The sequence below is a fragment of the Homoserinibacter sp. YIM 151385 genome (assembly GCF_027912415.1).
In the GTDB taxonomy this organism is placed as follows: Bacteria; Actinomycetota; Actinomycetes; order Actinomycetales; family Microbacteriaceae; genus Schumannella.
The window spans coordinates 1293663-1350902 of sequence record NZ_CP115175.1 but is presented as its reverse complement, the minus strand read 5'-3'; the positions used below and the strand labels follow the sequence as shown (position 1 = coordinate 1350902).

General features: G+C 74.0%; 51 protein-coding genes (2 of these 51 running past the window's edge). 38 read left to right on the top strand and 13 right to left on the bottom strand.

Annotated elements, in window-relative coordinates:
* The 12 genes from OF852_RS06565 to OF852_RS06510 form a co-directional block, all read left to right on the top strand.
* Positions 1-355, top strand: the final stretch of a protein-coding gene (locus tag OF852_RS06565) for an FHA domain-containing protein (RefSeq protein ID WP_271120997.1). Its footprint begins 1106 nt before the window's first position; only the last 355 of its 1461 coding nucleotides appear in the window; the start codon falls outside the window, past its left edge; its stop codon occupies positions 353-355.
* A complete protein-coding gene (locus OF852_RS06560) occupies positions 352-2031 on the top strand; it encodes a serine/threonine-protein kinase (RefSeq protein WP_271120996.1) in 1680 nt (559 codons plus the stop codon). Before OF852_RS06565 ends, OF852_RS06560 begins: the two co-directional genes overlap by 4 nt.
* Positions 2028-2738: a hypothetical protein gene (locus OF852_RS06555; RefSeq protein WP_271120995.1), complete on the top strand. Its 711-nt coding sequence runs from the start codon at positions 2028-2030 to the stop codon at positions 2736-2738. The genes OF852_RS06560 and OF852_RS06555 overlap by 4 nt, the downstream gene beginning before the upstream one ends.
* Before the next feature lie 91 nt (positions 2739-2829).
* Positions 2830-8382, top strand: coding sequence for an Ig-like domain-containing protein (locus OF852_RS06550; protein WP_271120994.1), 5553 nt, complete (start codon positions 2830-2832; stop codon positions 8380-8382).
* A 52-nt stretch (positions 8383-8434) separates the two neighbouring features.
* The gene (locus OF852_RS06545) at positions 8435-9403 is read left to right on the top strand and encodes an AAA family ATPase (protein WP_271120993.1); all 969 of its coding nucleotides are present in this window, start codon (positions 8435-8437) and stop codon (positions 9401-9403) included.
* Complete coding sequence (locus OF852_RS06540) at positions 9400-10710, top strand: DUF58 domain-containing protein (RefSeq protein WP_271120992.1); 1311 nt, start codon at positions 9400-9402, stop codon at positions 10708-10710. The genes OF852_RS06545 and OF852_RS06540 overlap by 4 nt, the downstream gene beginning before the upstream one ends.
* Positions 10707-13253, top strand: a complete 2547-nt coding sequence (locus tag OF852_RS06535; RefSeq protein WP_271120991.1) for a transglutaminase-like domain-containing protein — start codon at positions 10707-10709, stop codon at positions 13251-13253. The genes OF852_RS06540 and OF852_RS06535 overlap by 4 nt, the downstream gene beginning before the upstream one ends.
* Positions 13254-13298: 45 nt before the next feature.
* Complete coding sequence (locus OF852_RS06530; RefSeq protein WP_271120990.1) at positions 13299-13862, top strand: FHA domain-containing protein; 564 nt, start codon at positions 13299-13301, stop codon at positions 13860-13862.
* Positions 13863-14070: 208 nt separating this feature from the next.
* Positions 14071-15525, top strand: coding sequence for a 3-isopropylmalate dehydratase large subunit (leuC, locus tag OF852_RS06525; protein ID WP_271120989.1), 1455 nt, complete (start codon positions 14071-14073; stop codon positions 15523-15525).
* Entirely contained in the window at positions 15525-16130 is a 606-nt protein-coding gene (gene leuD, locus OF852_RS06520; RefSeq protein ID WP_271120988.1) for a 3-isopropylmalate dehydratase small subunit, read from the top strand. The genes leuC and leuD overlap by 1 nt, the downstream gene beginning before the upstream one ends.
* A gap of 13 nt (positions 16131-16143) precedes the next feature.
* On the top strand, positions 16144-17523 hold the full coding sequence (gene murA, locus OF852_RS06515) for a UDP-N-acetylglucosamine 1-carboxyvinyltransferase (protein WP_271120987.1): 1380 nt from the start codon (positions 16144-16146) through the stop codon (positions 17521-17523).
* A 29-nt stretch (positions 17524-17552) separates the two neighbouring features.
* Complete coding sequence (locus OF852_RS06510; RefSeq protein ID WP_271120986.1) at positions 17553-18296, top strand: lysophospholipid acyltransferase family protein; 744 nt, start codon at positions 17553-17555, stop codon at positions 18294-18296.
* 343 nt (positions 18297-18639) lie between these two features.
* Here the strand turns inward: OF852_RS06510 and OF852_RS06505 are convergent, their stop codons facing one another.
* Positions 18640-19452: an EI24 domain-containing protein gene (locus tag OF852_RS06505; RefSeq protein WP_271120985.1), complete on the bottom strand. Its 813-nt coding sequence runs from the start codon at positions 19450-19452 to the stop codon at positions 18640-18642.
* Positions 19453-19491: 39 nt separating this feature from the next.
* On the opposite strand from OF852_RS06505, the gene OF852_RS06500 reads away from it, so the two are divergent.
* Entirely contained in the window at positions 19492-20514 is a 1023-nt protein-coding gene (locus OF852_RS06500) for an NAD(P)H-dependent glycerol-3-phosphate dehydrogenase (RefSeq protein WP_271120984.1), read from the top strand.
* Positions 20515-20518: 4 nt separating this feature from the next.
* A complete protein-coding gene (locus OF852_RS06495; RefSeq protein WP_271120983.1) occupies positions 20519-21607 on the top strand; it encodes a D-alanine--D-alanine ligase family protein in 1089 nt (362 codons plus the stop codon).
* 19 nt (positions 21608-21626) lie between these two features.
* Here OF852_RS06495 and OF852_RS06490 read toward each other — a convergent pair whose 3' ends face one another.
* Complete coding sequence (locus OF852_RS06490; RefSeq protein WP_271120982.1) at positions 21627-22136, bottom strand: DUF3515 family protein; 510 nt, start codon at positions 22134-22136, stop codon at positions 21627-21629.
* Between the two features lie 37 nt (positions 22137-22173).
* Here OF852_RS06490 and OF852_RS06485 point away from each other — a divergent pair, with 37 nt between their 5' ends.
* Both OF852_RS06485 and thiL read left to right on the top strand, forming a co-directional pair.
* Positions 22174-22773: a hypothetical protein gene (locus OF852_RS06485; RefSeq protein ID WP_271120981.1), complete on the top strand. Its 600-nt coding sequence runs from the start codon at positions 22174-22176 to the stop codon at positions 22771-22773.
* Positions 22770-23780 (top strand): thiamine-phosphate kinase, encoded by a 1011-nt coding sequence (gene thiL, locus OF852_RS06480; RefSeq protein WP_271120980.1) that lies wholly within the window; start codon positions 22770-22772, stop codon positions 23778-23780. The genes OF852_RS06485 and thiL overlap by 4 nt, the downstream gene beginning before the upstream one ends.
* Before the next feature lie 40 nt (positions 23781-23820).
* Here thiL and OF852_RS06475 read toward each other — a convergent pair whose 3' ends face one another.
* A complete protein-coding gene (locus OF852_RS06475) occupies positions 23821-24387 on the bottom strand; it encodes an RsmD family RNA methyltransferase (protein WP_271120979.1) in 567 nt (188 codons plus the stop codon).
* Positions 24388-24426: 39 nt separating this feature from the next.
* Here OF852_RS06475 and OF852_RS06470 point away from each other — a divergent pair, with 39 nt between their 5' ends.
* The 11 genes from OF852_RS06470 to OF852_RS06420 all read left to right on the top strand — a co-directional run bounded on the left by OF852_RS06470 (position 24427) and on the right by OF852_RS06420 (position 34322).
* Positions 24427-25482: a magnesium and cobalt transport protein CorA gene (locus OF852_RS06470; protein WP_271120978.1), complete on the top strand. Its 1056-nt coding sequence runs from the start codon at positions 24427-24429 to the stop codon at positions 25480-25482.
* Between the two features lie 120 nt (positions 25483-25602).
* Positions 25603-27804: an ATP-dependent DNA helicase RecG gene (locus OF852_RS06465; protein WP_271120977.1), complete on the top strand. Its 2202-nt coding sequence runs from the start codon at positions 25603-25605 to the stop codon at positions 27802-27804.
* Between the two features lie 79 nt (positions 27805-27883).
* Positions 27884-28369 carry a pantetheine-phosphate adenylyltransferase gene (gene coaD, locus OF852_RS06460; RefSeq protein WP_271120976.1) on the top strand — a complete coding sequence of 162 codons (486 nt, stop codon included), beginning with the start codon at positions 27884-27886 and terminating at the stop codon, positions 28367-28369.
* 58 nt (positions 28370-28427) lie between these two features.
* On the top strand, positions 28428-29468 hold the full coding sequence (gene fgd / locus OF852_RS06455) for a glucose-6-phosphate dehydrogenase (coenzyme-F420) (RefSeq protein ID WP_271120975.1): 1041 nt from the start codon (positions 28428-28430) through the stop codon (positions 29466-29468).
* A gap of 178 nt (positions 29469-29646) precedes the next feature.
* Complete coding sequence (locus tag OF852_RS06450; protein WP_271120974.1) at positions 29647-30417, top strand: hypothetical protein; 771 nt, start codon at positions 29647-29649, stop codon at positions 30415-30417.
* A complete protein-coding gene (locus OF852_RS06445) occupies positions 30417-30995 on the top strand; it encodes a GTP-binding protein (protein ID WP_271120973.1) in 579 nt (192 codons plus the stop codon). Before OF852_RS06450 ends, OF852_RS06445 begins: the two co-directional genes overlap by 1 nt.
* Positions 30992-31474, top strand: a complete 483-nt coding sequence (locus OF852_RS06440) for a roadblock/LC7 domain-containing protein (protein WP_271120972.1) — start codon at positions 30992-30994, stop codon at positions 31472-31474. The genes OF852_RS06445 and OF852_RS06440 overlap by 4 nt, the downstream gene beginning before the upstream one ends.
* Before the next feature lie 12 nt (positions 31475-31486).
* Positions 31487-31846, top strand: a complete 360-nt coding sequence (locus tag OF852_RS06435; protein ID WP_271120971.1) for a hypothetical protein — start codon at positions 31487-31489, stop codon at positions 31844-31846.
* A gap of 157 nt (positions 31847-32003) precedes the next feature.
* Positions 32004-32507, top strand: coding sequence for a hypothetical protein (locus OF852_RS06430; RefSeq protein ID WP_271120970.1), 504 nt, complete (start codon positions 32004-32006; stop codon positions 32505-32507).
* A 49-nt stretch (positions 32508-32556) separates the two neighbouring features.
* Positions 32557-33558, top strand: a complete 1002-nt coding sequence (locus OF852_RS06425) for a TIGR03557 family F420-dependent LLM class oxidoreductase (protein WP_271120969.1) — start codon at positions 32557-32559, stop codon at positions 33556-33558.
* The gene (locus tag OF852_RS06420) at positions 33555-34322 is read left to right on the top strand and encodes a coenzyme F420-0:L-glutamate ligase (protein WP_271120968.1); all 768 of its coding nucleotides are present in this window, start codon (positions 33555-33557) and stop codon (positions 34320-34322) included. The genes OF852_RS06425 and OF852_RS06420 overlap by 4 nt, the downstream gene beginning before the upstream one ends.
* 301 nt (positions 34323-34623) lie before the next feature.
* Here OF852_RS06420 and OF852_RS06415 read toward each other — a convergent pair whose 3' ends face one another.
* The 3 genes from OF852_RS06415 to OF852_RS06405 all read right to left on the bottom strand — a co-directional run bounded on the left by OF852_RS06415 (position 34624) and on the right by OF852_RS06405 (position 37638).
* The gene (locus OF852_RS06415) at positions 34624-35475 is read right to left on the bottom strand and encodes a helix-turn-helix transcriptional regulator (protein ID WP_271120967.1); all 852 of its coding nucleotides are present in this window, start codon (positions 35473-35475) and stop codon (positions 34624-34626) included.
* A gap of 94 nt (positions 35476-35569) precedes the next feature.
* A complete protein-coding gene (locus tag OF852_RS06410; RefSeq protein ID WP_271120966.1) occupies positions 35570-36334 on the bottom strand; it encodes an SDR family NAD(P)-dependent oxidoreductase in 765 nt (254 codons plus the stop codon).
* A gap of 95 nt (positions 36335-36429) precedes the next feature.
* Positions 36430-37638: a MalY/PatB family protein gene (locus OF852_RS06405; protein ID WP_271120965.1), complete on the bottom strand. Its 1209-nt coding sequence runs from the start codon at positions 37636-37638 to the stop codon at positions 36430-36432.
* An 82-nt stretch (positions 37639-37720) separates the two neighbouring features.
* On the opposite strand from OF852_RS06405, the gene OF852_RS06400 reads away from it, so the two are divergent.
* Genes OF852_RS06400 through OF852_RS06390 form a run of 3 tightly spaced genes read left to right on the top strand, consistent with a single transcriptional unit; the run spans position 37721 to position 42396 of the window.
* Positions 37721-38737 (top strand): AAA family ATPase, encoded by a 1017-nt coding sequence (locus tag OF852_RS06400; protein ID WP_271120964.1) that lies wholly within the window; start codon positions 37721-37723, stop codon positions 38735-38737.
* 16 nt (positions 38738-38753) lie between these two features.
* The gene (locus OF852_RS06395; RefSeq protein WP_271120963.1) at positions 38754-40091 is read left to right on the top strand and encodes a DUF58 domain-containing protein; all 1338 of its coding nucleotides are present in this window, start codon (positions 38754-38756) and stop codon (positions 40089-40091) included.
* Entirely contained in the window at positions 40078-42396 is a 2319-nt protein-coding gene (locus tag OF852_RS06390) for a transglutaminase family protein (RefSeq protein WP_271120962.1), read from the top strand. Before OF852_RS06395 ends, OF852_RS06390 begins: the two co-directional genes overlap by 14 nt.
* On the opposite strand, the gene OF852_RS06385 is transcribed toward OF852_RS06390, so the two are convergent.
* From OF852_RS06385 to OF852_RS06375, 3 genes are all read right to left on the bottom strand, one after another.
* A complete protein-coding gene (locus OF852_RS06385; protein ID WP_271120961.1) occupies positions 42371-43201 on the bottom strand; it encodes an ABC transporter ATP-binding protein in 831 nt (276 codons plus the stop codon). The genes OF852_RS06390 and OF852_RS06385 overlap by 26 nt on opposite strands.
* Complete coding sequence (locus OF852_RS06380) at positions 43198-44163, bottom strand: putative F420-0 ABC transporter permease subunit (RefSeq protein ID WP_442908658.1); 966 nt, start codon at positions 44161-44163, stop codon at positions 43198-43200. The genes OF852_RS06385 and OF852_RS06380 overlap by 4 nt, the downstream gene beginning before the upstream one ends.
* Before the next feature lie 110 nt (positions 44164-44273).
* Complete coding sequence (locus tag OF852_RS06375) at positions 44274-45275, bottom strand: putative F420-0 ABC transporter substrate-binding protein (RefSeq protein ID WP_333781471.1); 1002 nt, start codon at positions 45273-45275, stop codon at positions 44274-44276.
* A gap of 257 nt (positions 45276-45532) precedes the next feature.
* On the opposite strand from OF852_RS06375, the gene cofC reads away from it, so the two are divergent.
* A complete protein-coding gene (cofC, locus tag OF852_RS06370) occupies positions 45533-46144 on the top strand; it encodes a 2-phospho-L-lactate guanylyltransferase (protein WP_271120960.1) in 612 nt (203 codons plus the stop codon).
* Positions 46145-46265: 121 nt separating this feature from the next.
* Here cofC and cofD read toward each other — a convergent pair whose 3' ends face one another.
* Positions 46266-47261, bottom strand: a complete 996-nt coding sequence (cofD, locus tag OF852_RS06365; protein ID WP_271120959.1) for a 2-phospho-L-lactate transferase — start codon at positions 47259-47261, stop codon at positions 46266-46268.
* A 95-nt stretch (positions 47262-47356) separates the two neighbouring features.
* On the opposite strand from cofD, the gene OF852_RS06360 reads away from it, so the two are divergent.
* The 4 genes from OF852_RS06360 to mutM are packed head-to-tail and all read left to right on the top strand — an operon-like array spanning position 47357 to position 49759.
* Positions 47357-47845, top strand: a complete 489-nt coding sequence (locus tag OF852_RS06360; protein WP_271120958.1) for a YceD family protein — start codon at positions 47357-47359, stop codon at positions 47843-47845.
* Positions 47846-47863: 18 nt separating this feature from the next.
* The gene (gene rpmF / locus OF852_RS06355) at positions 47864-48067 is read left to right on the top strand and encodes a 50S ribosomal protein L32 (RefSeq protein ID WP_271120957.1); all 204 of its coding nucleotides are present in this window, start codon (positions 47864-47866) and stop codon (positions 48065-48067) included.
* Positions 48064-48804, top strand: coding sequence for a ribonuclease III (rnc, locus tag OF852_RS06350; RefSeq protein ID WP_271120956.1), 741 nt, complete (start codon positions 48064-48066; stop codon positions 48802-48804). The genes rpmF and rnc overlap by 4 nt, the downstream gene beginning before the upstream one ends.
* A gap of 1 nt (position 48805) precedes the next feature.
* Positions 48806-49759, top strand: a complete 954-nt coding sequence (mutM, locus tag OF852_RS06345) for a bifunctional DNA-formamidopyrimidine glycosylase/DNA-(apurinic or apyrimidinic site) lyase (RefSeq protein WP_271120955.1) — start codon at positions 48806-48808, stop codon at positions 49757-49759.
* A 169-nt stretch (positions 49760-49928) separates the two neighbouring features.
* On the opposite strand, the gene OF852_RS06340 is transcribed toward mutM, so the two are convergent.
* The gene (locus OF852_RS06340) at positions 49929-51035 is read right to left on the bottom strand and encodes a GNAT family N-acetyltransferase (protein WP_271120954.1); all 1107 of its coding nucleotides are present in this window, start codon (positions 51033-51035) and stop codon (positions 49929-49931) included.
* A gap of 147 nt (positions 51036-51182) precedes the next feature.
* Here OF852_RS06340 and smc point away from each other — a divergent pair, with 147 nt between their 5' ends.
* Positions 51183-54872, top strand: coding sequence for a chromosome segregation protein SMC (gene smc / locus OF852_RS06335; RefSeq protein WP_271120953.1), 3690 nt, complete (start codon positions 51183-51185; stop codon positions 54870-54872).
* Positions 54873-54959: 87 nt separating this feature from the next.
* Entirely contained in the window at positions 54960-55409 is a 450-nt protein-coding gene (locus OF852_RS06330; RefSeq protein ID WP_271120952.1) for a hypothetical protein, read from the top strand.
* A 9-nt stretch (positions 55410-55418) separates the two neighbouring features.
* On the opposite strand, the gene OF852_RS06325 is transcribed toward OF852_RS06330, so the two are convergent.
* The gene (locus OF852_RS06325; protein ID WP_271120951.1) at positions 55419-55991 is read right to left on the bottom strand and encodes a histidine phosphatase family protein; all 573 of its coding nucleotides are present in this window, start codon (positions 55989-55991) and stop codon (positions 55419-55421) included.
* A gap of 101 nt (positions 55992-56092) precedes the next feature.
* On the opposite strand from OF852_RS06325, the gene ftsY reads away from it, so the two are divergent.
* Positions 56093-56962 carry a signal recognition particle-docking protein FtsY gene (gene ftsY / locus OF852_RS06320; protein ID WP_271120950.1) on the top strand — a complete coding sequence of 290 codons (870 nt, stop codon included), beginning with the start codon at positions 56093-56095 and terminating at the stop codon, positions 56960-56962.
* A 50-nt stretch (positions 56963-57012) separates the two neighbouring features.
* Here ftsY and OF852_RS06315 read toward each other — a convergent pair whose 3' ends face one another.
* On the bottom strand, positions 57013-57240 hold the 3' portion of the coding sequence (locus OF852_RS06315; protein WP_271120949.1) for a gamma carbonic anhydrase family protein. The gene runs 288 nt beyond the window's last position; only the last 228 of its 516 coding nucleotides appear in the window; its start codon lies off the right edge, out of view — the gene reads right to left on this strand; the stop codon is at positions 57013-57015.

The window sequence follows — 57240 nt, the reverse complement described above, 5'->3', positions numbered from 1 at the left end:
CGTGCTCGTCCAGCCGCACCGCTACGAGCTCGTCTTCGCCGACGGCCGCGTCGAGGCGCTCGACCAGCCGGTCGTGATCGGCCGCGCGCCCGCCGTCTCGAAGGAGTCCGGCGGCCGCCTGCCCCGCCTCGTCGCGATCAGCGACGACCAGGACGTCTCGCGCACGCACGTCCGCGTCGCGCTCGAGGGCGACACGGTCGTCGTGACCGACCTCAACTCCCGCAACGGCACGGTCGTGACGCTCCCCGGCAAGTCGCCGCAGCAGCTCCGCGGCGGGGAGCCCGCGGCGGTGCTCGGCGGCACGCTCATCGACCTCGGCGGCGGCGTCGTCATCACCGTGCGGGAGCGCGCGTGAGCCGCCGGGTGGCGTCGACGCCACCCGAGCTGCCCGGGCTCACCTTCCAGCGCCTCCTCGGCTCCGGCGGCTTCGCCGACGTCTTCCTCTACGAGCAGCAGCTGCCGAAGCGCCTCGTCGCGGTGAAGGTGCTCCTCGCCGACGGCCTCGACGACTCCGCGCGCCGCGCCTTCGTCGACGAGGCGAACGTGATGGCGCAGCTCAGCGCGCATCCCTACATCGTCACGATCTTCCACGCCGACGTCTCGACCGACGGCCGCCCCTTCCTCATGATGGAGTACGCCTCGGGCCCGAGCCTCGCGGAGCGCTACAAGCGCGAGCCGCTCGCCGTCCCGGATGTGCTGCGCACCGGCATCCGCCTCGCGGGCGCGATCGCGACCGCCCACGCGGCCGGCATCCTCCACCGCGACATCAAGCCGGCGAACGTGCTCTCGAACGACTTCGGCTGGCCCGCGCTCACCGACTTCGGCATCGCCTCGACGATCGACGACGAGCTCCCGGTCCACACGACGACCGCCGGGGCGATCGCCGACACGGGCTCCGGGACGGGCAGCCAGTCGGTCGGGATGAGCGTCCCGTGGTCGCCGCCCGAGATGTTCGACGAGCGGCCGCAGCCGGACGCCCGCAGCGACGTCTTCTCGCTCGCGGCGACGCTCTTCACCCTCCTCGCGGGCCGCACCCCCTTCGAGATCCGCGGGCGCTCGAACGGCGTCCTCGACCTCATCGGCCGCATCGAGCGCGGCGCCGTCTCGCCGCTCGACCGGCAGGACGTGCCGCGCTCGCTCGTCGCGGTCCTCGCGAAGGGCATGGCGAGCCGGCGCTCGGAGCGCTACCAGTCGGCGATCGAGCTCGCCCGCGCCCTCCAGCGCGTCGAGCTCGAGCTCGGCTACGCGCCGACCTCGATCGACGTGCCGAACCTCATCGTCCACGACGCGATCGAGGCGAAGGAGGACGGCGAGGACCCGGATGCGACGAGCTTCCGCCAGGTGCCGACGATCGCCGCCCAGCCGAGCGCGCCGATCGGCTCGCCCCCCGCGGCGCGCGCGCCCGCCGCGCCCGCCCCCGCGGACGCCGAGACCTCCCTGCGCCAGATGCCGAGCGTCTCGCCCGAGTCGCCCGTCATCCACCGGCCGGATCTCGCGGAGGCGGGGGAGCAGACGGTCATGCGACCGGGCGACTCCCTGCTCGGCGGCGTCCGCCCCGGCGCACCCGCTGCGCCGGCGGCGGCGCCCGCGCGCGAGCCGGGCAGCCGGCGCGGCCTCGTCATCGGCCTCTCGATCGCCGCCGCCTTCGTGCTGCTCGCGGGCGGCATCGCGCTCTCCCTCGTGCTCGGCGGCGGCACCCGCGATCAGGCGGGGGGCGTCGAGCCGGAGCAGCCGGGGACCACGGATCCGGCGGTCGTCCCACCCGACACGGCCCCGCCCTCCCCGCGCTTCCTCGGCTCGGAGCCGCGGGGCGACGACCGGGTCGTCTTCACCTGGGAGAACCCGGAGCCGCAGGAGGGCGACGCCTTCCTCTGGTCGCCGGCCGAGGAGCCGGATGCCAAGCGCACCCTGTCCGAGCCGCAGGTCGAGGTCGAGCGCCCCGGTCCCGGGGTCCGCGTCTGCATCGACGTGGTCGTGCTGCGCGCCGGACGCACCTCGCCCGTCCCCATGAGGAGCTGTGATCCCGAATGACCTCACTGCGTGTCGAGTACTGCGGCGAGTGGTACGACGTCGACCCCGAGAAGCCCTTCGGCATCGGCCGGGGCTCGGACCTCGTCGTCGACGACAACCCCTACCTGCACCGCGTCTTCCTCCGGATCGTCCACGAGAACGGGCTCTGGTGGCTGGTGAACGTCGGCTCGCGGCTCTCCGCGACCGTCTCGGCGGGGCTCGGCCAGGTGCAGGCCTGGCTCGCGCCGGGCGCGAAGCTGCCGATCGTGTTCGAGCGCATGGAGGTCATCTTCAGCGCCGGCTCGACGACCTACGACTTCACGATCCACCCGGACGCGGAGGTCTACGAGACCGGTCCCCGGCTCGACGACGACGAGGGCATCACGACGACGATGATGCCCGTGACGCTGACGGCGAGCCAGCGCCTGCTCGTCGTCGCGCTCGCCGAGCAGGTGCTGCGCCAGTCGGAGCCGGGTCGCAACCCGATCCCGAGCTCGGCGGACGCCGCGGCCCGCATCAACTGGCCGCTCACGACCTTCAACCGCAAGCTCGACAACGTCTGCGACAAGCTCGACAAGATCGGGGTCGACGGACTGCGCGGCGGCCCCGGCAAGCTGGCGACGAATCGGCGCGCGCGGCTCGTCGAGTACGCGGTCGCGACGCGGCTCGTGGGGCCGGAGGATCTGCCCCTGCTCGACGAGGCCGCCGGGGAGCGCTCCCCATCTTGAGCGGTGCACAGATTCTGTTACCGTTATCCGGCACCGGTCGCTTACCCGGTCGCAGCTGACGTCTCCGATCGAAGGGCCCCTGGGGGAGCTTGTGCCGTTCCTGACACGCTGGCCGCGCGCCCGCAAGCAGGTCGCCTCCGCGACGGCGCTCGCGCTGCTCGCCGGCATCCCCGTCACGATCGCGCTCCTGCACGACGGCTTCCCCGTCTCCGACGTCGACCTCACCTCGCGGGATGTCTGGGTGACGAACAGCGAGGAGGGCGCGGCCGGCAAGCTCAACCGCCAGATCGAGGAGCTCACGGCGGGCGTGCAGACCGCCTCGCCCGACTTCGACGTGCACCAGGACGGCCGCGACGTATTCCTCCAGGACCGCCAGAACGCGACCCTCGAGCGCATCGACCCGGCGCGCGCGACGCTCATCCAGCGCACCGACATGCCGGCCGACGCGCGCGTCTCGCTCGGGCGCACCACCCTCGTCATCTCGGGCGGCTCCGAGGTCGGGGTCTGGATCACCGACGTCTCGAACGAGCTCAGCCTCGACCCGACCTCGGTCGACCCGATCGCGAAGCTCGGCGAGGGCGGCCTGACGGTCGCCGGCCGGCTCGGCACGGTCGCCGCGACCTCGCCCGCCGAGGGCACCCTCCTCACCTGGGACGGCCCCACCGCGGAGCCGGTCGTCCGCGAGCTCGAGCTGCCCGCCGAGCACGAGCTCACCCTCGTCGGCGACGAGCCGGTCGTGCTCGACACGGAGGCGGACCGCCTCATCTTCGCCGACGGCCGCACCGAGGACCTCGAGGGCGACGCCATCCACCTCCAGCAGCCGGGGGACGCCTCGGAGCAGGTGCTCGTCGCCATGTCGGACGGGCTGCTCCAGGTCCCGCTCGCCGGCGGCGAGGCGACCGCGATCCCCGCCGACATCCCCGCGCAGACCGACCCCGAGCTGGTCTCCCGCCCGGTCGCGCTCGAGGGCTGCCTCCACGGCGCCTGGGCCGACGCGCAGCGCTACCTCTACGCCTGCGAGGACGCCGAGCCGCAGGCGATCACGATCGAGCAGCCGACCGTGGGCACGCCGCTCGAGTTCCGCGTGAACCGGAACGTCATCGCGCTCAACAACCTCATCACGGGCGAGGCCTGGATCATCAACCAGACCCTGCGCCTCGTCGACAACTGGGATGAGATCACGCCCCCCGAGGAGACCGACGAGGAGGAGGGCGAGGAGAAGTCCACGCAGCAGACCTTCGAGGACACCCTCGCGGAGCGCACCGAGGTGAACCGCGACCCGATCGCGCGCGACGACGAGTACGGGGTCCGCCCGGGCCGCACCACGATCCTCCCGGTGCTCGACAACGACACCGACCCCGACGGCGACGTGCTCGTCGTCACGAACTTCTCCGAGATGCCGGAGACGATCGGCCGCCTCGACTACATCGACGGCGGGCGGGCGCTCCAGTTCACGCCCGGCACCGCCGAGTCGGGCGTCGCGAACGTGCGGTACACGGTCGAGGACGGGCGCACGGGCGTCGCCGAGGCGAACATCCGCATCCAGATCGTCCCCGAGACCAAGAACGCCGCCCCCAAGGCGGTGCGCAACGCGACCATCACGGTGGAGGCCGGCCAGAAGGTCGACTACAACGTGCTCGTCGACTGGTTCGACCCCGACGGCGACGACATGTTCCTCGAGTCGGCCGTGCCCGCCTCCGCCGACGACGTCCGCTTCACGCCCGACGGCTTCGTGACCTTCACGCACTCCTCGAGCCAGCCGGGCGAGAAGACGGTCGCCTACGTCATCTCCGACGGGCAGGAGCGCTCGCGCGGCGAGCTCACGGTCGACGTGCAGCCCTCGGGCTCGCTCAACCCGATCGGCACGCCCGACTACGTGGAGATGTTCGCGGGCGACACGCTCACCTTCGAGCCGCTCAAGAACGACCAGAGCCCCTCCGGCCGGCCGCTCGAGCTCACGGGCGTCGACGAGGTGCCGGGCGACCTCACCGTCGAGCCGAACCTCGAGGGCAACAAGATCACCGTCACGGCCGTGAAGCCGGGGCCGTTCTACTTCGAGTACGCGCTCGCCGCGGGCGCGAACTCGAGCAAGGGCCTCGTGCGCGTCGAGGTCCGCGAGAAGGGCGGCGTGCAGTCCGGGCCGGTCGCGGTGAAGGACTCCGCGTTCCTCCGCGCCGGCGAGACGACGACGGTCCGTCCGCTCGTCAACGACGTCTCGCCCGCGAACCTCGTGCTCGGCGTGCAGAGCCTCGACACCTCGATGACCGACGACGCCGTCTCGGTCGAGCTCATCAACAACACCCTCATCCGCGTCTCCTCGAGCAACGCGCTCACCGAGCAGACGCAGTTCACCTACACCGTGAGCGACGGCACCGAGACGGCCGTCGCGGGCGTGACCGTCGTGCCGGTCGCCCCCATCGTGAAGCGGCAGCCGCCGGTCGCGGTCGACGACCGCCGCAAGGTGCGCGCGGGCGACATCGCGAGCGTCGACGTGCTCGACAACGACTTCCACCCCGACCGCGTGCAGATGACGCTCTCGCCCGAGCTCGAGGCCGACGACGACCTCGGCGGCGGCGTCGCGTTCGTCAACGGCGAGCAGGTGCGGTTCCAGGCGCCCGAGGAGCCCGGCGAGTACAGCGCCGTGTACCGCGTCACGGACGACTTCGGCGAGTCCGCGACGGGCAAGGTGACCTTCGCGGTCGTCCCGCGCGACGACGAGAACGTGCCGCCGCTCGCCGAGACCCTCACGGCGCGCACCTTCACCGACTCGCAGGTGCGCATCGACGTGCCGCTCGAGGGCGTCGACCCGGACGGCGACTCGGTCGTGCTCAACGCGATCACGAGCTCCCCCTCGCTCGGCCGCATCGCCGAGGACGGGCCGACGCACTTCGTCTACGAGGCGAACCCGGACGCCACCGGCACCGACACCTTCGAGTACGAGATCGAGGATGCGGGCGGGCTCAAGGCGCGCGGCGAGATCTCCGTGGGCATCATCCCGCGTCCCGACCAGCGGGCGAACCCGCGCGCCCAGGACGACCGGATCGCGATCCGGCCGGGCAAGGTCTCCTCCGTCGAGGTCATGGAGAACGACTCCGACCCGAACGCGTACGAGCTGAGGCTCGAGGAGGAGCTGCTCGAGATCGACACGGGCCTCGTCGCCGAGGTCGAGGGCGCGAAGGTCATCGTCACGGCGCCCGATGAGGAGGGCGTCTTCGCCGTCCGGTACCGGGTGGACAACGGCCACGGCGGCAAGGACGACGCGTTCCTCATGGTCACGGTCGACAAGGATGCGCCGCTCATCCCGCCGACGGCCGACGACTACTACGTGACGCGCGACGAGGTCGACGGCTCGACGCCGATCCCCGTGCGCATCCGGAACCTCGTGAACAACCCGAACGGTCGCGACGCCGACCTCCTCGTCGACGTCACGGGCCCCGGGGCGGGGGGCGCGACGCTCGACCAGGAGAACGGCATCATCTCGGTCGTGCCGGGCGAGACCCGCAAGGCCGTCACGTACACCGTCACCGACCCCGAGGACGAGTCGCTCACGGCCTCCGCCTTCATCGTGACGCCGCCGCAGGAGGAGCCCGAGGAGATCCTGCCGCCGCGGCTCCGAGACGACCTCGAGCGCCAGGTCGTCGACATGAACGGCGAGATCGCGTGGGATCTCGAGGACATCGTCTTCGTGCCCTCCGGCAAGGACGCGAGGATCATCTCCCCGAACCGCGTGCAGGGCACCGCCGGCACCGGCGTCGCGGTGGACGAGAACTCGCTGCGCTTCACCCCGGAGAAGGACTTCCGCGGCCAGGCCGCCATCACCTTCACCGTCACCGACGGGAAGGACGAGAAGGACCCGAACGGGCTGAGCGACGAGCTCACCATGCAGATCACGGTCGGCGACCCCGAGTTCCGCGACCTGCCGCCCGAGTTCACGACCGCCGAGATCCAGATCGAGGCGGGCGAGGGCTCGGAGGAGCTCGACCTCCGCGACGCGACCAGCCACAAGAACCCCGCTGTCGTGAGCCAGGTCAGCTACGGCGGATTCCGCGGCGCGACCGGCGAGATCAAGGGCGGGCTCAACGGCACGACCATCAGCGCCTCCGCCGACTTCGGCGTGCAGCCGGGCGCCTCCGCGACCTTCGAGGTCACGCTGCGCTACCGCGACTTCGAGGTGCCGGGCACGATCAACGTGCAGGTCGTCGCCTCGACGCGGCCGCTCGCGCAGCCGGTCGAGGAGGAGATCAAGGCGCAGCGCTCCCGCCCGATCAGCCACAACGTCCTGGCGAGCGCGTACAACCCCTTCCGCGATCAGGGGCAGCCCCTCCGCCTCGTCGCCGCGAGCGTCGAGAACGCGGGCGAGAGCGCGGCCGGCCTCGACTGGAAGCCCGACGGCGGCGTCACGGTCTCGCCGGGCCCGCAGTTCATCGGCGTCGTCTCGGTCGTCTACACGGTCGAGGATGCGACGAAGGACCCGAACCGGCACGTCCAGGGCCGCCTCCTCGTCAACGTCCGCGACGTGCCCGACGCGCCCCCCGCTCCCGACATCGTGAGCGAGGAGGATCGCGCGATCGTCATCAGCTGGCAGACGCCCGCGACGAACGGCGAGCCGATCCTCGACTACACGATCCGCTGGACCGGCGGCGGCTCGATGACGGTCGGCCCCAACACCTCGCAGCAGCGCATCAGCGGGCTGACGAACGGCACCAACTACCGCTTCACGGTGACGGCGCGCAACGTGCTCGGCAACGGCACGGCCTCGCCGGAGAGCGCCAACGGCAACCCCTATGGCGTGCCCGCGGCGCCGCCCTCGGCCTCCATCGGCGCGCCCGCGCGCGACGGCTCCGGCCGCATGACCGTGCAGTGGGGTGCCGCGAACGGCAACGGCCGGCCCGTCGACACGTACACGCTGACCTGGAACAACGGGCAGACGCAGAACGTCGCCGGCACCCAGACGAGCGTGACGGTCCAGCGGCAGGTGGGCACGGCGCACAGCGTGCGGGTCCAGGCTCGGACGGTCGGCGGCACCAGCGGCTACAGCCCCACCTCGAACGCCGTGACGCCGGTGCCCGGCACCCCGTCGAACCCGACCGCCTCCACCAACGGCGTCGGCAACAACAACATCACCATGACCTGGGGCGGCGCGACCGCGAACGGCGCCGGCGGCGTCCAGTACCAGGCCAACTGGGGTGCGGGATGGCAGAACCGGAACTCCGGCTCGCAGTACCAGGCCCCGTTCGGCCAGCCGACGAACTTCCAGGTGCGCGCCGTGGTCAACGGCGTGACGGGCGACCCGGTCACCTCGAACACGGTCACCCCCGAGAACCGGACGCCGAGCGCCCGGATCGCGAAGGGGCCGTCGCGGAGCTGCGGCTCGGGCGGGTCCGGCTGCGCCGAGGTGCGCATCGTCGTGACCGACTGGCAGCCGGGCAGCTACGCCGCCCGGTCCTGGGTGACCGGCGACTCGCCGAGCGCGGCGTCGACCCTCAACGTCGGCGCGGACGGCAGCGGTCGCGTGCAGATCGCGCTGCGGCACTACGGCATCCGGCAGTCCAACGAGACCATCTCGGTGAGCCTGGACGGCAACACCGTGGCGTCCATCTCCGGTCGACCCGACTGGAACAACCTCCCCTTCAACTCCTGGTGATGAGCGCGACGCGCTGACACCGGACCGTCACCGAGAACGAAAGAGAGCACCCGTGCCCGTCACGCAGGAGCAGGCGACCTGGTTCGCCGACGCCTTCGAGAAGCTCGTCGAGAACGTCGACAAGGCGATCCTCGGCAAGAAGGACCAGATCCGACTCGTGCTCGTCGCGATGCTCTCGAACGGCCACGTGCTGCTCGAGGACTACCCGGGCACCGGCAAGACGGTCCTCGCGAAGTCGATCGCGAACACGCTCGACGGCACCAACTCGCGCATCCAGTTCACGCCCGACCTGCTGCCCTCGGACGTCACGGGCGTCACGATCTTCGACCAGTCGAAGGGCGTGTTCGAGTTCCACCCGGGGCCGATCTTCGCGAACGTCGTCCTCGCGGACGAGATCAACCGGGCGAGCCCGAAGACGCAGTCGGCGCTCCTCGAGGTCATGGAGGAGGGCGTCGTCACGGTCGACGGCGTCGGCCACAAGGTCGGCAGCCCCTTCGTCGTCATCGCGACGCAGAACCCGGTCGAGCAGGCGGGCACCTACAAGCTTCCCGAGGCGCAGCTCGACCGCTTCCTCATCAAGACCTCGCTCGGCTACCCCGACGACGCGACGAGCGTGACGCTCCTCATGGACGCCTCGAACCGCGCCCGCGCCTCGCGGATCTCGCCCATCATCGCCGCCGACTCGGTCGCGAGCATGGCCGAGCTCGCCGCCGACGCCTTCGTCGACCAGTCCGTCATGGAGTACCTCAACACGATCGTCTCGGGCACCCGCGCGCACGCCGACATCGTGCTCGGGGCGTCCATGCGCGGCTCCCTCGCGCTCGCCCGCGCCGCGAAGACCATGGCGCTCTCGAAGGGCCGCACCTACGTGACGCCCGACGACATCCGCGAGCTCGCCGTCCCGGTGCTCGCGCACCGCCTCATCGTCGACCCCGAGGCCGAGTTCCAGGGCGCGAAGGCGGAGGACATCGTCACCTCGATCGTCATCGGGATCGAGCCGCCCAGCTACCGCGCCGCATGATCGCGCGGCTCACGGCGCTCTGGAACCGGGCGCGACCCGGCATCCTGCGCGTCCTCGTGAGCCTGCGCGAGCTCCTCGCCCCGCTCGGGAAGACGATCTGGCGGGGGCTCCGCGTGCTCGCCTACCTCGTGCTCGCCGGGTGGCGCATCGTGCAGCCCGTGCTCGCGGTCGTCAGCGGCATCGGCTGGCTCGTGCTCGTCGCGGGCACCGCCTCCCTCGTCGCGGGGCTCGTGCTCGGCTGGCAGGAGCTCGTCTTCCTCGGCGCGACGCTCGTCGGTGGACTCCTCGTCGCGGCGATCTTCATCATCGGCCGGGCCTCCTTCCGCGTCGGCATCGAGCTCACGCCGCGCCGCGTCACGGCGGGGGAGCGCGCGCTCGGCCGCTTCACCGTGCAGAGCACCGCGCCGCGCCGCACGGCCCCGAGCCGCTTCGAGCTGCCCGTCGGGCAGGGGCTCGCCGAGTTCATCGTGCCGCCGCTCGAGCCGGAGGCGGAGCACGAGGAGCTCTTCGCCGTCCCGACCCAGCGCCGCGCCGTCATCGTCGCGGGCCCCGCGGTCTCCGTGCGCGGCGACCAGCTCGGGCTCTTCCGGCGCACCGTGCGCTGGTCGGACCCCGTCGAGCTCTTCGTGCACCCGCAGATCGCGCGCCTCGAGCCGAGCGCGGCCGGGCTCGTGCGGGACATCGAGGGCGCGGTCTCGAAGACCGTCACGAACGACGACATCTCCTTCCACGCGCTGCGCTCCTACGAGCCCGGCGACGCGCTCCGCTCCGTGCACTGGCGGACCTCCGCCCGCACGGGCCAGCTCATGGTGAAGCAGTTCGAGGAGACCCGCCGCTCGCAGGTCGTGCTGCTCTTCTCGACCGACCGCCGCCACTACGCCGACGAGGCCGAGTTCGAGCTCGCCGTCTCCGTGCTCGCCTCGCTCGGCATCCGCATCATCGGCGACTCGACGCCCGCCGACGTCATCGCGGAGGACCTGTCGCTCCGCGTCCACACCCCGACGACGCTCCTCGACGACACCTGCCGCCTCGAGCTCGGCTCGAGCCGGCACGGGAGCCTGCGCGAGTACGCGCGCGACGCCACCCGCCGCCTCCCGCGGCCGAGCCTCGCGATGGTCGTCGGCGGATCCGGCATCACGAGCCGCGACCTGCGCGGCGTCGAGCAGTTCTTCGGCCCCGACACCCAGACCGTCGGATTCCGGGCGGAGCTCGGGCAGCCGGCCCGCCTCAACTACGTGAAGGCGCTCCGCATCGTCACGCTCGGGCAGCTCTCCGACCTGCCCCGCCTCATCCGGAGGATCCTGTGAGCACCGCGACCGCACCCGCCGCCGAGCAGACCGCCGCCGGCACCCCCGGCGCGCCGGGCGCGCCCGGCACCCGCTCCGGCGGATCCGAGGAGGCGCGCGCCGTCTTCCGCTCCGCGCGGGCCTGGGTCGACATCGCCGTCGTGCTCGTGCTCGCGGTGCTCGGCATGATCGGCCTCGGCACCGCCTTCGAGGAGGCGACCTACTTCATCGTCGGGATGGGCGGCCTCCTCGTCGGCGCCGCCGTCGCGATCCTCTCCGCCCGGCTCGGCTTCGGGGTGCCGCTGACCGCCGCCGTCGCGATCCTCGCCTACTACCTCCTCGGCACGCCGATCGCGCTGCCCGCGGAGGGCATCGCGTTCGTGCTGCCCTCGGTCGACTCGCTCTCCGACCTCACGGTCGGTCCCGTCTTCGGCTGGGCCGACATCCTCACCCTCCGCCCGCCCGTCGAGCTGCCGGCCTACGTCTACGCCGTCCCGTACGTCTCGGGCTGGCTCGTCGCCGTCATGTCGATCACGCTCGTCGTGCGCTGGCGCCCCAGCCGGCGGACCGCCGCCATCCGCGCCGCGCTCGTGCTCGTGTGGCCCATCGCGCTCTACATCACGGGCGTGCTGCTCGGCACCGACGAGCCCGTCTTCGCGGCGGCGCGCGGCATCGGCTTCGGCGTCATCGCGCTCGTCTGGCTCGGCTGGAACCGCCGCGAGCACGCGCGGATCGCGCTCGCCGCGCCGACGACGGTCGTGCGCCGCAAGATCCTCGGCACGGTCGCGGTCGTCGCGGCCGCGGCCGTCATCGGGGCCGGCGGCGGCATCCTCCTCACCCCGCCGGCCGAGAACCGCTTCGTGCTCCGCGAGGAGATCCAGCCGCCCTTCGACCCGCTCGACTACCCGAGCCCGCTCGCCGGGTTCCGCAAGTACACGCGCGACCCCGACACCCCGGTGATGCAGGTGGACGGCCTCCAGCCGGGCGAGCGGCTCCGGATCGCGGCCATGGACACCTACGACGGCGTGCTCTGGGGCGTCGCCGGCTCCGAGCAGGCGCTCGAGGGCTCCGGCTCCTTCCAGCTCATCGGGTCGCGCTTCCCGCGCCCCGACGCGGTCGGCGAGGAGACGCAGGCCGAGCTGCGCATCGAGATCCTCGAGGGCTATCAGGACGTGTGGGTGCCGGAGGTCGGCACGACCAGCGCCCTCGACTTCGTGGCCGGCGACCCCTCGCGCGAGGACCTCCGCTACAACGCCGCGACCGGCACGACCGTCCTCACGACCGGCCTCGAGCCGGGAGATGCCTACACCCTGCGGGGCGGCGTCGCCGTCGAGCCCGAGGACAGCGAGCTCCAGGAGGTCCCCACGGCGGCCTTCGCGCCCGCCTCCGTCATCAACAACCCGGACCCCGTCGTCGCCCTCGCCGGCGACCTCACGGCGGGCGAGGAGACGCCGATCGCGAAGCTGCGCGCCATGCAGCAGTACCTCACCGCGAACGGGTACTACAGCCGCGGGCAGGGCGCCGGGCAGTCCCCCTCGCGCGCCGGCCACGCCGCCGACCGCATGAACGAGATGCTCCAGACCTCCGCCATGGTCGGCGACGAGGAGCAGTACGCCTCGCTGTTCGCGCTCATGTCGCGGAGCCTCAACTACCCGACGCGGGTCGTGCTCGGCTTCGCCCCCGAGATCGAGGAGGGCGAGACCGGCCCCGTCCAGGTCACGGGCGACGACGTCAGCGCCTGGGTCGAGGTCGCCTTCGAGGGGGTCGGCTGGGTGCCGTTCTTCCCCACCCCCGACCGCATCGACCCGCCGACCGACACCGTCCCGAAGCCCAAGACGGAGCCGCAGCCGCAGGTCCGCCAGCCGCCGCGCACCGACACCGAGCAGGACGACCTCGTCTCCGCCGTCGACATCGACGAGGGCGACGAGGAGGACGACGACCTCTTCGGCATCCCCGGCTGGGTCTGGATCGTCGCCGGCGCCATCCTCATCCCGCTCGCCATCGTCTTCGTGCCGCTGCTCGTCATCGGCGCGATCAAGGCGCGCCGCATGCGCCGTCGACGCGAGGCCGCGACCGGGGATGCGGCCGCCGCGGGCGCGTGGGACGAGCTGGCCGACCGCTACAACGAGCTCGGCTACGAGCTCCCCGAGCGCTCGACGCGCGGGATGGTCGCCGCCTACCTGCGCCCGCAGCTGCCGGACGGGCAGGACGTCGCCCCCGTCGCGACGCGCGCGGATGCCGCCGTGTTCTCGGGCCGGGAGATCCCGCCGGAGGAGGTCGAGGCGCTCTGGACGGACGCCATGACCCGGCTCGACGAGACCGAGTCCGCGCTGCCCGGCGGCCGCCGCATCGTGAGCCGCTACCGGCTCAGCTCCGTGCGGAGCTGGGGGTCGCGTCTCGCGCAGCGGGCGGACCGCGAGCTGCGCCGCCGGGGGACCCCCGCCGGGGCGGCTGCCGCGCCGGCGCCCGCCCGACCCGATCCGCTCGTCGCCGCGGCGGCACCGGCGGGTGTCGGCGACGCCGAGGAGGCGACGATCATCCGCCCGGGCGAGGGCAGCCGGTAGGCTCGCGTCACCCGGAGCCATCCGGGAGACCCGGAGGGAGCGCTCGTGGCGGACGATCAGAACCCGTTCCTCATCGGCGCGCCCCCGGGGTTCCAGCCCCGTCGCGAGCCGGAGGCGCCGACCGAGTCCGAGACGCGGCGGGTGCCCGCGCGACGCGCACCCGAGACGACCGGACCCGCGCCCGTCTTCACCCCGGCGCCGACCCCGCTCGGCGGCGTGCCGCTCAAGGCGGAGGAGCCGGCTGCGCCCGTCACCGCCGACAACCCGCAGATCGTGATCCGCGGGTGGCGGCTCTCGCCGCAGGGCGGGCGGCACATCGACGTCGACACGGCCGTCGTGCTCGGCCGCCGGCCGACCGCGCCCGCCGAGCGCCCCGGCGCCCGCGCCGTCCCGCTGGAGGACGAGAGCAAGACCGTCTCGAAGACCCACGCGCTCGTCGAGCCCGCCGGCGACGGCCTCCGCATCGTCGACCTCGGCTCCACCAACGGCGTCAAGCTCGCCCGCGGCGGCGAGGCCGAGCGCATCGTGCCGCCCGGGCTCGCCGTCGAGCTCGAGGCGGGCGACATCGTGCACCTCGGCGACCTCCGCATCGCGGTCGCCCGCGCGTAGCCGCCCCGGCGCGCCGCTCGACCGGCCGCGGTCGTCGAGGACGAGCGTCAGCCGTGCCCGCATCCGCGCTGTTAGAATCGGCAGATGCTCGACCGGCACCTCCTCCTTCCTCGCCGCGACGAGGCCTGACCACGGCCCCCCTCGTCGCGGAGTCAGCGTCGCCCGCCACGGGAACCCGGCCGACCGAGACGTCGAAGGAATCAGCAGCATGAGCACGAAGGACAGCGGGGCCGAGCGTCCCAGGACCCTGGCCGAGAAGGTCTGGGCCGACCACCTCGTCAAGCAGGGCGAGGACGGCGAGCCGGATCTCATCTACATCGACCTCCACCTCGTCCACGAGGTGACGAGCCCGCAGGCCTTCGACGGCCTCCGGATGGCGGGCCGTCCGCTCCGCCGGGTCGACCTCACGATCGCCACCGAGGACCACAACACCCCGACGCTCGCGATCGACCGGCCCATCGCCGACCTCACGAGCCGCACCCAGATCGAGACCCTCCGCCGCAACGCCGAGGAGTTCGGGGTCCGCATCCACTCGCTCGGCGACGTCGAGCAGGGCATCGTCCACGTCGTCGGCCCGCAGCTCGGCCTCACGATGCCGGGCATCACCGTCGTGTGCGGCGACTCGCACACCTCCACGCACGGCGCCTTCGGGGCGATGGCCTTCGGCATCGGCACGAGCGAGGTCGAGCACGTGATGGCGACGCAGACCCTGCCGCTCAAGCCCTTCAAGACGATGGCGATCACGGTCGAGGGGGAGCTGCGCCCCGGCGTCACCGCGAAGGACATCATCCTCGCGGTCATCGCGAAGATCGGCACGGGAGGCGGCCAGGGCTACGTGCTCGAGTACCGCGGCTCCGCGATCCGCGCGCTCTCCATGGAGGGCCGCATGACGATCTGCAACATGTCGATCGAGGCGGGCGCCCGCGCCGGCATGGTCGCCCCCGACCAGACCACCTACGACTACCTCGAGGGCCGCCCGCACGCGCCGACCGGGGCCGACTGGGATGAGGCGGTCGCCTACTGGGAGACGCTCGCGAGCGACGACGACGCCGTCTTCGACGCCGAGGTGTTCCTCGACGCCGACGAGCTGGAGCCCTTCGTCACCTGGGGCACGAACCCGGGGCAGGGCGTGTCGCTCTCGCAGGCGGTGCCGGATCCGGCATCCATCGTCGACCCGAACGAGCGCGCCGCCGCGGAGCGCGCGCTCGAGTACATGGACCTCGCCGCGGGCACCCCGATGAAGGAGATCCCGGTCGACGCGGTCTTCATGGGCTCCTGCACGAACAGCCGCATCGAGGACCTGCGCGCCTTCGCCGCCATCATCGAGGGGCAGCAGAAGGCGGATGGCGTGCGCGTCATGGTCGTGCCGGGCTCGGCCCGGGTGCGCATCGAGGCGGAGGCCGAGGGCATCGACAAGATCGTCGAGGCCTTCGGCGCGGAGTGGCGCTTCGCCGGCTGCTCCATGTGCCTCGGCATGAATCCCGACCAGCTCGCCCCCGGCGAGCGCTGCGCCTCCACCTCGAACCGCAACTTCGAGGGCCGCCAGGGCAAGGGCGGGCGCACCCACCTCGTGTCGCCGGTCGTCGCCGCGGCGACCGCGATCCGCGGCACCCTGTCGAGCCCCGCGGATCTCGCGGCCCGGACCGAGGAGGCGATGGCCTGATGGAGAAGGTCACCGCGATCACCGGCGTCGCCGTGCCGATGCGGCGCAGCAACGTCGACACCGACCAGATCATCCCGGCGCAGTTCCTCAAGCGCGTCACGAAGACGGGCTTCGACGACGCCCTCTTCCACGGCTGGCGGCAGGACCCCGGGTTCATCCTCAACCAGCCCGCGTACGCCGGCGCCCGCGTCCTCCTCGCAGGCCCCGACTTCGGCACCGGCTCGAGCCGCGAGCACGCCGTCTGGGCGCTGCGCGACTACGGGTTCCGCGCGGTCATCTCGCCGCGGTTCGGCGACATCTTCCGCGGCAACTCCGGCAAGCAGGGGCTCCTCGCGGGCACCGTCTCGGAGTCCGAGATCGAGCAGCTGTGGGCGGCCGTCGAGGCGCAGCCGGGCACGCACGCGACCGTCGACCTCGAGACGCGGACCGTGTCGGCCGGCGGCCTCCGGTTCCCCTTCGAGATCGACGATTACACTCGGTGGCGACTGCTCGAAGGGCTGGACGACATCGCGCTCACCCTCCGCGACGAGGATGCGATCACCGCATTCGAGGCGCGTCGGGCGGCATGGCGACCCAGGACCCTCCCGGTCCCGCAGGGTCAGTGAGGCATTGGTGGACATGGCGGATTCAGCGAGCTCGCTCACGAAGGACGCATCGAAGGCCGGCGAGCGCGTCGGCCTGAAGTCGGACAAGATCACGATCCACGGCGGCAAGCCGCTGCGCGGCACGGTCGACGTCCGCGGCGCGAAGAACCTCGTCACGAAGGCGATGGTCGCGGCGCTCCTCGGCGAGTCGCCGAGCGTGCTCCAGGGCGTGCCGATGATCAGCGACGTGAAGATCGTCCGCGACATGCTCGGCGTCTACGGCGTCCGCGTGTCGAGCCCCGACGACGGCGTGCTCGTGCTCGACCCGACGAACGTCGAGCGGGCCCACTTCACCGAGATCGACGCCCTCGCGGGCGCCAGCCGCATCCCCATCCTGTTCTGCGGGCCGCTGCTGCACCGCCTCGGCGAGGCCCTCATCCCCGACCTCGGCGGCTGCCGCATCGGCGACCGCCCGATCGACTTCCACATGGATGCGCTCCGGGCCTTCGGCGCGATCGTCGACAAGAGCTACGAGGGCATCCGCATCACCGCGCCCGACGGTCTCAAGGGCGCGAACATCGAGCTCCCGTACCCGAGCGTCGGCGCGACCGAGCAGGTGCTGCTCACCGCGGTCCGCGCGGAGGGCGTCACCGAGCTCAAGAACGCGGCCATCGAGCCCGAGATCATGGATCTCATCGCGGTGCTCCAGAAGATGGGCGCCATCATCTGGCTCGAGCCGAACCGCACCATCTTCATCGAGGGCGTCGAGCACCTCGAGGGCTACACGCACCGCGCCATCTTCGACCGCAACGAGGCCGCCTCGTGGGCGTCCGCGGCGCTCGCGACCGGCGGCGACATCGTCGTGAAGGGCGCGCGGCAGCCCGAGCTCATGACCTTCCTCAACGTGTTCCGGAAGGTCGGCGGGAAGTTCGACGTCCAGGAGGACGGCATCCGCTTCTGGCACCCGGGCGGGCCGCTCTCGCCCGTGCAGGTGGAGACGGATGTGCACCCCGGCTTCATGACGGACTGGCAGCAGCCGCTCATCGTCGCGCTGTCGCAGGCGGAGGGCGTGTCGGTCGTGCACGAGACCGTGTACGAGAACCGCCTCGGCTTCACGAGCGCGCTCAACGAGATGGGCGCCGACATCGTCGTGCACCAGGACGGCCTCGAGTCGGTGACCCGACGCGTGCCGCGCCGCAAGCTGGAGCAGGCCGCCGTCATCACGGGCCCCTCGAAGCTGCACGGGGCCGACGTGCACGTGCCCGACCTCCGCGGCGGCTTCAGCTACCTCATCGCGGCGCTCGCCGCCGAGGGGACCTCCACCGTGTCGAACCTCGGCATCATCAGCCGCGGCTACGAGGGCTTCGTCGAGAAGCTCGAGGGGCTCGGCGCCGACTTCGAGTTCGCGGGCTGAGCGCGGCTCGCGAGCCGGAGCGGCATCCCGTGGCCCCTGCGACGACGAAGACGACCTCCGAGAAGACCGCCCCCTGGCGGGTGCTCGCCGTCTTCGCGATCCCGATCATCGCCTCGTGGGTGAAGGTGACCTACCACCACCGCGAGCGGGTGCCGGCGACGGGGGCGTTCATCCTCGCGCCCAACCACTTCACGAACATCGATCCGATCGTGGTCGGCTACGCGCTGTTCCGGCTGGGACGGGTGCCGCGGTTCCTCGCGAAGGCCTCGCTGTTCCGCATCCCCGTGGTCGGCGGCTTCCTGCGCGGGCTCGGCCAGATCCCCGTCGAGCGCTCGGGCCGCGGCGCGAACCCGCTCGCGGCGGCCGCCGCGCTCGCCGAGCGGGGGCAGTCGGTCATCATCTACCCGGAGGGCACGCTGACGCGCGAGCCGGACCTCTGGCCGATGCGCGGCAAGTCGGGCGCGGTGCGCGCCGCCCTCGAGCGCGGCGTGCCGATCATCCCGGCCGCCCACTGGGGCACGCAGCAGCTCATGGGGCGCTACTCCTCGAGGTTCCGGCCGTTCCCGCGCAAGCACATCGACCTCGCCTTCGGCGAGCCCGTCGACCTCGCGGCGTGGTCGGGTCGGCCGCTCAGCTCGGAGGAGCTCGCCGCCGCGACCGAGCACGTCATGGATGCGATCACGGCGCTCCTCGAGGAGCTCCGCGGCGAGCGGGCGCCGGCGGAGCGCTGGGATCCGGCGCAGCACGGCCAGACGGAATTCGGCCGCCCGTAGGCCGCGGCGCCCCGCGCCCGGCGCCCCGCGCCCCGCCCGCTCCCGCCGCGCCTTCGACCTCGTGAGGGGTCCCATATGACGGGTTCCGGCCTCCCGAGCCGGTCATATGGGACCCCTCACGGGCCTGTCGGCACGTGCGGGTCGATCTCCGCTTCTCGGGACGTCCCCGAGGGACGGAATCCTCGGGTCGGCTGCCGCATCCGGTTCGAGGGCTCGAGGGGTCCCATATGACGGGTTCCGGCCTCCCGAACCGGTCATATGGGACCCCTCACGGGCGTGTCGGGGCGAGTGGCGTCGCGGCGTGCAGGCGGCGGGGACGGGATCCGCGACCGCTCGGGGTGCATCAGGAGGCGGAGGCGGGCGACGCGGGCGGCGCGACGGACGGCACGGCGGGATGCGGCGGCGCAACCGAGGCGAGCATCGAGCGCGCGAGGGCGGTCGCGCCGACGACCGCGACCGGCATCATCACGACCGCCCCGCCCGGCACGAGGAAGCAGAGCTGCGTCATGACGCCGAAGCCGAGCTCGCGCGCACGGTTCCCGCGCAGCAGGGCTCGACGCCCGGATGCCGTGATCCCGCGCGCCTCGAAGGAGCGGCCCGTGAGCTCCCGGGCGAGCACGTGCCCGTTGAGGAGGGCGCCGACGACCGGCGAGGCGAGCTGCCCGATGACCGGCACCAGGCCGATCGCGAAGACGAGGAGGCCGACCCCGATGCCGCGCAGGATCAGCAGCACCGCATCCCCGGCCGAGCGCCAGAAGCCGAGCGGCGCCTCCGAGAAGCCGCCCGCATCCTGCTCCGCGGCGCGCCAGATGCGCGCGTAGACGGGCTCGCCGACGACGAGCGTCACCGCGGTGAAGGAGGCGACGCCGAGGGCGATCGCGCCGATCAGGAGCGCCGCGCCGAGGAGGATGCGGACGAGGCTCGCCGCCCCCGCACCCCAGTCGTCGGCGAAGGGCGTCATCCATGCCGTGATCCCCTCGATGTTGAGGGCGAGCACCACGACGAGCGCGCCGAGCAGCGTGAACACGAGGAGCGCCGGCACCGCGCCCAGCAGCATGAGCCCGGGATGCCGCGACCACATCCCGAGCCCCCTCCAGAGCAGGCCGGCGCCCGCGAGCAGCTCGCGGAGCATCGATGGGCGGTTCCGGCGGGTCACGCCTCCACGCTAGAGCCCCCATCGGGGAGAATGGCCCGGATGTCCGAACCTGCTCAGCCCGCCCGCCGCGTCGCCGTCCTCGGAGCCGGCAGCTGGGGCACCACCTTCGCCAAGATCCTCGCCGACGGCGGGTCGCGGGTGAGCCTGTGGGCGCGCCGCCCGGAGCTCGCCCGCGAGATCAGCCAGTCGCGCCGGAACAGCGACTACCTCCCGGGCATCAACCTGCCGCGCGGCCTCTGGGCGAGCCCGCGCCTGCCCGAGGTGCTCGAGGGCGCCGAGCAGGTGTACCTCAGCGTGCCGAGCCAGTCGCTGCGCGAGAACCTCCGCATCGTGCGGGACCTCATCCCGGCCGACGCGATCGTCGTGTCGCTCATGAAGGGCGTCGAGCGCGGGACCCGGTACCGCATGAGCGAGGTCATCGAGCAGGAGCTCGCGATCGGGCCGGCGCGCACCGCCGTCATCTCGGGGCCGAACCTGGCGCTCGAGATCGCGAAGGAGCAGCCGACGGCCGCCGTCGTGTCGGCCGAGTCGGTCGCCACGGCGAGCGAGATCGCGGTCGCCGCATCCAGCCGCTACTTCCGCAGCTTCGTGAACACGGATGTCATCGGCACCGAGTTCGGCGGCGTGCTCAAGAACCTCATCGCGGTCGCGATCGGCATCGTCGACGGCGTCGGCTACGGCGAGAACACGAAGGCGTCGATCATCACGCGCGGCCTCGTCGAGATGACGGACTTCGCGGTCGCGTTCGGCGCGCGGCCGGAGACCCTGAGCGGGCTGGCCGGGCTCGGCGACCTCATCGCCACCTGCGAGTCGCCGCTCAGCCGCAACAACACGGCGGGGCGCCTCCTCGGGCAGGGGCTCGCGTACCGCGACGTGATCGCGCAGATGAACCAGACGGCGGAGGGGCTCGCCTCGGTGGCGCCCGTCCTCGAGCTCGCCGCCGAGCGCGGCGTGGAGATGCCGATCGTGAGCCAGGTCGCCGAGGTGCTCGCCGGTACGCTGGAGCCGCGGGACATCGCCCCGCATCTCACGACCGACACCGCAGAGCCCCAGGGGGAGTGATCGAGTGACGAGGATCCGGGTCGCGCTGCTGTTCGGCGGCCGATCGAGCGAGCACGCGATCAGCTGCGCGACCGCCGCGGGGGTGCTCGGCGCGATCGACCGCGAGCGCTTCGAGGTGGTGCCGATCGGGATCACGCACGACGGCGCCTGGACCCTCCAGCCCGACGATCCGGAGCGCTTCCGCCTCGACGCCGAGCTGCCCCGGGTGATCGACGACGGCTCGCGCGTCTCGACCCCGGAGTCCGCGGACTCCCGCGAGTGGTGGGTGCGCCGCGCCGACGGCGAGAGCGAGTCGCTCGGCGAGATCGACATCGCCTTCCCGATCCTCCACGGCCGCTTCGGCGAGGACGGCACCATCCAGGGCCGGCTCGAGCTCCTCGACATCCCCTACGTCGGCAACGGCGTCTTCGCCTCCTCGCTCGCGATGGACAAGCACTTCGCGAAGACGGTCCTGCAGGGTGCGGGCGTCGAGGTCGCCCCGTGGTGGACGGTCACCCGCGAGGGCCTGGAGCGGGATCGGGTGCTGTGGCGCTCCCGCCTGCGCTCCCTCGGCCTCCCCGTCTTCGTGAAGCCCGCGCGCGCCGGCTCCTCCGTCGGCGTCAGCAGGGTCGCCGACTGGGACGAGCTGGATGCGGCGCTCGAGACCGCCTTCGCCGAGGACGACCGGGTGCTCGTCGAGGCCGGCATCGTCGGCCGGGAGGTCGAGTGCGGGGTGCTCGAGGGGCGCGACGGCGGCCTGCCGCGGGTGAGTGTCGCGGGCGAGATCGTGGTGCGCGGCCGCGACTTCTACGACTTCGAGGCGAAGTACCTCGACGACGGCGCGGCGGAGCTGATCTGCCCGACCTCGCTGCGTCCGCGGGAGCTGCAGGCGATGCAGGCGATCGCCGCCCGCGCGTTCGAGGCGGTCGGCGCCTCGGGCCTGGCGCGCGTCGACTTCTTCTACACGGGCTCCGAGTTCGTGCTCAACGAGATCAACACCATGCCCGGCTTCACGCCGATCTCGATGTTCCCGAAGTGCTGGCAGGCCTCCGGCATGGAGTACCCCGAGCTCATCACCGAGCTCATCGAGCTGGGGCTCGCGGCGCGACGCTGAGCCGTCCGGGCCGAGCGGCTCAGTCGTCCGCGGGGCCGTCCTCGCCGGTGACCGTGTCATCCAGGCTCGTGCACCGGCGTCCGTTGCCCTCGGTCTGCCCGATCGCGTTCGAGAGCGAGCCGAGCACGATGCCGGAGCTCACCACGTCGTTGTCGACCGCGACATCCACCGCGGGCTCCCGCCCGAAGCTGCGGAACACCAGGTTCGGGGCGTCGCGGTCGTCGCGGAGCCAGAAGATGCCGTCGATCTCGATGCACGGCAGCTCCGACACCTCGGGCGCCTCGACCCCGCAGCGCACCACGACCGAGACGGGGTCGCCCCAGGCGGTCGTCGCCTGCGCGTTCGTCTCCCGGCGCTCGAGGCCCTGGATGTCGGTGGTGTCCTTGAGGCGGACGGTCACGGCCGCGCAGAGCGGGTCGTTCGATCCGGCCGCCGGCTCCAGCGGGACGATCGCGCTGCACCCGGAGAGCGCGATCCCGGCCCCGAGGAGGGCGACGATCGCGAGGGCGGAGCGGTGTCGGGCGGGCACCGTGAAAGGCTAGCGTGGTCACGCCGAGAGGATGCCCATGCCCGACATCGACGCCTTCGCCGCCGCCGTGCGGGAGGCCTTCCCGGACGCGCCGGACGCCGTCTCGCGCACGGCCGACGGCTTCCGGCTCACCCTTCCGCGGCAGCCCCGCCGCCGTCTGCGCCCGACGGACGGCGGGTTCCGGGCCTCCGAGCTCCCGCTCGTCGTCGAGGTGACGGCGGATGCCGCGACGGGCCGCTTCCGCGCCGCGGCCGGCCGCCGCGCCGACACCCGCATCGACGAGGTGACCACCACGCCGACGAGCTCCTCGCGGCAGGTCCATGTCGGCACGGTCCGGACGAGGTCCTTCGGCTGGTCGATGAGCCGCGGCGCCGACGGGCAGTGGCGCCGCTCGGGCGACTCGCTCGAGGACACCGGCGTGCTCGCGGCGCGCATCGCCGCAGCGGGCGAGCGTGTCGGCTGGCTGCCGGAGGCCGATCAGCAGGCCGCGATCGAGGCGGCGAGCGAGCCGATCGACCCCGCGGCCCTCCGGCGCGCGAAGCTCCTCATCGGCGGGATCGTCGGCGTCGTGGTCGTCATCTTCCTCGTCTCGGGCGTCGTGATCTCGGTCGTGTTCTCGCAGATGATCGGGCGATGAGCGGGGAGGCCGGCGACGCGACCGGGGCGGGCACGCTCGGCTCGCTCGGCGAGGGCGAGGTCCTCGCGCGCATCCTGCCCCGCCTCCCGCGCGGGGAGGCGACGCTGATCGGCCCGGGCGACGACGCCGCGGTCGTGCGGGCCGCGGACGGGCGGGTCGTCGTGACGACGGACACCATGATCCACGGGCCCGACTTCCGGCTCGCCTGGTCGAGCCCGCGCGAGCTCGGCTGGAAGGCGGCGGCGACGAATCTCGCCGACGTCGCCGCGATGGGCGCCCGGCCGACCGCGCTCGTCGTCGCGCTGACGGCGCCGGCGGCGACGCCGGTCGAGGTGCTGGAAGGCATCGCCGAGGGGCTCCGGGAGGGCTGCGAGGCGCTCGCGCCCGGCTGCGGCGTCGTCGGCGGCGACCTCAGCGTCTCGGCGACGCTGACGCTCGCCGTGACCGCCTTCGGCGACCTGGAGGGGCGGGAGCCGGTGCTCCGCTCGGGCGCGCGTGTCGGCGACGTCGTCGCGGTGTCGGGGCCGCTCGGGGATGCCGGGCACGGCATCCGGCTCCTGTTCGCCGAGGCGGTGGATGCCGGGGGCGAGCCGAGCGCGGAGCTCGCGGCCGCCCTCCGCGAGCGCGAGCCCCGGGCCCTCGCCGCGCAGCTCGCGCCCTCGCCGCCCATCGGGGCCGGGGTCGCGGCGGCGGAGGCCGGTGCGACCGCGATGCTCGACGTCAGCGACGGGCTGCTGCTCGACGCCCGCCGGATCGCGCGCGCCTCGGGCGTCCGGTTCGAGCTCGACGGCGCGGCGGTCGCGGCGGGTGCGCCCTCGCTCGCTCTGGCGCTGACCGGGGGCGAGGACCACGCCCTGCTCGCGGCCTTCCCGCCGGGGTCGGTGCCGAGCGCTTTCCGCGCGATCGGCCGGGTCGCCGCGGGGGAGGGGGTCGCGGTCGACGGCGTCCCCGCCGACGAGCGCGGCGGCTGGGACCCCTACGCCGACTGGGACGGCGCGGCGGGCTGAGCCCTCCCCGCCTCTCGGCGGGCGAGCGCCGCGCGGGGGCTCAGTCCCCCCGCAGCCAGAAGATCGCCGTCTCGCCGTAGTCGCGCCGGCGCTCGATCTCGAGCCCGTCCGGCAGCTCGGGCAGCGCATCCCGGGCGGCGCGCTCGAGCACGATCACGGCACCCTCCGCGAGGCAGGGCACGAGCGCGTCGAGGTTGTGCCGGAGCTCGGCCCCGCCCAGCTCGTAGGGCGGGTCGATGAACACGAGATCCCACCGCCTCCCGGCGCCGCCGAGGAAGGCTTGCACGGGCGAGGAGGTCACCGTGATCTCGGGCTCCGCGCCGCGCGGGGCCGCCCGCCGCACGAGTGCAGCGTTCTCGCGGCCGATGCGGGTCGCGGCATTCACCTTGTCGACGAGCGTCACGCTCGCCGCCCCGCGGGATGCCGCCTCCAGTCCGAGCGAGCCGGTGCCGGCATAGAGGTCGAGGACCCGCGCGCCGCGGATCGCATCCTGCGCGTCGAGGGCGGAGAAGATCGCCTCGCGCACCCGGTCGGTCGTGGGGCGGGTGCCCGTCGGCGGCACCTTGAGCCGCAGGGATCCCGCGAAGCCCGAGATGATGCGCGTCATGCCTCCACGCTAGCGGCGCGCGGGCCTAGCATCGGGCTCGTGATCGAGGAGCGCGCGTCGGCGACCCGCACGACGCCGGGCGTCGTGAACAACGTCGTCTACGAGGGCGGCGGCCGGCTCGTCGAGAACGAGGGGCTCGCGCAGACCTTCGAGGCGCTCGAGTCGCACCCGCACGCGCTCGCCTGGATCGGCCTGTACCGCCCCGACGAGTCGCTGATGTCCGCGCTCGCGGCCCAGTTCGGGCTCCACCCGCTCGCCATCGAGGACGCCCTCACCGCCCACCAGCGCCCGAAGGTGGAGCGCTACGGCGACACCCGCTTCATGGTGCTCAAGGCGGCGCACTACGACGACGAGGCCGAGTCGATCTCGTTCGGCGAGCTGCACGTCTTCTCGGGGCCGCGGTTCGTGATCACCGTCCGGCACGCGGAGTCGCCGCGCCTGACGCCGGTGCGCGAGCGCATCGAGTCGACGCCGGGCGCGCTGGCCGAGGGCGCGGAGGCGGTCGTCTACGCGATCCTCGACGCCGTCGTCGACGGCTACGCGCCGGTGGTCAAGGGCCTCGCGAACGACATCGACGAGATCGAGACGCAGGTCTTCGACGGCGACCCGGAGGTGTCGCGGCGCATCTACCAGCTGAACCGCGAGGTCATCGAGTTCGAGCGGGCGGTCTCGCCGCTCGTCGAGATCCTCGACGTGCTCTCGGCGGGCTTCGTCGACGGCTCGGTGAGCGACGAGCTGCAGCAGTCGCTGCGGGATGTCGCGGACCACGTCGTGCAGGCGAAGGAGCGGATCGACGAGTTCCGGGTGCTGCTGCGCGACATCCTCCAGGTCAACAACAACCTGGTGACGCAGCGGCAGAACGAGGAGGCGCAGCGGCTCAGCGCCGCGAGCAACCGGCAGGCGGAGGAGGCGCGGCTCATCTCGGGCTGGGCCGCGATCCTGTTCGCGCCCTCCCTCGTCGGCTCGATCTACGGCATGAACTTCCGCTTCATGCCGGAGCTCGACCAGCCGTGGGGCTATCCCTTCGCGCTCGTGCTCATGGCGGCCTCCAGCGTCACCCTCTTCGCGGTCTTCAAGCGCCGCGGCTGGCTCTAGCCGACTCGCGAGAGACATGTCTCTTGCGCCAGGGACGGCGTCGTGCGGCTGTCCCCGGCACCGGAGACATGTCTCTGGCGAAGGGGGAGAACCGTCGGCGGGCGCGGGTAGCCTCGGAGCGTGGAACCCGGACCCCTCGACGCGAAGCTGCAGAGCGCGCTCGGCGGGCGCACGGCCTCCGCCTTCGAGCGCGCCTTCGGGATGCGGACGGTTGGCGACCTGCTCGCGCACGCCCCACGGCGCTACGCGAAGCGCGGCGAGCTGACCGCGATCGACGAGCTCGCCATCGGGGAGGCCGTGACGATCGTCGCGGAGGTGCGCAAGGTCGCCTCCCGCACCATGCGGCAGCGGCGCGGCTCGATCCTCGAGGTCGAGATCGGCGACGGCCGCGGCATCCTCACGCTCACCTTCTTCAACCAGGCGTGGCGCGAGAAGGAGCTGCAGCCGGGCGTGCGCGGGGTCTTCGCCGGCAAGGTCGGCGACTACCGCGGTCAGCGGCAGCTCGCGCACCCCGACTACGAGCTCTTCGACGAGGGGGATGTGCGCCAGGCGGCCCTCGCCGAGGGCGGCTCGCTCGACGACCCCTCGGCGAAAGCCTGGGCGGAGCAGCCGGTGCCGATCTACCCGGCGACCTCGACGATCCCGAGCTGGAAGGTCGCGCAGGCGGTCCAGGTCGTGCTCGACACGCTGCCCGAGCTCGCCGACCCGGTGCCGGACGCGATCCGCGGCGAGCGGCGGCTCGTCTCCTTCCGGCGCGCGCTCGAGCAGCTGCACCGGCCGAGGAAAGACGCCGAGGTCTTCGCCGCGCGCGATGCGCTCCGCTTCCAGGAGGCCTTCGTGCTCCAGACGGCGCTGCTGCGCCGCCGCGCCGAGCACCGGGCCGCCCCGACGCCCGCGCGCGTGCCGGGCGCCCTCTCGACCGGGTTCGATGCGGCGCTGCCCTTCGAGCTCACGGGCGACCAGCGGCTCGTGGGGGAGGAGATCGAGCGAGATCTCGCGAGCGGCGTGCCCATGAACCGTCTCGTGCAGGGGGAGGTCGGCTCCGGCAAGACGCTCGTCGCGCTGCGGGCGATGCTCGCGGTCGCGGACTCCGGCGGGCAGTCGGCGCTGCTCGCGCCGACGGAGGTGCTCGCGGCCCAGCACCATCGCTCCATCGTCGCCTCGCTCGGCCCGGAGCTCGCCGCGCGCCTGCGCCCCGTGCTCCTGACGGGGCAGCTGCCCGCCGCCGAGCGACGCAAGGCGCTCCTCGCGGCGGCCTCCGGCTCCGCGTCGATCGTGGTCGGCACGCACGCGCTCCTCGGCGAGCAGGTCTCCTTCGCCGAGCTCGGCCTCGTCGTCGTCGACGAGCAGCACCGCTTCGGCGTCGACCAGCGCGAGGCGCTCCGCCTGAAGGGCGGCTCGCCGCACGTGCTCGTGCTCACGGCGACGCCCATCCCGCGCACGGTCGCGATGACGGTGTTCGGCGACCTCGACACCTCCACCATCACCGAGCTGCCGAAGGGCCGCTCGCCGATCGCCTCGCACGTCGTGCCGCTCGCGGACGCCCCGGGTTGGGAGCCGCGGATCTGGGCGCGGATGGCGGAGGAGCTCGCCCAGGGTCGGCAGGCCTTCATCGTGTGCCCCGCGATCGACCAGAGGGACGCGCCGGACCCGGAGCTCGACGGCGCGCCCGCCGACGGCGAGGGCGGGGAGTCGGCGGCGAGGGAGCCGGGGGCGGCGGTGCTGAGCGTCCTCGAGTACGTGCGCTCGCATCCCGCGCTGGCCGGCCGCCGCGTCGAGCCGCTGCACGGGCGCATGAGCTCGGAGGAGAAGGAGGCGACGATGCGCGCCTTCGCGGACGCCTCGATCGACGTGCTCGTCGCGACGACCGTCATCGAGGTCGGGGTCGACGTGCCGAACGCCTCGACCATGGTCGTGCTCGACGCCGACCGCTTCGGGGTCTCGCAGCTGCACCAGCTCCGCGGGCGGGTCGGCCGGGGCGGCGTCCCGGGGCTGTGCCTCTTCGTGACGCGTGCCGAGCAGGAGACGGTGGCGCGCGAGCGGGTGGAGGCGGTCGCGGCGACGCTCGACGGCTTCGAGCTCGCGGAGGTCGACCTCGAGCTGCGTCGCGAGGGCGACGTGCTCGGGGATGCGCAGTCGGGCGGGCGCTCCTCGCTCCGGTTCCTGCGGGTGGTGAAGGACGGCGAGCTCATCGGCCAGGCGCGGGAGCTCGCGGCCGGAGTCCTGGAGGAGGACCCGGAGCTCAGCCTCCACCCGGCGCTCCGCGAGGCGCTCGCGCGACGCCTCGACGAGTCCGAGCGGGCCTTCCTCGCGAAGAGCTGAGGCCGGTCAGTGCTCGCCGGCGGCGCGATGAGCCGCCGGGGCCGCGACATGTGCGCACCGCCTCGCTAGGCTTGCGCAGGTGAGCAGGATCGCCGTCGTCCCCGGTTCCTTCGACCCCGTCACCCTCGGGCACCTCGATGTCATCGAGCGCGCCGCCCGCATCTTCGACGAGCTGCACGTGCTCGTCGTCCACAACCCGGGCAAGACGGCGCTGCTGCCGATCGCGCAGCGCGTCTCCCTCATCCAGGACGCCATCGCCGACGCGAAGCTGCCCGGGAGGATCTCGGTGACGAGCTGGAGCGTCGGCCTGCTCGTCGACTACTGCACGGATGTCGGGGCCAGCGTGCTCGTGAAGGGCATCCGCTCGCAGGTGGACGTCGCCTACGAGACCCCGATGGCGATCGTGAACCGCAACCTCGCGGGCGTCGAGACGGTCTTCATGCTCCCCGACCCGGCGCACGCGCACGTGAGCTCCTCGCTGGTGCGGCAGGTCGCCTCCCTCGGCGGCGACGTGTCGCCGTACGTGCCGCGGGCGGTCGCGGACTTCCTGCAGTCGGAGCGCTAGCGACCCGTTCACCCGGCCCGCCCAGCGCGCCCCCGCATCCACGGGGGAGGATGGGCGCATGACCGCCAGCGCCGCCGCCCCCGCCCTCACCCTCGGCTACAAGGCCTCCGCCGAGCAGTTCGATCCGCGCGAGCTCGTCGAGATCGCGGTCGCCGCGGAGGCTCACGGCATGGAGTCGGTGGCGGTGAGCGACCACTTCCAGCCCTGGCGCCACGAGGGCGGTCACGCGCCCTTCTCGCTCGCCTGGATGGCGGCGGTCGGCGAGCGGACGGAGCGCATCCGCCTCGGCACCTCCGTCATGACCCCGACCTTCCGCTACAACCCGGCGGTCGTCGCGCAGGCCTTCGCGACGATGGGCTGCCTGTACCCCGAGCGCGTCTTCCTCGGCGTCGGCACGGGGGAGGCGCTCAACGAGATCGCGACCGGGTTCCGCGGCGCGGGCTCGCAGGAGTGGCCCGAGTTCAAGGAGCGCTTCGCGCGCCTGCGGGAGGCGGTGCGCCTCATGCGCGCGCTGTGGACGGGCGACCGGGTGAGCTTCGAGGGCGACTACTACTCGACGCACGACGCCTCCATCTACGACGTGCCCGACGGCGGCATCCCCGTCTACATCGCGGCGGGCGGCCCGGTCGTCGCGAAGTACGCGGGCCGCGCGGGCGACGGCTTCATCTGCACCTCCGGCAAGGGCATGGAGCTCTACACGGAGAAGCTGCTGCCGGCGGTCGCGGAGGGCGCGGCCGCGGGGGAGCGCGATGCCGCATCCATCGACCGCATGATCGAGATCAAGCTCTCGTACGACACCGACCACAAGCGGGCGCTGGAGAGCACGCGCTTCTGGTCGCCGCTCGCGCTCTCGAAGGAGCAGAAGCACGACATCACCGACCCCGTCGAGATGGAGCGGGCGGCGGATGCGCTCCCGATCGAGCAGATCGCCTCGCGCTGGATCGTGGGCAGCGATCCCGACGAGGTCGTGGAGGGCATCCGGCCCTACGTGGAGGCGGGGCTGAACCACCTCGTGTTCCACGCGCCGGGGCAGGATCAGCGCCGCTTCCTGGAGCTCTTCGAGCGGGATCTGGCGCCGCGCCTGCGCGCCCTGAGCTGAGACGTCGTCAGCCCTGGCGGACGGTGAGCCCCGAACGGGGTATACCGGTTCGTCTGTCCTCACGCGAGAGTAGACGACGGCACCACCACGCGATGACCCGTCGCGAGACCGATGGCGGCGTCGATTTGGGGGACACCACCATGCACGCACCCGAGCGTGCGCGCCTCGGAGCGCGACGATGACGGCCGTCGGCCACGGCCCGACGACCGGGACCGCGGCGCCCGCGCCATCCGGCCCGGCGTACACGATGCCCGTCGCGGCCCCCGCCGGCCGCGTCTACTCGGCCATGCCGACGCCCGCGGCGTTCGACGCCGCCATGCCGACCGGCCCCGCGCACAGCTTCGGGGTGCAGACCTCGGCGGGCTGGACGACGGCCGCCGTCGCGATCCACGACGCCCGCGCCGCCGGCGCCGAGCTGCTGCAGCTCGAGGTCGACGACCTCGGCGCGATCCTCATCGACTTCCGCCAGGGCGCCTTCTACTGGGCGACGCCGCTGAACCGCTTCCCGATCCGCCCGGAGCGCGCCGTCGCCCTCGTGCCGGAGGCGGCATCCGTCGCCCTCACCGGCCTCCCGCGCCAACGGCTCGACACGCTGCTCTGGATGATCGGCATCACCGCGTTCGGCGGCGGCCCCGCGCCCTGGCTGCGCGGCGGCGACCGCTATCGCGTCGTGCGCTGGCCGAACTTCACCGAGCTGCCGCACCGCGACGACTACCTCCGCATGACGGCGGCGCTCGTCACCGGGCACCTGTCGCTCTCGGAGCTCGCGACCGCCGCCGGCACCACGATCTCCGACGCCGCGCGCATCGTCACCGCCTTCACGCTCATGGGCGCCGCCGATGTCTCCGCCGTGCAGCAGGCGCCTGCCGCGCTCCTCGTGAACGCCGAGGATGCGAGCCGGCCGAGCCTGTGGGGGCGACTCCGCGCACGGCTGGGGCGTGATCGCTGATGGCCGAGCACGTCATCCTCTTCGCCGGTCCCATGGGCGCCGGCAAGACGACCGCCGTCGAGGCGCTCAGCGAGATCGAGATGGTCCGCACGGAGGCCGGCAACACCGACCGCGAGACCGCCGACAAGGCGACCACGACGGTCGCGCTCGACTACGGCGAGATCACGCTCGACGAGGAGGACAAGGTCCGCCTCTACGGCGTGCCCGGCCAGAAGCGCTTCGACTTCATGTGGTCGATCCTCAAGGAGCGCGCCCGCGGGCTCATCCTGCTCGTCCACAACGACGCCCCCGACTCCATCGACCAGATGATCGAGTACCTCGACGAGTTCGCCGAGCTGGATGCGCGCGGCGGCGTCGTCATCGGCGTCACGCGGTCCGACCTCGAGCTGGGTCCGCCCCTCGACGACTACTCGGCGGCGCTCCGCCTGCGCCGCCCCGAGCTCGTGGTCCCGGTGTACACCGTCGACCCGAGAGACCAGGACCAGATGCGCACCATGCTCATGACCCTCATCGCGAACATCGAGATCCGCGCGATGCTCGCGCCGCGATCGACCCGACCCGCGGGAGGTGCGGCATGAGCGACGCGCTCCATCGCGACCCGGCCGTCGTCGCGCACGCCGAGGCGGTCCTCGCGGGCCTCGCCGAGGACAGCCGCGCGCTCGTCTACGGCTCGCTGCTCACCGACGACGGCTTCCTCATCGCGCAGGTCCGCGCGGGCGGCACCGACGGCGGGCGCTTCGCGAGCATGGCGAGCGCCATGCAGGCGCTGAGCGAGGCGGTCGTCCGCGAGCTCAGCATCGGCGACGCCGAGTACGTGGTCATCGCCGCGGGCGAGGGCCATGTCATCCAGCGGCGCGTGCCCGGCCAGACGGTCGTGCTCGCGGCGCTCTTCGACACCGACGAGACGCTCGGCAAGGCGCTCGCCGCCACCAAGATCTCCGCGCAGCGCATGACGGCGCTGCCCCGGACGGGGGCCCAGACCGGCGACGGGCCGGCCTCCGAATCCGCTGCGGGGGCCCCGCTCCTGCAGCACCACGACCCCACCCAGAACAGCTAAGGAACACCCGACATGTCCAGCATCTCCGAGTCGCTCGACTCCCTCCTCGCCCTCGACGGCGCCATGGCCGCCGCCCTCGTCGACAGCGGCTCCGGCATGCTGCTCGGCGGCGTGGGCTCCGGCATCGACCTCGAGGTCGCGGCCGCCGGCAACACCGAGGTCGTGCGCGCCAAGCTCAAGACCGCGAGGTCGCTCGGCCTCACCGACTCGATCGAGGACATCCTCATCACGCTCTCGACCCAGTTCCACATCATCCGCCCGCACGCCGGCAACCCCGAGGTCTTCATCTACCTCGTGCTCGACCGGCCGAAGGCGAACCTCGCGCTCGCGCGCATCAAGACCAAGGAGATCGACGGCCAGCTCGCGCTGTAGTCCTCGCGCGGCATCGCCGCACTCCGCTCGGACGACGGGCGGCGTGGAGTCCCGACGGCTCCGCGCCGCCCGTCTCCGCGTCGGCGGGCGGGGCGGCGATGGCTCGCGGGCGAGACACTCCGGCCCGGCGGCGCTGCGGTTTCGCGATACTGACACCGTGAGCACCCTCGGCTGGATCCGTGCCTGGCTGGTCTTCTTCGTGCTCGCGCTCGTCGCGAGCGGCATCACCGCGTTCCCCCTCGAGTGGGAGCTGCGGCTGCTCGCCGATCTGCTCCACGCCACCCCCGCCCCCGACCTCGTGCCGGGGCTCGTCGAGTGGGTCGAGCGCGTGCGAGACGCGATCATCGCGACGAACGCCGACTACCCCTACCTCGCCTACGGCACCGACTGGCTCGCCTTCGCGCACCTCGTCATCGCGGTGTTCTTCGTCGGGGCGCTCATCGACCCCGTCCGCAACGTGTGGGTCATCGTCTCCGGCATGATCGCGTGCGCCGGGGTGATCCCGCTCGCGCTGATCGCCGGGGCCGTGCGCGGCATCCCGCTCGGCTGGCAGCTGGTCGACATGTCCTTCGGGGTGTTCGGCGTCGTGCCGCTTCTCATCGTGCTGCGGCTCATCCGGCGGCGCGCGCGCGAGCTCGCGAGCGGGGACGCGGCGGCCTGATCCCCGATCCGAGCCGGTGGACGGCGCCGCGCTCCGCTTAGATCGACCTATGGCTCATCCCGTCATCGGCTACGCCGCCCCGCTCGAGCAGTTCCACCCGAACGAGGTGCTCGCGAGCGCCGCGCTCGCGGAGCAGCACGGCTTCTCAGGCGTCATGGCGACCGACCACTTCCAGCCATGGGTGCCCGCGCAGGGCCAGGCGGGCTTCGTCTGGAACGTGCTGAGCGCCCTCGGCCAGACCACCGGCCACGACCTCGTGACGGGCGTCACGACGCCCGGCTACCGACTGCATCCCGCGGTCGTCGCGCAGGCCTCCGCGACCCTCGCCGCCATGTACCCGGGGCGGCATCTGCTCGGCATCGGCTCGGGCGAGGCGCTCAACGAGCACGTCACCGGCCAGTACTGGCCGGAGGCGCCGGCCCGCATCGACCGGATGTTCGAGGCGGTCGAGATCATCCGGAAGCTCTTCGCGGCAGGGCTCGCGGGGCGCGACGTGAAGCACGAGGGAGCGCACTTCCGGCTCGAGTCGACGCGGCTGTGGACGATGCCCGAGACTCCGCCCGAGATCCTCGTCGCGACCGCGGGGCCCGTCACCGCCCGCCGCGCGGGCCGCACGGTCGACGGCCTCATCACCGTCGGCGCCGGCGTCGAGAGCGTCGCCCGCCTCCTCCAGCGCTTCGCGGAGGGCGCCCGCGAGGCGGGGCGGGATGCGAGCGAGATGACGACGGTGCTCCAGCTCCACCTCTCCTGGGCGCCGACGCTCGAGGAGGCGCGGGCGAACGCGCTGCGGGAGTGGCCGAACGGCGGCATGCGCTTCGGCAAGAGCGACATCCGCTCGCCCCACGAGTTCGAGCAGATCAGCCGGCTGGTGCGGATCGAGGACTTCGAGCCCTCCCTCCTCGTGAGCGAGGACCTCGACGCGCACCGGGCCCGCATCCAGTCGTTCCTCGATCTCGGCTTCGACCGGATCTTCCTCCACGACGTCGGCCGCGACCAGGCGCGCTTCATCGAGGCCTTCGGGCGCGAGGTGCTGCCGGGGCTGCGCCGATGACGCCCGCGCGGCTGACCGTCTGGGCGGTCGACGGCATCCCCGAGATCCGGGGCGGGGATGCGCTGGCCGGCATCCTCGGCGACGCGCTCGCCGGCGAGGGGCTCGAGGCGGGCGACATCCTCGCCGTCACCTCGAAGATCGTCTCGAAGGCGGAGGGGCGCCTCGTCGAGGCCGCCGATCGCGAGGCCGCGATCACCGCCGAGACGGTGCGCGTCGTCGCCTCGCGAGAGCATCCGGGCGGGGTGACCCGCATCGTCGAGAACCGTCTCGGGCTCGTCATGGCGGCGGCCGGCGTCGACGCCTCGAACACGCCCGAGGGCACGGTGCTGCTGCTGCCGCTCGACCCGGACGCCTCGGCGCGGGCGCTCGCGGCGGCGCTGCGCAAGCGCTTCGGGGTGCCGCTCGGGGTCGTCGTCAGCGACACCTCGGGGCGGCCGTGGCGCGAGGGGCAGACCGACATCGCGATCGGCGCGGCCGGGCTCCGGGTGGTCGACGATCTCCGCGGCGGCGTCGACCAGCACGGGCGTCCGCTCGCGGTCACGGCGGCGGCGGTCGCCGACGAGATCGCGGGGGCCGCGGACCTCGTGAAGGGGAAGGCGGGCGGGCGGCCGCTCGCCGTGGTCCGCGGGCTCGGGCGTCTGGTCGGCCCGCTCGAGCTGCCGGGGGCGCGCAGCATCCCCCGGCTGGGCGAGCGCGATTTGTTCCGCCTCGGCACCGACGAGGCGATCGAGCTCGGCCGCCGCCTCGAGCGCGAGGGTCGCTAGGGGCGCTGCGGCCGGCGCTCCGACGGTCGGATCTCGCCCCCCGCCCCCGCCCCCGCGCGCAACGTGCGCCGTGAGGGGTCCCAAATGACGGGTCTTGGATGCCGTAATCGGTCGTATGGGACCCCTCACGGCATCCGAGCGCTCGGCTCTCGGTGCCCCGTCACGAGCGGCCTGCGTCGTGAGGGGGCCCAGATGACGGGTTCGGGAGGCCGAGACCCGTCATATGGGACCCCTCACGGAGCGGGCAGGTGTCAGGCGGGCAGGTGTCAGGCAGCAGGCGGGCAGATCGGGCGGGATGCGCTCAGGGCTGCGCGCGCTCGAACTGCTGGTGCCCGATCACCGAGAGGAGCTGCAGCTTCTCGTGCGACTCGGAGCCGGGGGTCGCCGTGAAGACGAGCAGCAGCTGGCCGTGGTCGGGGTCGAGGAGCTTCTGGCACTGCAGCTCCATGACGCCGAGCTCGGGATGCTGCAGGCGCTTCTCGGTGCCGTGCGGCAGCGCGACCTCGTGCTCGGCCCAGATCGTGCGGAACTCCTCGCTCGATGCGGCGAGCGAGCGCACGAGCTCGGCCGCCCGGGAGCGCTCGCCGTCGCGCGCGGCGGCGGCGCGGAGCTCGGAGACGAAGATCCGCCCGCGCAGCTCGTGGTCGTCGGCGGGGTAGACGTCGCGCGAGGCCGGCTCGTGGAACCAGCGGTGCACGGTCGCGCGGCCGAGGCCCGTCCAGCGCGAGGCGTCGCCGAAGAGCGCGACGGCGGGTGGGGTCTGCACGAGGATCTCGCCGACGGGGGAGAGGATCTGCGCCGGGGTGTCCTGCAGGCGGTCGAGCACCCGCATGAGCCCGGGGGCGATGTGGTCGCCGCCGCCGGTGCGCGCGGGGGCGGTGTGGCCGGCGAGCCGGAAGAGGTGGTCGCGCTCGGCGAGCGTGAGCCGCATCCCGCGCGCGATCGCGGTGAGCATCTGCTCGGAGGGCTGGGGGCCGCGCTGCTGCTCGAGCCGCGTGTAGTAGTCGGTCGACATGCCGCTGAGCAGCGCGACCTCCTCGCGGCGCAGGCCGTCGGCCCGCCGGCGCGGGCCGCGGGGGATGCCGACGTCCTCGGGCTGCAGCGCCTCGCGGCGGGTGCGGAGGAAGTCGGCGAGCTGGGGTCGGTCCACCATGTCAGTCTCCGTCCTGGGGCCGGGGCCGGACAAGGGATCGCCGATCCTCCCGTCCGGCCCCGGCATCGCTCGGGCGCCGATGCGCCGGGGCGCGTCAGATCTTGGCGCCGCCGGAGGCCTCGATGCGCTGGGCGGTGACCCAGCCGACCGGGGCGGTGAGGAGCGTCGCGATGACGCCGCCGATGTCCTCCGCCTCGCCGACGCGGCCGAGCGCGGTGACCGAGGTGATCGCATCCCGGTACTGCGCGTTGTCGCGGATCTGGCCGCCGCCGAAGTCGGTCGCGGTGGCGCCGGGCGCGACCGTGTTGACGGTGATGCCGCGCGCGCCGAGCTCGCTCGCCCAGTAGCGGGTGAGCACCTCGACGGCGCCCTTCATGGCGGCGTAGACGGAGTGCCCGCCGGGGTTCACGAAGCGCGCCAGCCCCGAGGAGAGGTTCACGATGCGCCCGCCCTCGGCGAGCATCGGCGCGAGCGCCTCGGTGAGGAGGTAGACGCCCTTGACGTGCACCTGGAAGAGCGCGTCGATCGTCGCCGGATCGGTGTCGCCGAGGGTCGTCGCGCCGTGGAAGCCGGCATTGTTGACGAGGCCGTCGAGCTCCTCCCGGCCCCAGCCCTCGCGGAGGGTGCGGCGCAGCGTCTCGACGAAGGCGGGGATGCCGGCCGCGTCGGTCGTGTCGAGCGGCAGGGCGGCGGCGCGGCGGCCGAGCGCCTCCACCTCGGCGACGACCTCGGACGCCTCGGCGGCGCCCGTGCGGTAGGTGATGACGACGTCGCCGCCGGCGCGGGCGGTCGCGATGGCGGTCGCGCGGCCGAGGCCGCGGCTGCCGCCGGTGATGAGGGAGATGCGGGTGGAGGTCATGGGGTTCCTTTCGACGGGTTCCACTCTGCGCCCCGCGGCGGTCCGCGTTCAGGCCGCGTCGATCGGGGGATCGGGGATCCCCCGCTCGACGGAGCTCAGGGGAGCGACGCCGGCCGCGACATCCCCGCGATCCGGCGGACCGCCTCCTCGAGCACCTCCGCCGAGCACGCGAGGTTGACGCGCACGAAGCCCTCGCCCTCGCGGCCCGCGGTCGAGAAGTCGAGGCCGCGGTTGAGGGCCACGCGGCCCTCGGCGAGGATGCGCTCGGCCGGGTCGTCCTCGAAGCCGGCGCCGCGCAGGTCGAGCCAGCCGAGGTAGGAGGCGTCCGGCGAGTGCAGCACGGCCCCCGGGAGGTGCTCGGCGATGAGGGCCACGAGCCGGTCGCGGCTCGCGGCGATCGCCTCGCGCACGCCGTCGAGCCACTCGCCGCCCTCCGCGAATCCGGCGGTCGAGGCGGCGCGGCCGAGGAGGCTCGCCCGCCAGGTCACCTCGATCGGCAGCGCGTCGAGCACGGCCGCGCCGCGCGCGGAGCCCGCGACCATGAGCGCGCACTTGACGCCCGCGAGGTTGAAGGCCTTGGAGGCCGAGGGCGTCGCGAGGCCGACCTCGCGCGCGGCGTCGGAGACGGCGAGGAAGGGCGTGAACTCGACGCCGTGATGCGTGAGCGGGGCGTGGATCTCGTCGCTCACGACGAAGGCGCCGTGGGCCCGGGCGATCTCGGCGAGGCGCTCGAGCACGGCACGCGGGTGCACCAGCCCGAGCGGGTTGTGGGGGCTGCAGAGCAGCACCCCCCGAGCGCCCGCCGCGAGCGCCGCCTCGACGCCGTCGAGGTCGATCGACCAGGCGGCGGCGGGCACGACCCCGTCGACGGCGGCTGCGGCGTCGGGCCGCCGCAGCGGCACCTCGACGACGCGCGCGCCCGCCTCCTCGACGAGCCAGGGGAAGGGCGTGTAGACGGGCGGCATGATGACGACGCCGTCACCCGGCTCCGTGAGCCCGCGCAGCAGCTCGACGATCGCGACGCTCACATCCGTGGTCGAGCGGACCATCGCGGGGTCCACCGTCCAGCCGTAGCGGCGCTCGGCGAACCCGGCGAAGGCGCTCGCGAGCGGCGCCATGTCGCTGACGTAGCCGGTGTCGGAGCGCTCGATGAGGTCGAGCATCGCCCGCTTGACGGGCGGCGCGAGCGGGTAGTCCATCTCGGCGACGAAGAGCGGGAGGACGTCGTCGGGGTAGGCGCGCCACTTCTCGCTCGTCCGGCGGCGCAGGGTCTCGAGCGGCTCGGCGACCACGGGGGAGCTCATGGCGCCAGCATGGCACGGCGTCGGGGCACGCGGATCGACGCATCCACAGGCGTGCCGAGGGAAGTCGTGCGAGACTCGGCGGATGGAGCCCAGCCCCGTCGCCCGGGCATCGCAGCCCGGTCCGGCCTCGCCGCCCGCGCCCGCCGCCCTCCTCGAGGACGCCGCCCGCATCGTGGAGGCGGTCGAGACCGTCATCGACGGCAAGCGGGATGCGATCGAGACCGCGCTGACGGTCCTGCTCGCGGAGGGGCACCTCCTCCTCGAGGACGTCCCGGGCGTGGGGAAGACGATGCTGGCCCGGGCGCTCGCGCGGAGCATCGACGCGAGCGTCTCCCGCATCCAGTTCACCCCCGACCTGCTGCCCGCCGACATCACGGGCGTCAGCATCTGGGATCAGCAGCGCCGCGACTTCGAGTTCAAGCCGGGTCCCGTCTTCGCGAACATCGTCATCGGCGACGAGATCAACCGCGCGAGCCCGAAGACGCAGTCGGCGCTCCTCGAGAGCATGGAGGAGCGGCAGGTGACGGTCGACGGCACGAGCCACGACCTCGCGCGCCCCTTCCTCGTCATCGCGACGCAGAACCCGATCGAGATGGAGGGCACCTACGCCCTGCCCGAGGCGCAGCGCGACCGCTTCATGGCGCGCATCTCGATGGGCTACCCGGATCTGGCGAGCGAGGTGGCGATGCTGCGCCAGCGCGAGACCGGCAGCCCGCTCGATGCGCTCCGGCCGGTCGTCGGGCTCGCTCGGCTGCGCGACATGGTGGTCGCCGTGCAGCACGTCTTCGTGAGCCCCGCCGTCGAGCAGTACGCGGTGGCCCTCGCCTCGGCGACGCGCCGCGATCCCGAGCTGCGGCTCGGCGCGAGCCCCCGCGCGACGCTCCAGCTGGTGCGCGCGGCGAAGGCGCGGGCGGCGCTCGCGGGGCGCGACTTCGTGCTCCCCGACGACCTCGACCACCTCGCGGTGCCGGTGCTCGCGCACCGCCTCGTCGGCCTCCGCGCGGCGGGCGGCGCGCAGGCCTTCGGGGCGGACGCCCTCGCCGACATCGTGCGCCGCATCGTGCAGGCGACGCCCGTGCCGCTCGGCGCGGGCGGCTGAGACGGGACGGGTCGGGATGCCGGAGCGGGCTCCCGGGCGGCGGCTGCACCGCACCGCCGTGCTGCGTCCGACCCTCCGCGGCGGCGCCCTGCTCGTGATCGGCGCGCTGACGATCATCGGCGGCTATCTGACCGGCTTCGAGGAGCTCGTGATCGCGGGCTGCCTGCCGGTCGTGCTCGCGCTCGCGGCGCTCCTCTCGGTGCGCCTGCGCCGGCCGGTGCTCGAGGTGACGCGCGCCTTCGACCCGCCGGTCGTCGCGGCGGGGCGCCTCGCGCGGGTGCACCTCGCCTTCCGCAACCGCGCCGCCTCGCCGACGACGGAGGCGACCTGGAACGACATCCTCCCGTGGCCGGAGTCCGCCGACCCGCATCGTCTCCCCGAGATGCAGCCGCGCGGCGCGGGCGCGCGCCCCGACGCGCGGGTCTCGGCGCTCGCGGTCGCCGGCTACGACCTCCACCCGCCCCGCCGCGGCCGCTTCGAGATCGGGCCGCTGGCCCTCGAGCACGACGACCCCTTCGGTCTCGCGCGCTCGGTCCTGACGCTCGGCGGCGTCGACGAGCTCGTGGTGGTGCCGGACCTCGTCGACCTGCCCGGCGGCTCGCTCAGCGTCGCCCAGGGCGAGGGCGCCTCGCTGGTCGTGCACCGACGCGTCTTCGGCAGCGACGACGACCTCACGACGCGCGAGTACCGGCCGGGCGATGCGATGCGCCGCGTGCACTGGCGCGCCTCCGCCCGCCACGGCGAGCTCATGGTGCGGCAGGAGGAGCAGCGCAGCCACCCCGAGTCGCGCGTCCTCGTCGACACGCGCCTGGACGGCTACGACGACCTCGAGGACGAGCCGGCCTATCTCGACCGCCCCGGCGTCCAGAGCGAGAGCTTCGAGTGGGCGGTGCGGATGCTGGCCTCCCTCGGCGTGCACCTCGCGGACGCGGGCTTCGAGGTCGTCGTCGCGGAGTCGGCCGAGGCCCAGGCGGCGCCGATCGGCGAACGCGCGGACGGGGCGCGGCGCGACGTCGACTTCCTCCGGAGCCTCGCCGACATCCGCCTCCTCCGGGCGGAGCCCCAGGCGCGCCCGGCGCCGCTCGACCCGGGCTCGGGCGGCCCGGTGTTCGCGCTGCTCGCCGACCCGCGCGACGCCGTGCTCGAGTGGATGGCGCGCCAGCGCCGGGCGGGGGACGCCGCGGTGGCCTTCGCGGTCGGCTGGGGCGACGAGCGCTCCCGGCACGCGCTCGAGGCGGAGCGCCGGCTGCAGGACGCCGGCTGGCTCGTGATCCGGGTGGATGTCGACGACGATCCGGCGGACGCCTGGCGCGCGGCCCACAGCGGCTGGGGGACGATCCGTGGCGCCGGCTGAGCCGGGCGCGCCTCGCTCGACCGAGCCCCGCCCGCTCCTCGTCTCGGGCCTGCTCGCGCTCGGGATCGCGGCCTCCATCGGCGGGCTCCACGTGCTCCTGCAGGGCGTCGGCTGGTGGCTGCAGGCGCTCGTCATGGTGCTCGCGGTGCTCGGCGCGGCGGCCGCGGTGCGCGGCCTCCTGCGCGATCGGGAGCGGCGGCGCTGGCTCCCGCCGCTCGCGGGTGCGCTCGCGGGCGTCGCGATGCTCGTGCTCGTCTTCGCACCGGGCACCGCGATCCTCGGCGTCGTGCCGACCCCCGACACGCTCGAGGCGATGCGGCAGCTCGTGGTGCGCGGCGGCGCCTCGATCGCCGAGCAGCGGATCCCGGCCCGGGCGGATGCGGGGATCGCGCTCCTCATCGCCGGGCTCGCCGTCTTCACGGCGGTCTGGGCCGACATCACGGCGATCGCGCTCCGGCAGCGGGCGATCGCGGCGGCGCCGCTCGCGCTGCCGATGATCGTGCCGCTCGCGATCCGCTCGGGGATCGCCTCCGTGCCGATCTTCCTGCTCGTCGCGCTCGTGTGGCTGCTGCTCCTCCGCCTCGGTCGACCGCGGCGGACCCGCGGCGACGGGGCGGTCCTGGGGGCGACCGCGCTCGTCGGCGCGCTCCTCGTGCCCGTCGCGCTGCCGCCCGTCGAGCCCTCCGGCGGCGGCGCCGCGACCGGGCTCCAGACGCGCGTCAACCCGATCATCGAGCTCGGGAACGACCTCCGCCGAGCGCAGGCGGTGCGCGCCCTCACCTACACCTCGTCCACGGGCGACGGCCTCTACCTGCGGCTCGCGACGCTCGACGAGTTCTCGGGCCGCGCCTGGACGCCCGTCGACGTGCCGCGCGCCGAGCAGCGACGGGTCGACGAGTTCACGACGCCGCAGGGGCTCGAGGACTCGGTGCGCCGCGCGGAGTTCGAGGCGCAGATCTCGATCGAGCAGATCGGCGGCCGCTGGCTGCCGGTGCCCTACCCGGCGACGAGCGTCGACGGCCTCGAGGGCGACTGGTTCTTCGAGCCGGAGGGGCTGTCGGTCCGCTCGAGCGCCGCCGGCGCGGACGCCCAGGAGTACGAGGTCGCCTTCCTCGAGGTGCTCCCCAGCCGCCGGGAGCTGCTCGCGGCCGGCCGGGTCGTCCCACGGAGGCTCGAACGGCTGACGGAGCTGCCGGACGGCATCCCCTCGGTGATCGGCGCGACCGCCCGCGAGGTCGCGGACGGTCTCGAGACGCACTACGAGCAGGCGCTCGCGCTCCAGCAGTTCTTCACGAGCGGGGACTTCGTCTACTCCGAGGACACGCCCGTCGAGGACGGCTACGACGGCACGGGCGCCCAGGTGATCGAGCGGTTCCTCGAGGAGCGCTCCGGCTACTGCGTGCACTTCTCGTCCGCGATGGCGGTCATGGCGCGCACCCTGGGCATCCCCGCTCGGGTCGCGGTCGGGTTCCAGCCGGGCCGGGAGCTCGTCGTCGACGGCGAGCGGCGCCAGGTCGTCTCGACCCATGACTTCCACGCCTGGCCGGAGCTCTACTTCGACGGCATCGGCTGGGTGCGCTTCGAGCCCACCCCGAGCCGCGGCGACGTGCCCGACTACGCGCAGCCGCTCCCGAGCGACGACCCCGAGACGCCCGAGGACGAGCGCACCGACGAGCCGAGCGCGGCACCGGAGCCCTCCCGGGACGCGAGCGGCGGGCCCAGCGACCTCCCCTCGGATCCCGCCGAGGAGGACCCGGTCGCGCAGGGCGCGCGTGCCGCATCCCTCGCGCCGCTCCTCGCGGTCGGCGCCCTCGTGCTGCTCGTCGCGATCGGCCTCGCCCCGGCCGCGGCCCGGGCGATCCGGCGAGAGCGGCGGCGCTCGACGGTGCTGGCCGGGCGGGGCCCGGTCTCGCTGCTCTGGGTGGAGCTGCGCGAGAGCGCGAGGGACCTCGGCTGGCTGGCGCCGGACTCGGAGACCGTGCAGGAGCTCGCGCTGCGCGCCGGCGCCGTCGTCGCCGACCGGGCGCCGCTCGACGAGCTCCGCCGGCTCGTCGAGGCGGAGGCCTACGCCCGACCGGGGCCGCGCGAGGCGCGGGCGGCGGTCGCGGCGCTCGACGGCGCTCGCCGGGGCATCTCGGCGCTCGGCACCGCGGCCGAGCGCCGCCGCGCCGTCCTCTGGCCCGCGAGCCTCATGGACCGCGTCACGCCCGCGCGCTGGCGCCTCCGCGGCGACGAGGAGCCGGAGTCGGGGGATGCCGGCCCGCCGCCCGCGGGTCCGCTCAGGCGCCTCCGGGGCGGGGGCTGAGCGGCGCGACGGCGAGCTGCGGGCCGCCCGTGATCGGGTTCGCGCTCCAGGCGGCGCGCACCCCGTAGACGCGGGCGATGAGCTCCGGGGAGAGCGTCTCGACCGGCGGCCCCTCGGCGACGGCGCGCCCGCCGTCGAGCACGAGCACGCGGTCGGCCCAGGCGGCGGCGAGCCCGAGATCGTGGAGCGCCGCGACGACGGTCGTGCCGGTCTCGGCGAGGGCGCGCAGCAGCTCGAGCATCGCGAGCTGCGCCCGCACGTCGAGGTGGTTGGTCGGCTCGTCGAGGAGGAGCAGGCGGGGCCGCTGCGCGAGCGCCCGGGCGAGCAGCACGCGCTGGCGCTCGCCGCCCGAGAGCTCCGTGACGCGACGGTCCGCGAACTCGGCGGCGCCGGCCGCCGCGAGCGCCGACGCGACCTCCTGCTCGGCCCCCGCATCCTGCCCGAGGACGCCCTCGTGGGGCAGCCGGCCGAGCGCGACCACCTCGCGCCCCGTGAGCGGCAGCTCGGTCGCCGCATCCTGCTCGACGATCGCGACCCGGCGCGCGCGGGCCCGTCGCGGCATCCCGAGCAGCTCCTCGCCCGCGAGGCGCACCGTGCCCCGGGCGGGGAGGATGCCGGCGATCGCGTGGATGAGCGTCGACTTGCCGGCGCCGTTCGGCCCGACGAGGGCGGTCACGCCGCCCGCGGGCGCCTCGAGCGCGACGTCGTCGAGCACCGTGCGGCCGCGCCGCACGGCCGTGAGCCCGGCGACCGCGAGTCCGGCGTCCGCGGCGCCCGCGCCCGCGGCGTCCGTCCCGGCGCTCATGCCTCGCTCCGGCGCCGCGCGAGGAGCGCCGCGAAGATCGGGGCGCCCGCGATCGCCGTCACGATGCCGACCGGCAGCTCGCGCGGCTCGAAGGCGGCGCGCGCCGCCGTATCCGCCCAGAGCAGCGCGACCGCGCCCGCGAGCGCCGCGAGCGGCAGCAGCGCGCGATGCCCCGGCCCCGAGAGCAGCCGGACCGCGTGCGGCACGACGAGCCCGATGAAGCCGATCGCGCCGCTCACCGAGACGAGCGCCCCCGTGAGCAGCGCCGCGAGCACGAGGAGCAGCCAGCGCGTGCCCTGCACCCCCACCCCGAGGGCGGCCGCCGCGGCATCCCCGAAGGCGAAGGCGTCGAGTCGCCGGGCCGAGAGGAGCAGCGGGATGCCGGCCGCGAGGAGCGCGAGGCCGGCGACGAGCGCGGAGGGCCAGCGGGCGCCCGCGAGCGAGCCGAGCAGCCAGGCGAGGATCTCGCGGTAGGCGTCGCCGGTCGCGCTCCAGAAGATGACGAGGCTCGTGAGCGCGCCCGCGAAGGCGGAGACGGCGACGCCCGCGAGCACCATGCGCGTCGGGGTGAGCGCGCCGAGCGCGCCCGCCAGCCCGAGGGTGGCGAGGAGCGCGAGCACCGCCCCCGCGAAGGCCGCGATCGGCAGGAGCACGGCGACGCCGGCGAGCGAGATGCCGAGCACGAGCACCGCGACGGCGCCGAGCGAGGCGCCCGAGGAGAGGCCGAGGAGGTAGGGGTCGGCGAGCTGGTTCCGGGTGAGCGCCTGCATGACGGCGCCGCAGATCGCGAGACCCGCGCCGACCGCGGCGGCGGTGAGCACGCGCGGCACGCGCACCTCCCAGACGATGCCGTCGCGCAGCGGCGAGAGCGGGCTCGGCGTCCCCGTGAGGTGCGCGGCGACGCTGCCGCCGACCTCCTCCAGGCTGAGACCTGCGGCGCCGATCGTGATCGACACCGCGATCGAGACGAGCAGGATGCCGACCAGGGCGAGCGCGCCCCATACGGTCCGCGGGCGGCGCGGCGTACGGCCTGCGCGGCCCGCGCTGCCTGCGCGCCCCGCGCTGCCCGTGCTCAGGGCCGCCGCCCCAGCCCGAGCTCGCGCGACTGCTCGGCGACGGACGCCGCCGCCTCGACCGTCCGGACCCCCGCCTCGCTCGCCGCGAAGGGCACCACGATGTAGTTCCCGGCTCGCACCGCCGAGAGCTCGCGCGTCGCGGGATCGGCTTCGAGCTTCGCGATCTTCGACGCCGCGGTGCTCCAGCTCGCGTCGACGACGACGATCGCATCCGGGTCGGCGGCGATGATCGACTCCCAGCCCAGGCTCGCCCAGGCGCCCTCGACGTCGGACGCGATGTTCTCAAGGCCCGCCGTCTCGAGCACGAGCTGCGGGGCGCCCTCGCCCGCGCCGACGTACGGCGTGTCGCCGCCCGAGGAGTACCAGAGCGCGGTCGGAGCGCCCTCGACGGGCTCGATGCCCGCGAGCTCGGCGCGCTGCTCCGCGAGGAGCGGCTCGGCATCCGCGTGGAAGATCGTCGCGACCTCCTCGATCTCGCGGAACACCTCCTCGAAGCCGAGCGGCCCGGGCACGTCCGCCGAGCGGCACGCGGCGGGCGAGACGTAGCCCGCGACGCCGAGCGCCTGCAGCTCCGCGCGATCGCCCGCGCCCTCCGCGCCGAGGTTCGACTCCCAGCCCGCGTACACGAGGTCCGGCTCGAGCTCGAGCACCGCCTCCTCGCCCGGCACCTGCTCGGAGAGCACGGGGATGTCGGCCGCCTCCGCCGCCCAGCGCTCCGGCACCGGGCCGTCCGCGAACGCCGAGCCGACGATCCGATCGCCGAGGCCGAGGGCGAGGAGCATCTCGGTCGAGGTCGACTTGATCGTGACGACCCGCTCGGGGGCGCGGCCGATCGGCACCTCGACCCCGCAGTTGCGGATCGTGTCGGCCCCGGCTCCGCCCGCCGCGGGGGAGGCGGGCGAGCCGGGTGCGGTGACGGCGGCGCAGCCGGCGAGGGCCGCCGCGGCGAGCGAGACGAGGGCGAGCGCGGGGATGGCGCGGGAGCGGATGCGGGACACGGGGCCTTCCGGGGTCCGAGGGCAGGGCGGCACGGCGCGGTCGATGCCCGCGCGCGGACCGTGCCCGCCGAGGACCGGACGAGGCGCACCGGGCCAGACGAGCCCGGGGGTCGCCGCGAGTCTAGCCGCGCCGCGCGCGCGTGCGCCGGGTCGGGGTCGTCGGGCGAGCCCGGGGGTCGCCGCCGGCCGAGCCGAGTCGCGCGCGCGTGCGCCGGGTCGGGGTCGTCGGGCCGGAGTCGCCGGGTTAGGGTCGCCGGGTGCGATGGTCGATCGTGGTGCCCGTGAAGTCGGCGGCGCTCGGCAAGACCCGGCTGGACCCGCGCGAGGACCGGCCGGCGCTCGCGCGCGCCGTCGCGCTCGACACGATCGCCGCCGCCGCGGCGGCCGACTCGGTCGAGCGGGTGCTCGTCGTGAGCGGCGACCCGCTCGACGCCCGCGTGCTGCCGCCCGGGGTCTCGGTCCTCGCGGATCCGGGTCGCGGCCTCCTCGCGGCGATCCGCGCCGGGCTCGCGCACCCGGGGAGCACGCCGGCGGTCGGTGAGGGCATCGCCGTGCTGCTGGGGGACCTCCCCGCGCTCCGCCCCGCCGAGCTGGATGCGGCGCTCGCCGCGGCGGCACGGCATCCCCTCGCGATGGTGCGGGATGCCGAGGGCACGGGCACGACGCTCCTCACGGCGCGCGGGGTGCGGCTCGAGCCGCGCTTCGGTCCCGGCTCCGCCGCGGCACACGCCGCGCTCGGGCACGTCGCCGTCGACGAGACGGCGGGGCCGGGCCTCCGACGCGATCTCGACACCGCCGAGGACCTCGCGGCGCTCGTCGGGCTCGGCGTCGGCCCCGCGACGGCCGCGGTGCTCGCCCCCGCCCGCTGACCCCCTCCTCCCCGCGAAGTGGGTTTCTCCGCATTCGCCGCGAGGATCCTCGCCGCGAACGCGGAGAAACCCACCTCTCGCGAACGCGGAGAAACCCACCTCTCGCGGGCGGGCGGGGCGCTCAGCCCAGCGCGACGTCGAGCGCGTCGGCCGCGAGCCGCGCTGCGAGCGGCACCTCGCGCATCCAGAGGGGCCGCACCTCGGCCCGCACGCCGAGCGCCGCGACCTCGGCGGACTCCCCGGCATCCTCCTCGGCGAGCAGCCACGCGTCGAGCAGCCCGCCCGCGTCCCGCGCCCCGTAGTGCGCGGCGACCGCCGCCGCGCGCGTCTCGACCCCGATCGCCGTGAGGCACACGTCGGCCATGCCCCGCACGACGGCCCCGCCGATGACCGGCGAGACGCCGACGACGCGCGCGGATGCCGAGGCCAGCCCGGCGCGCACGCCCGGCACCCGCAGGATCGGCCCGATCGAGACGACCGGGTTCGAGGGCGCGATGAGCACGGCATCCGCCGCCCCGATCGCCTCGAGCACGCCGGCCGAGGGCCGCGCATCCTCGATGCCCGGGTTGTCGAAGCCGAGCGGTGCGAGCGAAGCCCGGTGCCGGGTCCACCACTCCTGGAAGTGAAGGTCGCCCTCCGCCGTGCGCACCTGCGTGTCGACCTCGGCGTCCGTCATCGGCAGGAGGGTCGCGCCGAGCGGCCAGCGCCGCGAGAGCCGCGCGACGACCTCGCCCGGGCTCGCGCCATCGCGCAGCCAGCTCGTGCGCGCCAGGTGCGTGCCGAGATCGAGGTCGCCGAGCGTGAACCACGGCCAGCCGACGCCCCAGGCGCCGAGCTCCGCGCTCACCCGCTCGCTCTCCTCCCGGCGCCCCCAGCCGCGCTCCTCGTCGGCGACGCCGGCGAGCCGGTACAGCAGCGAGTCGATGTCGGGCATGAGCCGCACCCCCGCGAGCCACAGGTCGTCGCCGGTGTTGACGACGACCGTGATCGCCGCCGCGAGCTCGGCATCGGAGACGCCGGGATGCCGCTCCCGCAGCGCCTCCCGCAGCCCGCGCACGAAGAGGGAGCCGCCGACGCCGCCCGCGAGGACGACGACGCGGGGGAGGGGCCTGCTCATCCGGCCATCCTCGCGTAGAATCTCCCGCCGTGCCTGTCTTCGCCCCGACCCCATGGACCGTCCCGGTCCGCGATGTCGCGCGCCGTCCCGGCGACATGCGCGAGCTGGAGCTGGAGCTCACCGCCCCCGAGCAGATCGGGGAGGCCGTGGCGGTCGTCCGCGAGGGCGAGCCGGTGCGGATCGACCTCCGGCTGGAGAGCCTGCACGACGGCATCCTCGTGACCGCCGACGTCCGCACGACCGCCCGCGGCGAGTGCGTCCGGTGCCTCGACCCCGTCGAGCTCCCGGTCCGAGTCGATATCCAGGAGCTGTTCGGCTATTCTGTCGACGAAGCTCTCGACTACCAGGTTCGCGATGATCACGTGGATCTCGAACCGGTGGTGCGAGACGCGGTGGTGCTGTCACTGCCGTTCCAGCCGGTATGCCGGCCCGATTGCGCAGGACTCGACCCGGAGACGGGCGAGAAGCTGGCGCCCGGGACGACGCCCCAGCAGCGCGAGGTCATGGATCCGCGCTGGGCCGCGCTGGAGGGCTTCGAGGCAGACACCACCACCGATGACCCCGGCACCGCGAGTGCCCAGTAAGACAGAGAAGAGAGACCCATGGCTGTTCCCAAGCGCCGGCAGTCGCGAGCCAACACCCACGCCCGTCGTTCGCAGTGGAAGGCCGACGCGCCCGCCCTGGTGAAGACCGTCGAGAACGGCAAGACCGTCTACAGCCTCCCGCATCGCGCGAAGGTCGTCGAGGACTCGGCCGGCACGCCGCTCTACCTGGAGTACAAGGGCCGCAAGGTCGCCGACGTTTGACGTCGTCAGCTCACCCCCCGGGTGAGGAGCTGCTCGAGAAGCTCGGGGTCGACATCGACCCCGAGCTTCTTCGGCTTGCGCTGACCCACCGCTCGTACGCCTACGAGCACGGCGGGATCCCGCACAACGAGCGCCTCGAGTTCCTCGGCGACTCGATCCTCGGGCAGGCCGTCACGGTCATGCTCTACCGCCGGTTCCCCGAGCTCGAGGAGGGGGGCCTCGCGAAGCGCCGCGCCGCCGTCGTGTCGACGATCGCGCTCGCCGAGATCGCCCGCGGGATCGGGCTCGGCGCCCACCTCCTGCTCGGCAAGGGGGAGGAGCAGACGGGCGGCCGCGACAAGTCCTCGATCCTCGCGGATGCGGTCGAGGCCGTCATCGGCGCCGCCTACCTGTCGGCGGGCGACGAGCCCGCGACCGCGATGGTGCTGCGCCTCGTCGAGCCGCTGCTGGGGGATGCGGACCGCTTCGGCGCCGCCATGGACCCGAAGACGAGCCTGCAGGAGCTCGCCGCGAGCCTGCACCGCGGCATCCCGCACTACACGGTCGCCGAATCCGGCCCCGATCACGACAAGCGCTTCCACGCGACCGTGCTCCTCGCCGACCATGCGGTCGGCACCGGCACCGGCACGAGCAAGAAGCACGCCGAGATGGCGGCCGCGCTCGAGGCCTGGACGGCGCTCTCGATGGAGCGCCGGCCGCGCCGCCGCGGTGCCGCGCCCGCATCCGCCGGCTCCTGACATGCCCGAGCTGCCCGAGGTCGAGGTCGTCCGCGCGGGGCTCGCCCCCGCCGTCGAGGGTGCCGTCGTCGAATCGGCCGAGGTGCTCGACGCCCGCTCGCTGCGCCGTCACGAGGGCCCCGAGGAGGACTTCGTCGAGCGCCTGACGGGCGCGAGGATGCGGCTCCCGCGCCGACGGGGCAAGTTCATGTGGGTGCCGCTCGAGCCGGGAGCCGCCGGTGCCGGTGCGGGTGCCGCCGCCGGCGCCGCGCTCGGCGGCGAGCCGTCCGAGGCGCTCGTCGTCCACCTCGGCATGAGCGGCCAGGTGCTGCTGCGCGAGCCGGAGGCGCCCCGCGACCGGCTCACCCGCATCGTCATCGGCGTCCGGCATCCCGAGCACGGCCGGCTGCGCGTCGACTTCGTCGACCAGCGGATCTTCGGGTCGATGGCCCTCGACCGCCTCCTGCCGGCGCCCGGGGTGCCGGGCGACACGGTCCCTGGCCAGGCGGCGCACATCGCCCGGGACCCGATGGATCCGGCCTTCGACGACGCGCGCTTCCTCCAGGCGCTCGCCCGCCGCGACACCACCGTCAAGCGCGCGCTCCTCGACCAGACGCTCGTGAGCGGCATCGGCAACATCTACGCCGACGAGGCGCTCTGGGCGGCCCGCATCCACTACGAGCAGCCGACCCGCACCCTGAGCCGCGCCCGCGCACGGACCCTGCTCGCCGAGGTCCGGCTGGTGCTCGGCAAGGCGCTCGCGGAGGGCGGCACGAGCTTCGACGCCCAGTACGTCAACGTGAACGGCGCCTCCGGGTACTTCTCGCACTCGCTCAACGCGTACGGGCGGCAGGGCGAGCCGTGCCCGCGCTGCGGCCGGCCGATCGTGCGCGAGACCTTCATGAACCGCGGCTCGCACCTCTGCCGCTTCTGCCAGCGCCTGCGCGCACCCCGGCCCCGTCCGCTTCCCGCCTGACGCGGACCGTGCGCCCCGCGTCCTCCCCGCGGCCTCTCGGCGCCTCAGCCCCTCCGCGCCGCGCCCGCCGTGATCGCCGCGCCCGCCTGCGCGCTGCGCTCGTGAGGGGTCCCATATGACCGGTTCCGGCCTCCCGAACCCGTCATATGGGACCCCTCACCGCATCCGGTCATGGGGCGGTCGTCAGGCTCCCGACCTCGGCGAGGTCCTTGCGCCACGCGCCCTCCGTGGCGATCGCCGTGAAGCCGACCGCCTCGTTGACGGCGAGCATGTGGCGGTTCTCCTCGGCGTTGAAGGTCGTGATCGCGGGGTGGCCGGGCTGCTCGCGCTCGAGGAAGGCGATGTTGGCGAGCTTCACGAGCATCCCGAGCCGGTGGCCGCGGTGCTCGCGGAGCACGAGCGTGTCCTCCTGCCCGACGCTGCGGTGCGTCTCGGGCGGCACGTCGAGCACCGTGAAGCCGGCGAGGCGCCCGGTGGGGATGTGCTCGGCGGCGGCGAAGAGGCGGGTGCGGCCGCCGTCGAGGGCCACCTGCTCCTCGGTGCGGACCCGCTCGGCCGTGTAGACCTCCTCGGGCTCCTCCATGCCGGCGCTCGGGGCGTCGGTCGACATGCGGGTCCAGAGCAGCGCGAGGTCCTCCACCCAGTCGTCGGCGACGCGGTCGATCCAGGTCACGACCCGGTAGTCGGGCCCGGCCGCAGCCTCGGCCTCGGCGAGGTGCCGGGCGAGGATGCCGGGCTCGGCCGGCAGGACGAGCCGGCTGCAGCGCTCCACCTGCTCGAGCCGCCAGCCGTGCGCGAGGAGGAAGGCGACCTCCGCGTTGCCGGCCGGGATGCTGCCGAAGCCGGTCGGCGGCTCGAGCCGCTCGCCGGGATGCTCGGGATGCGCGCCCCAGCCGAGGAGCTTGACGACGCCCGCCTCGCGAGCCCACGACTCGAGCCGCGCGTGGAGGGCCGCGCCGATGCCGCGCCGACGGGCCTCGCGTGCGACCTGGATCTGCAGCCAGGCGGTGTCGGGGGTCTGCGGGCTCGTCTGGAGGACCGCCCGCGCGACGAGGCGCCCGTCGACCCGCGCCGTGAGCAGGCGCTTCGGCTCGTGCTCCTGATTGCGCCAGCCGGGCAGCAGCTCGGCGGCCGAGTACGCGAACTCAGGGGTCCCGTACACCTCCTCCTCGACGGCGTTCCGGACCTCGACGGTCGCCGCGAAGTCCTCTCCGCCCGGGCCGTCGAGGGTCTCGGGGATCGGGAGCTCGACGAGCTCGAACGGCTGCGCGGACATGACGCATCTCCTCCGCCGCCCGACGGGCAGCCTGCCAGGCTAGACCCGCGCCGCCCGGGTTGTCGAGGCGGGGGCGGGCCGGGCATCCGCTAGCGTTGATCGACCGCCGGGGCGAGCCCGGTCGCCGGACGAGAGAGCTGCCGCCGCGTGTACCTGAAGAGCCTGACCCTCAAGGGGTTCAAGTCCTTCGCCTCGCCGACGACGTTCCAGTTCGAGCCGGGCGTGACCTGCGTCGTGGGGCCGAACGGATCCGGCAAGTCGAACGTCGTCGACGCCCTCGCCTGGGTCATGGGCGAGCAGGGCGCGAAGACGCTCCGCGGCGGCAAGATGGAGGACGTCATCTTCGCGGGCACCTCCACCCGCGGTCCCCTCGGGCGCGCCGAGGTGACGCTGACGATCGACAACTCGGACGGCGCCCTCCCGATCGAGTACAGCGAGGTCACGATCTCGCGCACGCTGTTCCGCAACGGCGGCAGCGAGTACGCGATCAACGGGCAGGGATGCCGGCTGCTCGACGTGCAGGAGCTCCTCAGCGACTCGGGTCTCGGCCGCGAGATGCACGTCATCGTCGGGCAGGGCCAGCTCGACAAGATCCTCCGCGCGACCCCGGAGGAGCGCCGCGGCTTCGTCGAGGAGGCGGCCGGCATCCTCAAGCACCGCCGCCGCAAGGAGAAGACGCTCCGCAAGCTGGAGGCGATGCAGGCGAACCTGACCCGCCTCTCGGATCTCGCGGGCGAGATCCGCCGTCAGCTCCGGCCGCTCGGCCAGCAGGCCGAGATCGCGCGCGAGGCGCAGACCATCCAGGCCGTCGTCCGCGACGCGCGGGCGCGCCTGCTCGCCGACGAGATCGTGGAGCTGCGCCGCACCCTCTCGGACGTCTCGAAGTCGGAGGGCGAGCGAAAGACGGAGCGCCTCGTGCTCCAGGAGCAGCTCGACCAGGCGAAGCTCCGCCAGGGCCGCCTCGAGCAGTCGATGACGGGGGATGCGGTCGACGAGGCCCGACGGGTCGCCTTCGCGCTCGAGCAGGTCCAGGACCGCCTCCGCTCGCTCTCGGCGCTCGCGAATCAGCGCCTCACGCTCCTCAGCCAGCAGTCGGAGCTTCCCGGCATGTCGGCGACGGTCACGCAGGGCATGGTCGATGAGGCCCGCGAGGAGGCGAAGCGCCTGGAGTCGGGGATCGCGGAGGCGGAGACGGCGCTGGGTCGCGCGAGCGCCGCGACCGCGACGGCCCGGGCGAGCCTCGACTCGCTCGACGAGGAGATCAGCGCGCAGAGCGCGCTCGTCTCGCAGCACGACCTCGAGCAGGCGCGTCTCGTGAGCGCGGTCGAGGTCGCCGCCTCCCGGCTCACCGCGACGCGCGATCAGCTCGAGCGGCAGCGCGCCGCGCTCGAGCAGGCGGAGCGGCGCCGCGACGAGTCCCGCCAGGGCTTCCGCGAGCTCGACGAGGGCGAGGACGCCCCCGCGGGCGACAGCGAGGCGATGCAGGGCGAGGTCGAGCGGTCCGAGGAGCGCGTCCAGTCCGCGCAGGACGAGGTCGAGCGGCTGCGCGATGAGCTCCACGCCGCCGAGCGGGAGCGGGATGCGCTCGCGGCCCGCGTGAGCGCCCTCGCGATGGCGGTCGACCAGCGGGACGGCTCGGGTGCGATCGCGGGCGAGGCGGGCATCCGCGGCATCGTCTCCGACAGCCTCGACGTCGAGCCAGGCTGGGAGGCGGCCGTCGCGGCGGCCCTCGGCCCGCTCGCGGAGGCGGCGCTCGCCGACGACCGCGATGCCGCGCACGGCGCCCTCGCGCACGCCCGCGACGCGGACGCCGGCCGGGTCGAGATCGTCGTCGCGGACGCCGCGCCGGGGGAGCCGCTCGGCGGGCTGCCCGCCGGGGCCTACGCGGCATCCTCGCTCGTCCGGGGTCCCGCGGGGGTGCTGGGGCTCCTGGCCCGCGTCGTGCTCGTCGAGGACGTCGAGGCCGCTCGCGCCGCCTGGCCCGCGCTCTCGGGGATCGCGCACGTCACGGTCGCGACGCGCGCGGGCGACATCCTCACGGAGCACGTGCTCCGCGGCGGCACGGGCGGGCGCAGCCGCCTCGAGCTCGCGGCCGAGCGCGACGCCGCCGAGGAGCAGCTCGTTGCGGTGACGACGACGATCGAGCGCTCCTCCTTCGCGCTCGCCGAGGCGCGCGATGGCCTCCAGCAGGCGAAGTCGACCGCGCAGGCCGCCGCGGCGGCGCTCCGCGAGCACGACCAGTCGCTCGCCGCGCGCAGCGAGGCGCTCGCCCGCGCCCGCGCACAGGTGGAGGCCGTGGAGGCCGAGTCGGAGCGCCTCACCCAGGCGGTCGACACCCTCGCCGAGGCCGCCCGCACCGCCGAGCAGGCCGTCGACCAGGCCGTCATCCGACGCGACGAGCATGCCGCGACGCCGCGCCCCATCCTCGACGTCTCCGCTCGCGACGGGCTGCTCGCGGAGCTCGAGGCGGCGCGTGCCGCCGAGGTCGAGCAGCGCGTCGGGCTCGAGACGGCCCGCGAGCGGGTGCGCGCCCAGCGCACCGCCGCGGAGAGCCTCCGGCAGCAGCTCGAGGCCGAGCGCAAGGCGGCCGAGGAGGCCGCCCGCCTCGCGGTGCTCCGCCAGCACCAGGTCGCGGCCGCGAGCGAGGTGCTCGACGCCCTCCCGCCCGTCCTCGCCTCGATCGACCGCTCGACGCAGGAGGCGCGCGTCGAGCTCGCGAGGGCCGAGGCGGACCGCGCGAAGCAGAACGAGGAGCTCTCGGGTCTGCGCGCGCAGGAGGCCGGGCTGCGCGAGCGGCTGCAGGGCCTCAACGAGAGCGTCCACGGCCTCGAGATGCAGGCCTACGAGAAGCGGCTCCACCTCTCCTCGCTCCTCGAGCGCGCGGCCGGGGAGCTCGGGCTCGTCGAGGACGTGCTCGTCGCCGAGTACGGCCCGCACGTCCCGGTGCCGGCGGATGCGCCGATCGAGCGCGCCGAGCCGCGCACCGCGGACGACGAGCGGGCGGAGGCGGCGCTCGCCGAGGCCCCCGAGGGCGATCCGGATGCGGAGCGGACCGAGGACGAGGCGGTCGAGGTCGCCGACGCGGCCGACGAGGGCGACGCCGAGGGCGAGGAGACCGAGCCCGAGGAGACCGCCCCCGGCATCCCCTTCGACCGCGCCGAGCAGCGTGCGCGTCTCGCGAAGGCGGAGCGCAAGCTCGGCCAGCTCGGCCGCGTGAACCCGCTCGCCCTCGAGGAGTTCGCGGCGCTCGAGCAGCGCCACCGCTTCCTCACCGAGCAGCTCGCCGACCTCACGGCGACGCGCAAGGACCTGCTCACGATCATCGACGAGCTCGACGAGCGCATGCGCGACATCTTCGGCGCCGCCTTCGAGGACACCCGGGCGGCGTTCAACCGCGTGTTCCCGGTGCTGTTCCCGGGCGGCTCGGGCAGCCTCCAGCTCACCGACCCGGAGCACCTGCTCACGACCGGCATCGAGGTCTCCGTGAAGCCCGCCGGCAAGAAGATCGAGCGGCTGTCGCTGCTCTCGGGCGGCGAGCGCTCGCTCGCGGCGGTCGCGCTCCTCATCGCGATCTTCAAGGCGCGGCCGAGCCCGTTCTACATCATGGACGAGGTCGAGGCGGCGCTCGACGACGCGAACCTCGGCCGCCTCCTCGCGATCTTCGAGGACCTGCGGGAGAGCTCGCAGCTCATCGTCATCACCCACCAGAAGCGCACCATGGAGATCGCGGATGCGCTCTACGGCGTGAGCATGCGGCAGGACGGCGTGAGCGCGGTCGTCGGCCAGCGCGTCGTCTCCGAGGCGGAGCGCGCGGCGACCGCCGCGGCTGCGGGCTGAGCCCGCCCGCCGCGGCCGGGGGACCGCTCCCCATTACCGAGCTCCGCTCGCGATGGGAGGCTGGCGCCACGATCCGAAGGAGCCGTCATGATCATCTGGAGCCGCTGGGGCATCCTCGTCCTCCTTTTCGTCGGCCTGGGCGTGCTGCTGGGCTTCCTCCTCGCGAACGTCGTCGCCGCGGCGAGCGGCACGACCGCCGCCGAGTCCGGGCCGGGGGTCGGCGTCTTCGTCGGCATCGGCTTCGTGCTCTCCGCAGGGCTGCTGCACCTCGTCGCCCGCGCGACCATCGGCCGCGTCATCGACAAGCCGCGCCAGGCGACGGTCGTCGAGAAGCTGGCGCAGCCCGAGCCGGGCCCCGGCGGCGGGATGCGGACCCATCGCACGGTCGCGGTCGTCCACCCCGAGACGGGGCAGCCGGTGTGGATCCGCCCGACCTCGACGTTCTTCTTCATCCCCGTGCGGTTCTGGCCGTTCGTGCTGGCGGGTCTCGGGCTCGTGATCGCCGTCGTCAACGGCGTCGCCCTGGCGGCCGCCTAGCCGACCGCCTCAGTCCTCCGGGGTGAGGTCCTCGAGCGGCTCGTCGTTGACGGTGAGCACGCGCCACCGCTCGCCCTCGAGCCCGAAGGTCGAGACCGAGCCGTTGACGATCGCGGGCAGCTCGCGGCCGGCGAGCTCGGCGAGCGTGTAGCGGATGAGCGTCCCGTGGCACACCACGAGCACGTCCTCGTCGCGATAGTCCTCGGCGATGCGGTCGAGGGCCGCGCGGCCGCGCCGGACGACCTCGTCGATCGGCTCGATGCCCGGCGCCGTCTTCCCCGGCCAGCGCTCTTCGGCCTCCGCCTCGACGACGCCCTCGGCCTCGCCGTAGTCGCGCTCGATGAGCTCGTCGTACGCCGGCCCCAACTCGATGCCGAGCCCGTCCGCGATGATCTGGGCGGTCTCCCGCGCACGCGACAGCGGCGAGCTCACGATCGCCTGCCAGCCGCCGCCCGCGAGGCCGGCCACCGCATCCCGCGCCTGCTGGCGCCCCGTCTCGTTGAGGGGGATGTCGGTGGCGCCCTGGAGGCGCTTGTGCAGGTTCCAGTCGGTCTGGCCGTGGCGGATGAAGGCGAAGGTCACGCCCCCATCCTGGCGCGCGCCGCCGCCCGCGCCGAATCGGGGGACCCGGACCCCGTCTCGAGCGGGGCGTCGCCGTGCCCGCCGCTCAGTAGGCTGAGGGCATGGCAGCAGGCTTCTCGCTCTCCGGCGCGCTGCGCGGCATGTTCGCGAAGCGCACGATCGACGACGCGACGTGGGAGGAGCTCGAGGACGCGCTGCTCGGCGCCGACTTCGGCCCCGACATCACGGAGCAGATCGTCGAGGACCTGCGCGGCAAGGTCGAGCGCTACCGGACGACCGATCCGAAGGACCTGCAGCGGATGCTGCGGGAGGGCATCGAGGAGCGCCTCGCCCGCCTCGACCCGACCCTCAAGCTCAGCGAGCGCCCCGCGGTCGTGCTCGTCGTCGGCGTCAACGGCGTCGGCAAGACGACGACGATCGGCAAGCTGTCCCGCTTCCTCGTGAACAACGGCCGCTCGGTCGTCGTCGGCGCGGCCGACACCTTCCGCGCGGCGGCCGTCGAGCAGCTCGCGACCTGGGCCGAGCGCTCGGGCGCCCGGGTGGTGCGTCCCGAGCAGCCGGGGCAGGATCCCGCATCCGTCGCCTTCCAGACGGTCGAGCTCGCGAAGCGCGACGGCATCGAGATGGTCCTCGTCGACACGGCGGGGCGTCTGCAGACGAAGAGCGGCCTCATGGACGAGCTCGCGAAGGTGCGGCGCGTCGTCGAGAAGCAGGCGCCCATCTCGGAGGTGCTGCTCGTGCTCGACGCGACGACGGGCCAGAACGGGCTCGCGCAGGCGGAGGCCTTCATCCAGCACGCCGGGGTCACGGGGCTCGTCCTCACGAAGCTCGACGGCTCGGCGAAGGGCGGCTTCGTGCTCGCCGTGCAGGAGCGCACCGGCATCCCGATCAAGCTCGTCGGCCAGGGCGAGGGCATCGGCGATCTCACGGGCTTCACGCCGCACGTGTTCGCGCAGCAGCTGGTCGGCTGACGCCGCCCACGGACCACCCCGCCTCCGCTCGGCCCTCGGGAGGGGTGCGTTCAGGCGAGCGCGCGGTGCGCCGCCGCCAGCTCGAGGTAGGTCGCGGCGTTCCGGCGGATCCCGTCGACCTCCTCCTCGGTGAGCTCGCGCCGCACCTTCGCCGGGACGCCGGCGACGAGCGAGCGCGGCGGGATCACGGCATCCTCGAGCACGAGGGCTCCGGCCGCGACGAGCGACTCGCGCCCGATGACGCTCCGATTGAGCAGCGTCGCGCCCATGCCGATCAG

Excerpts from the sequence above, each read along its gene's own strand:
- OF852_RS06385 (WP_271120961.1), bottom strand. The coding sequence starts at position 43,201 with ATGAGCGCCGGGACGGACGCCGCGGGCGCGGGCGCCGCGGACGCCGGA.
- OF852_RS06400 (WP_271120964.1), top strand. The coding sequence starts at position 37,721 with ATGGAGCCCAGCCCCGTCGCCCGGGCATCGCAGCCCGGTCCGGCCTCG.
- OF852_RS06500 (WP_271120984.1), top strand. The coding sequence starts at position 19,492 with ATGTCCGAACCTGCTCAGCCCGCCCGCCGCGTCGCCGTCCTCGGAGCC.
- OF852_RS06415 (WP_271120967.1), bottom strand. The coding sequence starts at position 35,475 with ATGGTGGACCGACCCCAGCTCGCCGACTTCCTCCGCACCCGCCGCGAG.
- ftsY (WP_271120950.1), top strand. The coding sequence starts at position 56,093 with ATGGCAGCAGGCTTCTCGCTCTCCGGCGCGCTGCGCGGCATGTTCGCG.
- OF852_RS06435 (WP_271120971.1), top strand. The coding sequence starts at position 31,487 with ATGTCCAGCATCTCCGAGTCGCTCGACTCCCTCCTCGCCCTCGACGGC.
- OF852_RS06395 (WP_271120963.1), top strand. The coding sequence starts at position 38,754 with ATGCCGGAGCGGGCTCCCGGGCGGCGGCTGCACCGCACCGCCGTGCTG.
- OF852_RS06450 (WP_271120974.1), top strand. The coding sequence starts at position 29,647 with ATGACGGCCGTCGGCCACGGCCCGACGACCGGGACCGCGGCGCCCGCG.
- murA (WP_271120987.1), top strand. The coding sequence starts at position 16,144 with ATGGCGGATTCAGCGAGCTCGCTCACGAAGGACGCATCGAAGGCCGGC.
- cofD (WP_271120959.1), bottom strand. The coding sequence starts at position 47,261 with ATGAGCAGGCCCCTCCCCCGCGTCGTCGTCCTCGCGGGCGGCGTCGGC.
- OF852_RS06420 (WP_271120968.1), top strand. The coding sequence starts at position 33,555 with ATGACGCCCGCGCGGCTGACCGTCTGGGCGGTCGACGGCATCCCCGAG.
- OF852_RS06360 (WP_271120958.1), top strand. The coding sequence starts at position 47,357 with ATGCGCGAGCTGGAGCTGGAGCTCACCGCCCCCGAGCAGATCGGGGAG.
- thiL (WP_271120980.1), top strand. The coding sequence starts at position 22,770 with ATGAGCGGGGAGGCCGGCGACGCGACCGGGGCGGGCACGCTCGGCTCG.
- leuD (WP_271120988.1), top strand. The coding sequence starts at position 15,525 with ATGGAGAAGGTCACCGCGATCACCGGCGTCGCCGTGCCGATGCGGCGC.
- OF852_RS06555 (WP_271120995.1), top strand. The coding sequence starts at position 2,028 with ATGACCTCACTGCGTGTCGAGTACTGCGGCGAGTGGTACGACGTCGAC.
- OF852_RS06445 (WP_271120973.1), top strand. The coding sequence starts at position 30,417 with ATGGCCGAGCACGTCATCCTCTTCGCCGGTCCCATGGGCGCCGGCAAG.
- OF852_RS06540 (WP_271120992.1), top strand. The coding sequence starts at position 9,400 with ATGATCGCGCGGCTCACGGCGCTCTGGAACCGGGCGCGACCCGGCATC.
- leuC (WP_271120989.1), top strand. The coding sequence starts at position 14,071 with ATGAGCACGAAGGACAGCGGGGCCGAGCGTCCCAGGACCCTGGCCGAG.
- OF852_RS06330 (WP_271120952.1), top strand. The coding sequence starts at position 54,960 with ATGATCATCTGGAGCCGCTGGGGCATCCTCGTCCTCCTTTTCGTCGGC.
- OF852_RS06340 (WP_271120954.1), bottom strand. The coding sequence starts at position 51,035 with ATGTCCGCGCAGCCGTTCGAGCTCGTCGAGCTCCCGATCCCCGAGACC.
- OF852_RS06425 (WP_271120969.1), top strand. The coding sequence starts at position 32,557 with ATGGCTCATCCCGTCATCGGCTACGCCGCCCCGCTCGAGCAGTTCCAC.
- OF852_RS06410 (WP_271120966.1), bottom strand. The coding sequence starts at position 36,334 with ATGACCTCCACCCGCATCTCCCTCATCACCGGCGGCAGCCGCGGCCTC.
- OF852_RS06485 (WP_271120981.1), top strand. The coding sequence starts at position 22,174 with ATGCCCGACATCGACGCCTTCGCCGCCGCCGTGCGGGAGGCCTTCCCG.
- OF852_RS06405 (WP_271120965.1), bottom strand. The coding sequence starts at position 37,638 with ATGAGCTCCCCCGTGGTCGCCGAGCCGCTCGAGACCCTGCGCCGCCGG.
- fgd (WP_271120975.1), top strand. The coding sequence starts at position 28,428 with ATGACCGCCAGCGCCGCCGCCCCCGCCCTCACCCTCGGCTACAAGGCC.
- OF852_RS06440 (WP_271120972.1), top strand. The coding sequence starts at position 30,992 with ATGAGCGACGCGCTCCATCGCGACCCGGCCGTCGTCGCGCACGCCGAG.
- OF852_RS06475 (WP_271120979.1), bottom strand. The coding sequence starts at position 24,387 with ATGACGCGCATCATCTCGGGCTTCGCGGGATCCCTGCGGCTCAAGGTG.
- rpmF (WP_271120957.1), top strand. The coding sequence starts at position 47,864 with ATGGCTGTTCCCAAGCGCCGGCAGTCGCGAGCCAACACCCACGCCCGT.
- mutM (WP_271120955.1), top strand. The coding sequence starts at position 48,806 with ATGCCCGAGCTGCCCGAGGTCGAGGTCGTCCGCGCGGGGCTCGCCCCC.